Annotated in this window: 60 protein-coding genes, 2 tRNA genes and 2 pseudogenes (2 of these 64 cut by a window edge); 34 read left to right on the forward strand and 30 right to left on the reverse strand. The window is 47.6% G+C overall.

From position 1 onward, the window contains the following. The 5 genes and pseudogenes from U2F10_RS33090 to U2F10_RS33110 all read right to left on the reverse strand — a co-directional run. Positions 1–413, reverse strand: partial view of a GNAT family N-acetyltransferase gene (locus tag U2F10_RS33090; protein ID WP_163671326.1) — the 5' portion only. The gene continues 103 nt to the left of window position 1, outside the view; 413 of the gene's 516 nt are visible here — the first part of the coding sequence; it begins with the start codon at positions 411–413; its stop codon lies off the left edge, out of view. Between the two features lie 17 nt (positions 414–430). Then, on the reverse strand, positions 431–829 hold the full coding sequence (locus U2F10_RS33095; RefSeq protein WP_499874449.1) for a hypothetical protein: 399 nt from the start codon (positions 827–829) through the stop codon (positions 431–433). Positions 830–921: 92 nt separating this feature from the next. Continuing rightward, positions 922–2274 (reverse strand): tRNA (N6-isopentenyl adenosine(37)-C2)-methylthiotransferase MiaB, encoded by a 1353-nt coding sequence (gene miaB, locus U2F10_RS33100; protein ID WP_163696536.1) that lies wholly within the window; start codon positions 2272–2274, stop codon positions 922–924. A 52-nt stretch (positions 2275–2326) separates the two neighbouring features. After that, positions 2327–3874 (reverse strand): gamma-glutamyltransferase, encoded by a 1548-nt coding sequence (ggt, locus tag U2F10_RS33105; RefSeq protein WP_499874451.1) that lies wholly within the window; start codon positions 3872–3874, stop codon positions 2327–2329. Positions 3875–4638: 764 nt separating this feature from the next. Further along, positions 4639–4734, reverse strand: a pseudogene (locus U2F10_RS33110) (four helix bundle protein); the annotation flags it as partial. A gap of 124 nt (positions 4735–4858) precedes the next feature. On the opposite strand from U2F10_RS33110, the gene U2F10_RS33115 reads away from it, so the two are divergent. Beyond that, a complete protein-coding gene (locus tag U2F10_RS33115) occupies positions 4859–5284 on the forward strand; it encodes a hypothetical protein (RefSeq protein WP_499874534.1) in 426 nt (141 codons plus the stop codon). Positions 5285–5738: 454 nt separating this feature from the next. After that, the gene (locus tag U2F10_RS33120; RefSeq protein WP_499874452.1) at positions 5739–6392 is read left to right on the forward strand and encodes a hypothetical protein; all 654 of its coding nucleotides are present in this window, start codon (positions 5739–5741) and stop codon (positions 6390–6392) included. 26 nt (positions 6393–6418) lie between these two features. Here the strand turns inward: U2F10_RS33120 and U2F10_RS33125 are convergent, their stop codons facing one another. Beyond that, positions 6419–6895: a hypothetical protein gene (locus tag U2F10_RS33125; protein WP_163697698.1), complete on the reverse strand. Its 477-nt coding sequence runs from the start codon at positions 6893–6895 to the stop codon at positions 6419–6421. A gap of 817 nt (positions 6896–7712) precedes the next feature. Here U2F10_RS33125 and U2F10_RS33130 point away from each other — a divergent pair. The 3 genes from U2F10_RS33130 to U2F10_RS33140 all read left to right on the forward strand — a co-directional run bounded on the left by U2F10_RS33130 (position 7713) and on the right by U2F10_RS33140 (position 12228). Further along, positions 7713–8288 carry a dihydrofolate reductase family protein gene (locus U2F10_RS33130; protein ID WP_499061921.1) on the forward strand — a complete coding sequence of 192 codons (576 nt, stop codon included), beginning with the start codon at positions 7713–7715 and terminating at the stop codon, positions 8286–8288. A 99-nt stretch (positions 8289–8387) separates the two neighbouring features. Then, positions 8388–9176 (forward strand): ribosomal protein L7/L12, encoded by a 789-nt coding sequence (locus U2F10_RS33135; RefSeq protein ID WP_490793228.1) that lies wholly within the window; start codon positions 8388–8390, stop codon positions 9174–9176. A gap of 385 nt (positions 9177–9561) precedes the next feature. Beyond that, positions 9562–12228, forward strand: coding sequence for a hypothetical protein (locus tag U2F10_RS33140; RefSeq protein WP_499874454.1), 2667 nt, complete (start codon positions 9562–9564; stop codon positions 12226–12228). A 54-nt stretch (positions 12229–12282) separates the two neighbouring features. Here U2F10_RS33140 and U2F10_RS33145 read toward each other — a convergent pair whose 3' ends face one another. Next, positions 12283–12678 (reverse strand): ribosomal maturation YjgA family protein, encoded by a 396-nt coding sequence (locus tag U2F10_RS33145; protein WP_499874456.1) that lies wholly within the window; start codon positions 12676–12678, stop codon positions 12283–12285. 259 nt (positions 12679–12937) lie between these two features. Between U2F10_RS33145 and U2F10_RS33150 the strand changes: the two genes are divergently transcribed. Genes U2F10_RS33150 through U2F10_RS33160 form a run of 3 tightly spaced genes read left to right on the forward strand, consistent with a single transcriptional unit; the run spans position 12938 to position 14751 of the window. Continuing rightward, positions 12938–13468: a 2'-5' RNA ligase family protein gene (locus tag U2F10_RS33150; RefSeq protein WP_499874457.1), complete on the forward strand. Its 531-nt coding sequence runs from the start codon at positions 12938–12940 to the stop codon at positions 13466–13468. Further along, complete coding sequence (locus U2F10_RS33155; protein WP_499874458.1) at positions 13465–14283, forward strand: nucleotidyltransferase family protein; 819 nt, start codon at positions 13465–13467, stop codon at positions 14281–14283. The genes U2F10_RS33150 and U2F10_RS33155 overlap by 4 nt, the downstream gene beginning before the upstream one ends. Before the next feature lie 12 nt (positions 14284–14295). After that, entirely contained in the window at positions 14296–14751 is a 456-nt protein-coding gene (locus U2F10_RS33160) for a YiiD C-terminal domain-containing protein (RefSeq protein ID WP_163671314.1), read from the forward strand. Between the two features lie 104 nt (positions 14752–14855). Here the strand turns inward: U2F10_RS33160 and U2F10_RS33165 are convergent, their stop codons facing one another. The 3 genes from U2F10_RS33165 to U2F10_RS33175 all read right to left on the reverse strand — a co-directional run bounded on the left by U2F10_RS33165 (position 14856) and on the right by U2F10_RS33175 (position 20045). Continuing rightward, on the reverse strand, positions 14856–17084 hold the full coding sequence (locus U2F10_RS33165; protein WP_499874459.1) for an NADP-dependent isocitrate dehydrogenase: 2229 nt from the start codon (positions 17082–17084) through the stop codon (positions 14856–14858). A 150-nt stretch (positions 17085–17234) separates the two neighbouring features. Continuing rightward, entirely contained in the window at positions 17235–18854 is a 1620-nt protein-coding gene (locus U2F10_RS33170; protein WP_163671312.1) for a 2-isopropylmalate synthase, read from the reverse strand. 204 nt (positions 18855–19058) lie between these two features. Beyond that, the gene (locus U2F10_RS33175; RefSeq protein ID WP_163671311.1) at positions 19059–20045 is read right to left on the reverse strand and encodes an alpha/beta fold hydrolase; all 987 of its coding nucleotides are present in this window, start codon (positions 20043–20045) and stop codon (positions 19059–19061) included. 195 nt (positions 20046–20240) lie between these two features. Here U2F10_RS33175 and U2F10_RS33180 point away from each other — a divergent pair, with 195 nt between their 5' ends. Further along, a complete protein-coding gene (locus U2F10_RS33180; RefSeq protein ID WP_163671310.1) occupies positions 20241–21884 on the forward strand; it encodes an ABC1 kinase family protein in 1644 nt (547 codons plus the stop codon). A 284-nt stretch (positions 21885–22168) separates the two neighbouring features. Beyond that, positions 22169–22885, forward strand: coding sequence for an HAD hydrolase-like protein (locus U2F10_RS33185; protein WP_490793219.1), 717 nt, complete (start codon positions 22169–22171; stop codon positions 22883–22885). Here U2F10_RS33185 and U2F10_RS33190 read toward each other — a convergent pair. Continuing rightward, a complete protein-coding gene (locus U2F10_RS33190; protein ID WP_163671308.1) occupies positions 22821–23546 on the reverse strand; it encodes a GUN4 N-terminal ARM-like repeat domain-containing protein in 726 nt (241 codons plus the stop codon). The genes U2F10_RS33185 and U2F10_RS33190 overlap by 65 nt on opposite strands. Before the next feature lie 122 nt (positions 23547–23668). After that, the gene (locus U2F10_RS33195; protein WP_163671307.1) at positions 23669–24328 is read right to left on the reverse strand and encodes a response regulator transcription factor; all 660 of its coding nucleotides are present in this window, start codon (positions 24326–24328) and stop codon (positions 23669–23671) included. Between the two features lie 535 nt (positions 24329–24863). Here U2F10_RS33195 and U2F10_RS33200 point away from each other — a divergent pair. Beyond that, on the forward strand, positions 24864–26540 hold the full coding sequence (locus U2F10_RS33200; RefSeq protein ID WP_499874461.1) for an EamA family transporter: 1677 nt from the start codon (positions 24864–24866) through the stop codon (positions 26538–26540). An 86-nt stretch (positions 26541–26626) separates the two neighbouring features. Here the strand turns inward: U2F10_RS33200 and U2F10_RS33205 are convergent. Beyond that, positions 26627–26713: transfer RNA gene (locus U2F10_RS33205), tRNA-Ser, on the reverse strand. A 108-nt stretch (positions 26714–26821) separates the two neighbouring features. Between U2F10_RS33205 and U2F10_RS33210 the strand changes: the two genes are divergently transcribed. From U2F10_RS33210 to U2F10_RS33240, 7 genes are all read left to right on the forward strand, one after another. Beyond that, a complete protein-coding gene (locus tag U2F10_RS33210; protein WP_006518716.1) occupies positions 26822–27190 on the forward strand; it encodes a 2Fe-2S iron-sulfur cluster-binding protein in 369 nt (122 codons plus the stop codon). An 85-nt stretch (positions 27191–27275) separates the two neighbouring features. Beyond that, on the forward strand, positions 27276–28109 hold the full coding sequence (locus U2F10_RS33215; RefSeq protein ID WP_499874462.1) for an inositol monophosphatase family protein: 834 nt from the start codon (positions 27276–27278) through the stop codon (positions 28107–28109). Between the two features lie 138 nt (positions 28110–28247). Further along, positions 28248–29204, forward strand: a complete 957-nt coding sequence (locus U2F10_RS33220; protein WP_499874463.1) for a J domain-containing protein — start codon at positions 28248–28250, stop codon at positions 29202–29204. 74 nt (positions 29205–29278) lie between these two features. Further along, positions 29279–30487 (forward strand): ATP phosphoribosyltransferase regulatory subunit, encoded by a 1209-nt coding sequence (locus U2F10_RS33225; protein ID WP_163671303.1) that lies wholly within the window; start codon positions 29279–29281, stop codon positions 30485–30487. A 130-nt stretch (positions 30488–30617) separates the two neighbouring features. After that, positions 30618–30845 carry a ferredoxin family protein gene (locus tag U2F10_RS33230; RefSeq protein WP_163671302.1) on the forward strand — a complete coding sequence of 76 codons (228 nt, stop codon included), beginning with the start codon at positions 30618–30620 and terminating at the stop codon, positions 30843–30845. 132 nt (positions 30846–30977) lie between these two features. Then, on the forward strand, positions 30978–31265 hold the full coding sequence (locus U2F10_RS33235) for an HU family DNA-binding protein (RefSeq protein ID WP_431732058.1): 288 nt from the start codon (positions 30978–30980) through the stop codon (positions 31263–31265). A gap of 377 nt (positions 31266–31642) precedes the next feature. Then, positions 31643–32083 carry a hypothetical protein gene (locus tag U2F10_RS33240; RefSeq protein WP_250565584.1) on the forward strand — a complete coding sequence of 147 codons (441 nt, stop codon included), beginning with the start codon at positions 31643–31645 and terminating at the stop codon, positions 32081–32083. Between the two features lie 554 nt (positions 32084–32637). Here the strand turns inward: U2F10_RS33240 and U2F10_RS33245 are convergent. Together U2F10_RS33245 and psb34 are read right to left on the reverse strand one after the other, a co-directional pair. Continuing rightward, a complete protein-coding gene (locus U2F10_RS33245; RefSeq protein WP_163671301.1) occupies positions 32638–32868 on the reverse strand; it encodes a photosystem II protein, Psb35-related in 231 nt (76 codons plus the stop codon). A gap of 89 nt (positions 32869–32957) precedes the next feature. Continuing rightward, positions 32958–33128 carry a photosystem II assembly protein Psb34 gene (gene psb34 / locus U2F10_RS33250; protein ID WP_163671300.1) on the reverse strand — a complete coding sequence of 57 codons (171 nt, stop codon included), beginning with the start codon at positions 33126–33128 and terminating at the stop codon, positions 32958–32960. Positions 33129–33568: 440 nt separating this feature from the next. Between psb34 and U2F10_RS33255 the strand changes: the two genes are divergently transcribed. Beyond that, a complete protein-coding gene (locus U2F10_RS33255; protein WP_499869153.1) occupies positions 33569–34357 on the forward strand; it encodes a formylglycine-generating enzyme family protein in 789 nt (262 codons plus the stop codon). A 97-nt stretch (positions 34358–34454) separates the two neighbouring features. Here the strand turns inward: U2F10_RS33255 and U2F10_RS33260 are convergent, their stop codons facing one another. The 6 genes from U2F10_RS33260 to U2F10_RS33285 all read right to left on the reverse strand — a co-directional run bounded on the left by U2F10_RS33260 (position 34455) and on the right by U2F10_RS33285 (position 37666). Then, on the reverse strand, positions 34455–35141 hold the full coding sequence (locus tag U2F10_RS33260) for a hypothetical protein (RefSeq protein ID WP_499874465.1): 687 nt from the start codon (positions 35139–35141) through the stop codon (positions 34455–34457). A gap of 333 nt (positions 35142–35474) precedes the next feature. Beyond that, positions 35475–35605: transfer RNA gene (locus U2F10_RS33265), tRNA-OTHER, on the reverse strand. A 63-nt stretch (positions 35606–35668) separates the two neighbouring features. Further along, on the reverse strand, positions 35669–36049 hold the full coding sequence (locus U2F10_RS33270) for a DUF5615 family PIN-like protein (RefSeq protein ID WP_499874466.1): 381 nt from the start codon (positions 36047–36049) through the stop codon (positions 35669–35671). Then, complete coding sequence (locus U2F10_RS33275) at positions 36042–36362, reverse strand: DUF433 domain-containing protein (RefSeq protein WP_499874536.1); 321 nt, start codon at positions 36360–36362, stop codon at positions 36042–36044. Before U2F10_RS33275 ends, U2F10_RS33270 begins: the two co-directional genes overlap by 8 nt. An 874-nt stretch (positions 36363–37236) precedes the next feature. Further along, complete coding sequence (locus tag U2F10_RS33280; RefSeq protein ID WP_499874467.1) at positions 37237–37422, reverse strand: hypothetical protein; 186 nt, start codon at positions 37420–37422, stop codon at positions 37237–37239. 73 nt (positions 37423–37495) lie between these two features. Next, the gene (locus U2F10_RS33285) at positions 37496–37666 is read right to left on the reverse strand and encodes a toxin-antitoxin system HicB family antitoxin (protein WP_023073944.1); all 171 of its coding nucleotides are present in this window, start codon (positions 37664–37666) and stop codon (positions 37496–37498) included. Between the two features lie 109 nt (positions 37667–37775). On the opposite strand from U2F10_RS33285, the gene U2F10_RS33290 reads away from it, so the two are divergent. From U2F10_RS33290 to U2F10_RS33300, 3 genes are read left to right on the forward strand one after another with little or no spacing between them, the layout of a single operon-like run. Next, complete coding sequence (locus tag U2F10_RS33290; protein ID WP_499874468.1) at positions 37776–38285, forward strand: helix-turn-helix domain-containing protein; 510 nt, start codon at positions 37776–37778, stop codon at positions 38283–38285. After that, the gene (locus U2F10_RS33295; protein WP_156828454.1) at positions 38286–38432 is read left to right on the forward strand and encodes a hypothetical protein; all 147 of its coding nucleotides are present in this window, start codon (positions 38286–38288) and stop codon (positions 38430–38432) included. After that, the gene (locus tag U2F10_RS33300) at positions 38429–39637 is read left to right on the forward strand and encodes an endonuclease/exonuclease/phosphatase family protein (protein ID WP_499874469.1); all 1209 of its coding nucleotides are present in this window, start codon (positions 38429–38431) and stop codon (positions 39635–39637) included. Before U2F10_RS33295 ends, U2F10_RS33300 begins: the two co-directional genes overlap by 4 nt. Before the next feature lie 302 nt (positions 39638–39939). Here the strand turns inward: U2F10_RS33300 and U2F10_RS33305 are convergent, their stop codons facing one another. Together U2F10_RS33305 and U2F10_RS33310 are read right to left on the reverse strand one after the other, a co-directional pair. Continuing rightward, entirely contained in the window at positions 39940–40341 is a 402-nt protein-coding gene (locus U2F10_RS33305; RefSeq protein ID WP_499874470.1) for a PIN domain-containing protein, read from the reverse strand. An 84-nt stretch (positions 40342–40425) separates the two neighbouring features. Then, a complete protein-coding gene (locus tag U2F10_RS33310; RefSeq protein WP_499874471.1) occupies positions 40426–41517 on the reverse strand; it encodes an ImmA/IrrE family metallo-endopeptidase in 1092 nt (363 codons plus the stop codon). Between the two features lie 60 nt (positions 41518–41577). Between U2F10_RS33310 and U2F10_RS33315 the strand changes: the two genes are divergently transcribed. The 6 genes and pseudogenes from U2F10_RS33315 (at position 41578) to U2F10_RS33340 (ending at position 46503) form a co-directional block, all read left to right on the forward strand. Continuing rightward, positions 41578–41805, forward strand: coding sequence for a DUF2188 domain-containing protein (locus U2F10_RS33315; RefSeq protein ID WP_499874472.1), 228 nt, complete (start codon positions 41578–41580; stop codon positions 41803–41805). 56 nt (positions 41806–41861) lie between these two features. Further along, positions 41862–42188 carry a DUF4062 domain-containing protein gene (locus U2F10_RS33320; RefSeq protein WP_499874473.1) on the forward strand — a complete coding sequence of 109 codons (327 nt, stop codon included), beginning with the start codon at positions 41862–41864 and terminating at the stop codon, positions 42186–42188. Between the two features lie 39 nt (positions 42189–42227). Then, positions 42228–43157 (forward strand): annotated as a pseudogene (locus U2F10_RS33325) (IS5 family transposase); the annotation flags it as partial. Between the two features lie 125 nt (positions 43158–43282). Then, positions 43283–44152: a hypothetical protein gene (locus tag U2F10_RS33330; protein ID WP_499874474.1), complete on the forward strand. Its 870-nt coding sequence runs from the start codon at positions 43283–43285 to the stop codon at positions 44150–44152. A 63-nt stretch (positions 44153–44215) separates the two neighbouring features. After that, a complete protein-coding gene (gene tnpC, locus U2F10_RS33335) occupies positions 44216–45706 on the forward strand; it encodes an IS66 family transposase (protein WP_499870809.1) in 1491 nt (496 codons plus the stop codon). 32 nt (positions 45707–45738) lie between these two features. Then, positions 45739–46503, forward strand: coding sequence for a hypothetical protein (locus U2F10_RS33340; protein ID WP_499874476.1), 765 nt, complete (start codon positions 45739–45741; stop codon positions 46501–46503). A 23-nt stretch (positions 46504–46526) separates the two neighbouring features. Here U2F10_RS33340 and U2F10_RS33345 read toward each other — a convergent pair whose 3' ends face one another. The 5 genes from U2F10_RS33345 to U2F10_RS33365 form a co-directional block, all read right to left on the reverse strand. Further along, positions 46527–47384, reverse strand: coding sequence for a macro domain-containing protein (locus U2F10_RS33345; protein WP_499874477.1), 858 nt, complete (start codon positions 47382–47384; stop codon positions 46527–46529). Between the two features lie 509 nt (positions 47385–47893). Further along, positions 47894–49210: an IS701 family transposase gene (locus tag U2F10_RS33350; protein ID WP_499874478.1), complete on the reverse strand. Its 1317-nt coding sequence runs from the start codon at positions 49208–49210 to the stop codon at positions 47894–47896. Positions 49211–49385: 175 nt separating this feature from the next. Continuing rightward, on the reverse strand, positions 49386–49766 hold the full coding sequence (locus U2F10_RS33355; RefSeq protein WP_499874479.1) for a hypothetical protein: 381 nt from the start codon (positions 49764–49766) through the stop codon (positions 49386–49388). Next, positions 49729–50220, reverse strand: a complete 492-nt coding sequence (locus U2F10_RS33360; RefSeq protein ID WP_499874481.1) for a hypothetical protein — start codon at positions 50218–50220, stop codon at positions 49729–49731. Before U2F10_RS33360 ends, U2F10_RS33355 begins: the two co-directional genes overlap by 38 nt. Next, entirely contained in the window at positions 50190–50834 is a 645-nt protein-coding gene (locus U2F10_RS33365) for a hypothetical protein (RefSeq protein ID WP_499874483.1), read from the reverse strand. Before U2F10_RS33365 ends, U2F10_RS33360 begins: the two co-directional genes overlap by 31 nt. Positions 50835–51035: 201 nt before the next feature. Here U2F10_RS33365 and U2F10_RS33370 point away from each other — a divergent pair, with 201 nt between their 5' ends. The 6 genes from U2F10_RS33370 to U2F10_RS33395 all read left to right on the forward strand — a co-directional run bounded on the left by U2F10_RS33370 (position 51036) and on the right by U2F10_RS33395 (position 54989). After that, positions 51036–51584 carry a hypothetical protein gene (locus U2F10_RS33370; protein WP_006518765.1) on the forward strand — a complete coding sequence of 183 codons (549 nt, stop codon included), beginning with the start codon at positions 51036–51038 and terminating at the stop codon, positions 51582–51584. A gap of 94 nt (positions 51585–51678) precedes the next feature. After that, complete coding sequence (gene parA, locus U2F10_RS33375) at positions 51679–52314, forward strand: ParA family partition ATPase (RefSeq protein ID WP_499874484.1); 636 nt, start codon at positions 51679–51681, stop codon at positions 52312–52314. Then, on the forward strand, positions 52314–52601 hold the full coding sequence (locus U2F10_RS33380) for a hypothetical protein (RefSeq protein WP_499874485.1): 288 nt from the start codon (positions 52314–52316) through the stop codon (positions 52599–52601). Before parA ends, U2F10_RS33380 begins: the two co-directional genes overlap by 1 nt. A 250-nt stretch (positions 52602–52851) precedes the next feature. Continuing rightward, complete coding sequence (locus U2F10_RS33385) at positions 52852–53211, forward strand: PadR family transcriptional regulator (RefSeq protein WP_023071944.1); 360 nt, start codon at positions 52852–52854, stop codon at positions 53209–53211. Between the two features lie 13 nt (positions 53212–53224). Continuing rightward, positions 53225–54742: a hypothetical protein gene (locus U2F10_RS33390; protein ID WP_499874487.1), complete on the forward strand. Its 1518-nt coding sequence runs from the start codon at positions 53225–53227 to the stop codon at positions 54740–54742. 37 nt (positions 54743–54779) lie between these two features. Next, positions 54780–54989 carry a hypothetical protein gene (locus U2F10_RS33395; RefSeq protein WP_499874489.1) on the forward strand — a complete coding sequence of 70 codons (210 nt, stop codon included), beginning with the start codon at positions 54780–54782 and terminating at the stop codon, positions 54987–54989. Positions 54990–55025: 36 nt separating this feature from the next. Here U2F10_RS33395 and U2F10_RS33400 read toward each other — a convergent pair whose 3' ends face one another. Together U2F10_RS33400 and U2F10_RS33405 are read right to left on the reverse strand one after the other, a co-directional pair. Further along, on the reverse strand, positions 55026–55457 hold the full coding sequence (locus U2F10_RS33400; protein WP_499874490.1) for a tyrosine-type recombinase/integrase: 432 nt from the start codon (positions 55455–55457) through the stop codon (positions 55026–55028). Next, positions 55457–55585 carry the 3' portion of a hypothetical protein gene (locus U2F10_RS33405; protein ID WP_499874492.1) on the reverse strand. 54 nt of this gene lie beyond the right edge of the window, so 129 of the gene's 183 nt are visible here — the last part of the coding sequence; the start codon falls outside the window, past its right edge; its stop codon occupies positions 55457–55459. Before U2F10_RS33405 ends, U2F10_RS33400 begins: the two co-directional genes overlap by 1 nt.

The raw sequence follows: 55585 nt of genomic DNA on the forward strand, positions 1-55585 counted from the left end.
AATCGTTTGATCAACTTAATAGACGCTGTATTGCCCGGTTGAATATTCGCTTCGATACGGTGAAGCTTCAGGGAATTAAAGGCATGGTTAAGCACCAGCTTTACCCCCTCAGTCATCAATCCCTGACCCGCGTAGTCCACATTGCCGTAATAGCCCAGATAGGCATTTTGAAAGCTGCCGTAAAAAATCTGGCTTAAGTTGGCCACCCCTACCAAGCGGTGGTCAATAGCATGCCAGATCAGCATGCCTTCAAAGGGCTCCGTGTGACAGCGATGGATATAGCGCCTACATCCTTCCTCATTTTTGGCCGGTTCCGCCCAAGGAGAATGGTAGTCAGCACTACGCTGATGTAGATCGAGCAGCGTTGACCAATCATCATCGACCGGGGACCGAATATAAACACGAGGAAGCATGGTTTGAGTTAGCGAGTTCACATAGTCAATGCTTTTCTAACATCCGCCATAAACTTTGACTCGCTCTCGGCCACGCCATCAGACTCCAACAGTTCTTGCAAAGCATCCATGGCCGTTTGCCTAAAGTCTTCCTCCCCTAGACGCTGAGCAATGTCTTGCAAAAATGCAGCCAATTCCGAGGCATCGTCAATCACCGAGCGCACCCTAGGCACGGCTCTTTGCAGATAGCTACTGAGGGAAATACCGGACTCCCAGGTTAGCTTGTGAAACTCCTCATCCAAAAAGTCTTGCTCATCAATGGACAGCCTAGAGTCTGAGTACATGCCTAGCAGACATAAATCGACCATGGCCTCCCGCTGCATCTGGTTAACACTATTGGGCTGCCGATTGAATAACTTTTGAAGTAAAGCTCGCATCACATCCTCCGAAGTTACCTGTAGACGCTGAGATCATTCCCAAAGTTAGTACTTCAAACTCAGATGCAAAATTTCGTACAAACGGAAGTTGATTAAGCCTCGACCAACACGTTTACCCGTTCCCCTGTGAGGCTAAAGGCCCGCACTTCGGTAATGTTTACTTCGATAATTTTGCCCTTGAGTTCATTGATATCCCCCCCACAGAATGTCAGACGATTGGTGCGAGTTCGACCCATGACCTGGTGGGGATTTTTGGGGTTTACATCTTCAATCAGTACCCGTTCAATCCGATTTGCATACCGATGGGACCGCTCAGCCGCTTTGATGGAGACCAGATGATTCAGCCGTTGCAGTCGATCGCTCTTAGTGGCTTCGTCTAGCTGGCTCTCCCATAGGGCGGCTGGCGTATTGGGGCGAGGGGAATAGGCAGCCGTATTTAGCTGGTCAAAGCCGATGTCTTCCACCAGTTTTAGGGTGTTTTGAAACTGCCCCTCGGTTTCCCCGGGGAAACCCACAATGGCATCGGCGCTGATGGCCGCATCTGGCACGTAGCGACGCACCGTGTCGATAATGCGGCGATATTTCTCCTGGGTGTAGCCCCGTGCCATGGCTTTGAGTACATCGTTATCACCGGACTGGAAAGGAATATGGAAATGTTCACATACCTTGGGCAGCTCAGCACAGGCCTTAATTAAACGCTCTGTAAAATAGCGGGGATGGCTGGTGGCAAAGCGAATCCGCTCAATGCCGGGGACATCATGGACGTAGTAAAGCAAGTCTGTGAGGGTATTCTGACGGCGGCCCTCAGGGGTAATACCGGGCAAGTCACGGCCATAGGCGTCAATATTTTGGCCCAGCAACGTTACCTCGGTGTAGCCTTGCTGACCCAGCAGCTCCATTTCAGCTCGGATAGCCTCAGGGGTGCGGGACTGCTCAATGCCACGCACACCGGGTACTACACAGTAGGTGCAGCGTTCGTTACAGCCATAGATGACATTTACCCAAGCACTAATTTTGCTATCGCGTCGGGGCTTGGTGATGTCTTCCATAATGTGGACCGGCTCGGTAGCCACCACCTGATTACCGCTAAAGACCTGCTCCAATAAGTCACTCAGACGGTTGGCATGCTGCGGCCCCATCACCAGGTCCAGCTCAGGGACGCGACGCAGCAGCGCTTCCCCCTCTTGCTGAGCCACACAACCTGCCACAATCAGTGTCACATTGGGGTCTGACTGCTTACGCTTTGCCTGCTTACCCAGGTAGGAATACACCTTCTGCTCGGCATTGTCACGAATGGTGCAGGTGTTGTACAGCACCACATCCGCTTCCAATGGGTTTTCTGTCCAGTTCATCCCCATGTCATCGAGGATGCCAGCCATGCGCTCAGAGTCGGCCTTATTCATCTGGCAACCAAACGTAGTGATGTGATAACGACGCTTATCCATGGGGTCTATTCAAGAAAATACTGGAATTCAGGCAAAAATTTTGACCAATAGCCTATTGTGCCACAGCTACGGCTCCACTGCGGCGACTGTCTCCGGCACCGTGCAGCACACCATTTTCATCCAGACCCACGGCATGGACTCCCCCAAAAAACATGTTCTGAGCCTGCCACCAGAGTGGTTTAGCATCGCCAATAATTGGGGTTAGCAGCGCTTGATTAAATCCTGGCTCCAGGTGAAATACATCATTTTCCCAATGGATACGGGGAGCAGCTACGGCGGCTTCTAGGGGCATCTGAAAGTCCACCAGATTGGAAATCACTTGCAGAATAGCGGTGCGGATGCGGTTGGAGCCGCCAGACCCTAACACTAAATAGGGATGTCCGTCGCGCAGCACCATGGTGGGGGCCATCATGGACGACATGCGTTGGTCAGGCGTCCACTGGTGAAAGCCATGGGGATTGAGGTCTTCTTCGCCCAGCATGTTGTTGACCATAATGCCGGTACCCGGCAGTACATAGGAGGAGCCCTCACCATTAGACGTGGTCACACTGGCGGCGTTGCCCTCATCGTCAATCACACTGAGGTGGGTGGTGCTGCCAAGTTTATTGGCAACGGGCGACTGTAGGGATGCGATCGCATCCGCCAATTGCCCCCGATACTGATCCAAATGCCCCGCCGACAAAAACTCTTCCGCCACACAGGACTGATGGAGTCGCGCATCATAGCCATCGCGACGGGCTACATTGGTAAATCGCATCACCTGACTGAGAGACCGCAGGTGCTCAGGGCTACCGTAACCTGCCAACTCACAATCAGCCAGTAGCGCCAATGAACAGGCAATTAGCCCACCCCCAGCACTAGGTGGCGGATTGGTCAGTAACTGAGTGCCATGGTAGTCAAGGCACAATGGCTGACGCTCTATTACCCGGTATCGCTCAAAATCCTCAACCGTCAGATACCCACCTTTAGAGGCCGTCACCTGGGCGGCCATGGCCTGCCAAAAGGCGTCTATACCCTGGTCTACCAAACGCTCCAGGGCATCAGCAAAAGCAGGCATATGCAATATTTCCCCCGCCTTCAATAACTGACCTTGGGGTGCATACATCGCTCGCGCCCCGGGTGTTGCCAGCAAAATAGGCTTAAGCACACCATATACATAGGCCAAAAACCCATTGACCACCACACCCCGACGCGCCAGATAAATGGCTGGGGCAACGACCTTCTCTAAGGGCAATCGGCCCAGGCGCTGATGGACATGCACCAGCCCCTTCAACACCCCTGGCACAGCCATGGCCCCTAAGCCAATGTGAAACTCCTGCACCGTATCGCCAAAATCTGCACAGATAGGATAGAAATCTAGCGGATGCTCCAAAGTTTTATCAGCAGGCGTTTGGGTGAAAAAATCAAAAAGTACATGCTCACCCGCTCCTGTATGGGCCAGTAGAAAGCCACCGCCCGCCAGGGATGTCAGCACCGACTCAGCCACACAGGAGGCCAGCACCCCCGCCACTGCTGCATCAAAAGCATTGCCCCCTTGCTTCAGCATTTCTACAGCAGCCGCTGCCGTCTTCCCATGGCCCGCCGCGACGACTCCACCCATAGAACCTCTCCATTTCCATCGATAGTCAACGTAGCAGAAATGGAACAAGACGCAATCAGCGGGAAGCATATGCCACAAAAGACTGCCGATCGATCAGTGATTTAATCAAAATTCGTGAAGGTTACATATTTTATACAAAAACCTGTTTTACCTGACATGACTGCATCTCTTAACCAGGAGTAAGTTTATGGTTTAACCTCCTGCAAAAACAACCCAAAATCTCACCCAGAGGTAACTCCAGGGCTCCTTAAAGAGAGAAGTATACACTCTCAGGCATTGTTAACTTTGGTCTACAAGCCCCTAACCGGCAACACAATGATCTATATTGTCATTGAAGCGAAATGACATCGCTTCCCTGGCAGATAAAACAGCTAGAGAAAACAACAAAGAGGTAACGCTGTTGCATATTCTGTCTCGTTCAACCCAACACCCAACGGGTCAAGCTGATACATCCTATCGCTGACATTTTGGGAGCCATGCTGAAGTTGTTGAGTAAGATGCTCAAAGGGTAATTACCAACAACAAGACGTATCTCCAAGTCCTAGCGAACGATTAGAAAGGATGTTCCTCAGGAAGACGGTTGGGTGTTGTGCTTTTAAACCCACCTGATCACTGCTGTTGAGTGACAACCCAAAAACTGAGACGCTATGCTGTGGGATCGCACTCTCTACAAGATTTTAATACTGCTTCCAAAATTACATCAGGCATCACGGGTTCCTCTTCTATTAGCCAAGGGCCAGCTTTTATCTCTAATATGGGAAACTCTCTAACCAGTAACCTGTCTCCTCTAGCTCTTGTAAGCCAACCTCCAGTTTGCTGATGTATTCTGCATTGGATCTTGCTCGTAAGGCTTCTCGATTTGGACGGTGGAGGGATGTTTGACAACAATAGTTTGCATTCTCTTAGCAAAAGACAGCTAAAATTATCCACAGTTGCCTGCCTATTGACTTAGGCTTGGTTGCGCCATCTATCGAGGTCACTATGATGAAAAAGAGCATTATATTTCTTGCTACATTTGTGCTGTCTACTGCATTGTTGCCCCACAAAGCTATAGCTGACGAAAAATGGTCTACAGAAGAATATGACGTTATCTATCAAGACGAACGAAATAGAACCGCTATCTGGACCTATGGTGATGGTTTCGGTACTGTTTTTATAGATGGTTTAGCTGGAGTGTATACTGGCCGAGGTTCCTATTCTGGTTACTGGGTGCAAGAGTCTTCTTCCCTACGCTGCGACACCTTTAGAGAAGACGCCAATGGTGAACCCACCTACTATTGGGGTGGATTTGAAATCACATTTATCGATCCAGATTTTCCCTCTCGTTGGGAAGCGATGATTGGACTATGTGACCTTGAGCCAACTATCTCCCTAACGGGGACTCCTATCACTCCACTGTTTGAACCTTAATCTGAGGGCTGAACTATTAACAAACATTCTTGTTATGGAGAGTTGAATCGCCAATAATTAGTTAAGGGTAGGCCAAGGATATGTAAGCAAAGAGCGATTTTGCCTAGACTGCTCGTGATATAGAACTTCCTTGTGAGCAATTAAGCGTTACAGTACTAAAAGTGGATGCACTATCAACTTATTAGGCTGTTTTACGGGTATATTTATATCACGGGGCGCACGCCGATGGTGCACAAGATTTTTGTGATTGCTGAGTTAGGGGATGAGTCGGTTAGATCCATTGCTATTTGACGGTATCTCACATTTAAAGTTATCCCGAGCGTCAGCAATGCTGATGTTTGAAGCAATTCCGAACGTAAAGCGGCAATCACATCGTATCTTCATAGACTTAATCCTGTGCTTGCTGCGTTCTTTTGAATGCTTAAGCAAGTAGTGTTCTTCCAGCTCTTCTACTATGAAAGCCTCGACTGTTTTTGTTTCATTATTAGCGTTAGCTGGTACTGCTGCTGCCGAAAGTGCTGATGCTGCGGTTTTAGACGTAGAGATTCCAAATAATCTGAGAGAAGCTATCTGTCATCGAGACTGGTATGAGGCCATAGAATTATCGAGTACGTTAATTGCGTCTGCAACAATTACCCCTGATGAACGTCAGACACTTGTAGAATTAAGACGCAATTTGTATGGCCACCTTAAAGATGGGGCTAAACCTGAGGAAACGGTTAGCTGTAAAGGTATTGTCAAACGCCCTTCCATTGCAACACAGACTCCACTCTATGAAGGGGCTACTCCACGATTTTCCAATCGTAATCGGTCTAGTGTCTCCGTAGGAACGACATCGGTGAAGGCTTTGTATGGCACTACTCTTTCCAGTTTGTGGACAGTGGGTACTCGGGTGGACGGCAACAGTATTAGAGGAACTGTCTTGAATAATGGACTGACAGCTGCTAAGAATGTCACCTTAACTATCCGTTCTCAACAAGACGATCAATCAGAGACTATTAAAACCGTTGCTATCGATACAGTTAGCCCATGGAGTGAAACTGATTTTGTCGCTACATTTAACCATTCACCAGGAAACTGGATGATTGAAAGTATTGAAATTAACTAGCGCACTGACTTAGAACGCAAAATCAATTAACTTTCAATAGTGTGACAAAAGTTGGTAAATTCTTTTCTCGCCTGCTCTGCCACATTTTGGGGTTCCCAGTCTGTTTTCAGCAAGGGTTCACCACAGTGTCCCCATACTAGTCCGGCCCAAGCGCCAAAGCCGCCGTTAGGGTCTTTGCTGCGCACTTCGTGTCGAGCGTCGATATCTAAGACAATCATGGTGCCCTGCTGCTGTGGGGGAAACGTTTGGCTAGTCCCGCGAACAATGTAACTATTGCCAGGGTTATGCAGCATTAATATTGGCCGATACCCGGCAATGCCATCACTGTGGGATGGAACAGCGACCCCTTCTAGTAAGCGAAAATTTTGGAAGTTCTTAATCTCATAAAGATGCGTAAATCCGCATCTAAAGGGTTGATATGGCATGGCTGTGATACTTTTGAGATAGCTCAATAGCTGCTCACAAGCTAACGGTAGTTGAAGATTCTCTATATGTACAATCATAAGTGATGACCTGCTAACCCCCTGCTAGCAGATGAGTTTGCTAACGCGGTTGACCCCATCGTTGTTTGTTTGTTTTGGTGTTAGGGCATGTCAAGGACGAAGACTTTATAGGCATGTCCTGGAGATATTCTGGGTGAGTTTAGCGTAAAAACATGAGGGCATGTTTCGGAACGCAACGCCTCAGTAATTTTTGTGAACCCGTAAGATGCTTCGGTGTGTTCTGTAGTGGAAGCTGAAAAGCTATGGCTTGTTGTATTTTAAATTGCCTTGTTTGTCGATCTACAACTACTTTTTCTTTTAAAACCCCCCAATACTTATACCGCAAAGCAGAATTTTAATTCTCTTTGTAGACTCTACTTTTTTGGAAGCACAGAAGTATTTGAGCGATGCTAAGGCATTAGATAGCTTGACAGAGAATAATCTTTAAAGAAGATTGTACTTGTGCTATTTTATGCAGGGGCTATACGCATCGGTAATATAGACTGTGGCTAGTGTTTATAATGTGCACTATAGAGACTGTCATATCTCATATTCAATTTTTAGGGCTATCTAAAAGTTCCCCTATCTTTAGGGGAGTAACTTTAAGAAAATTACTAAAGTTGAAGTATTTTTTTTGTGGAAATCACTATGTTTGAGAGATTATGAAGATTGAATCAGTGATTTTGCGGAATCGCCTTGTTATAGGGCGATTCACTAATACGGATACTTCCATGTTTTAGGCCATGGTGATGCGATTAAAGGAGGTGCATTGACTAAGCTGCACATTGTGCAGCTCACATTAGCTCAATTGACGTGCATCTAATAGGAGGAACGCATAATGCGAGAACTAACTTACTACGTAGCCTGTAGCCTGGATGGTTTTATTGCCCACAGAGATGGTTCCCACGATGGCTTTTCCCAGGATTCTGAATATCTTACGGAAGTATTTACCTCCTTCCCCGAAACTGTGCCCTCTCATTTGCGTGATGTTATGGGTGTGCATGCTGAAAATAAATGGTTTGATGTTGTTTTGATGGGACGCAAAACCTATGAAATTGGTTTGCAGGAAGGTGTGCTCAGTCCTTATTCTCATCTGAAACAATATCTGTTCTCTCGTAGTATGCACGCGAGTCCCCATACAGATGTTGTTCTTGTTTCAGAGGATATTGCTGACACCGTTAGGCAATTAAAACAAGAAGAGGGTAAAGGGATCTGGCTATGTGGTGGGGGTGTTTTAGCGACAGCACTTTTGTCTGAGAAGCTGATTGATAAGTTGATTTTGAAGGTAAACCCATTTTTGATGGGGGACGGTATTCCACTATTTTCTGGAGTAATTAATCAAACAGCTTTGCAACTCATTGACAGGGAAATTTATAACAATGGTGTGCTGATGCTTCACTATCAGGTGGGCTGATAGAGTTATACGTAGCCTGTGTGTTAATAGTGGGACTTAAAATAGCCCGTGGATATAGGCTATATGTGTGTTGTTGAGGCCTTTGAAGGAGAGAGTGTTATGTCACTGATGTATATTGCGATCGCACTACTCTTTATCCTAATCATCATTTGGCTAGCACTACAGCCCAAACAGGGGACCAAAGCCTCGAATGCCCCTGAGCCCATTGATGACTCTACCTATCAGTTACCCAAACCCCAAGACCCATCTGGTAACCCAGCAACACCATTATCTCGTCCATCGCCAGCTACTCCACAGCTGCGTCAAGTATCCTATGAAGTACCCTCTGAACTAACATCGTTGGATACACAATCAGTTGAAACAAAGGCTGTTGATAGTTCTAACGTCGAAGATCGCATAAGAACGCTTATGCAACAGAATCGTAAACTTGATGCCATTAAGCTCATTCGGTCTACAACAGGATGGGGATTAAAACAATCTAAAGATTATTTAGATGCTTTTCCTTATTTGGCCCCCTTACCTATCACCGAGGGCATGGGTAACGGCAATCCTACACCCCCTATAGAATCCTTCGATATAGACCACCATGATATTAATGACCGTGTGCGGCTGTTTATGCAGCGAGGGCGCAAGATTGATGCCATTAAGCTGGTAAGAACTGTAACAAACTGGAGTCTCAAAGAGGCGAAAAACTATATCGATCACTACCCTGATGTTGCTCCTCTGCCGATTACCGAACGTGGGCCTGTCAAACAACACCTCAAGCAACTACTAGCTGACAGAAGACACATGGATGCCATCCACTTAGTCCAACGTCGAACGGGCATGGTGGTGACGGAAGCCAAGGACTATCTTGAGCAAACGTTTGACTGTGATTTTCCTTTTTGAGGTGAATCAAGTGGCTTTGCCAGCTGATATCGCCATGGCCCCAAAAGGAGGTATGTCCATAACACTTGTCTCCCAATGCTGATAAGGATCTAGACGTTAGACCGTAATGCAGTGTGAATAGCTTTACATCCCTGTGAATGATATCTATTTACAGGGGATAAGGACATTTTGATGGTGTGTAATACACGGGCTTTTTGTGGAGTTCTTTTTTGTCTTAGAGCTGTTGCATATTGCTGTTCCGGGGCAAATTGGCTCAAAACCAAGCAGAAGTCAGACAATTAGACCTTTGTATTATGTGCAATTGCTTCCATCAAAATAAATGATTACTCTATACCAGATATTACCTCTAACGAGGTTTTAGGGTGCACATTAACAAAGAGCAAGGATGGCTAACTTGAATAACGATGACTTTGCTAATCGGATCGCATTGAATGGTTTTAATTTAAGTACCAATGGTCTGAATATTGATTTCACTGGCGAAGTTGATGAGCTTGATCATGCTAACGTGTCAGGGTTGCTCAACTCAGCTTGGTGGACTTGGACAGCCCCTGAAAGTGGCGAGGTTATTATCAATACCTTTGGCAGCAACTATGATACGACCTTAGCTGTCTACACTGGCAATACACTCAGCACGTTGAATACCGTGGCTAGCAACGACGATATCTTTGGTTCACGCCAGAGTGCAGTGAGATTCAATGTTGTTGCTGGGACAACCTATCAAATAGCGGTTGATGGTTTTGCTGGTGCCACAGGCAATATTGACCTCAATCTGGATCTGTTGCCCAATAACGATAATTTTATTAATCGTATTCCCTTAAGAGGATTGAGGACCAGAGCCCTAGGCACTAACATTGGATTTACAAGTGAGCTTGCAGAAGCTAACCATGCAGATGTGTCCGGTGTGCTAAATTCGGCCTGGTGGACATGGATAGCTCCGGCTACAGGACGAGTCACCATCGATACGTTGGGGAGTAACTTTGATACGACTCTGGCCGTCTATACAGGTAATCGGCTAAATGACTTGAGCGAAGTGGCTAGTAATGACGATATCCCTGGTTCACGCCAGAGTGCTGTTACCTTTGATGTTGTTGCCGGGATCAGTTATCAAATAGCGGTTGATGGTTTTGCCAGTACTACAGGCAATATTGAACTCAATCTAGACCTAGTGCCCAACAATGATAACTTTGCCCATCGCATTGCCCTCAATGGGGTAGAACTTGACGCTAAAGGCTCGAATGTTGGCTTTACTGGGGAGTTTCAAGAACCTGATCATGCAGAGGCCTCTGGGACACTTAATTCAGCCTGGTGGACTTGGTTAGCACCTGACAATGGTGAGGTCACCATAGATACGTTTGGCAGTGAATTTAATACAAGTTTGGCTGTTTACACAGGCAACAGTTTAAGTAACCTCACTGAAGTGACCAGTAATGACGATGCTGGCTCACCCCAGAGCGCAGTAACCTTTGAGGTGGTGGCAGGCACCTCCTATCAGATAGCGGTTGATGGTGTTGATGATACTACGGGTAATATTGCCCTTAACCTGTCATTTGATCAAGAAGATGAACCCCCTATTCCCCAGTCCAATGATGCTTTTGCCAATCGCACTGTTCTAACGGGAACAGAAATTGAGACTGAAGGCTCAAACGTTGACTTTACCGGCGAACAAGACGAGCCTGATCATGCCAATACCTCGGGTGTGCTCAATTCTGCCTGGTGGAGCTGGACCGCACCAGACAGTGGTGAAGTCACCATAGATACGTTTGGCAGTGACTTTGATACGAGCTTGGCTGTTTACACGGGCGATACCCTTGGTGGTTTAAGCGACGTTGCTAGCAATAATGACGCTGGCACGTCTGCGCAGAGTTCTGTTACCTTCAATGTAATCGAAGGGACCACCTATCAAATCGCAGTGGATGGTGTTGCCGGAGCTACTGGCGATATTAACCTCAACCTGACCCTTGATGGAGATACAGATCAGGCCCCTACGCCCGAAACGGTTGATTTAATTCTTGATTTTAACGGTGGCTTAGTAGGCGCAAATCAGGGCTATGATATTCCCCCTGGCAACATTGGTGGATTTAACTTCTCCAGCTTTACTGCTTTAGATCGAGGAGACGGTACAGCAGGTAATACAACTGAACAAATTCTCCAGATTGTTGCAGGTGTACGGGAGGACTTTGCCGATTTTAATGTGCGGGTGATTTGGGATGATCGAGGTGTGGATTCTCCCTTTTTTGATAACCAAGATACGGTTGTCATGGTTGTTGGTGATGCCCCCACTGCAGTTGGTCTTAGAAATAGTGTTTTGGGAATAGCTGCCAATGTTGATGTGCCTGAGTTTACAGGGGGAGCTCCACTGCAATCTCAACGCGATTTAGCGCTTACATTTCTCCCTCCCCACGTCAATATTGGCCCCAATACGTTTAACGAAATCCGCGAGTTAATCGATACCACCAGCCACGAAGCAGGGCACACGTTTGGTCTATCTCACTCGATTGAACAAGATAGTGAAAATCGCCAGATTGTCACCACAGCAGGTCAAAACCCACAGCTAGACAGTCGTTTTTCTCCTGAGGTTATTTTGCATGGGGCACCTGAAACTGGGGTTGCTTATGCGGAGACCGACCGGCTGAATCAAGCCGTTGGTCCAGCTGCAACACTACCTGGCGATACTCAATCTAGCCAAACCTTACCACTGGATCCAAGAACTCCGTTTGTTGGGATAATTAACCCGGCAGACGAAGTGACTGCTGGTGGCACCATTGACTTTTTAGGTGATCGTGATGCTTTCCGGTTCTCAACGGGGCTGGCTGGGGAGTACACCATTGAGCAGGTGGCAACAGCGGCCTCGTCGCTTAGTCCGGTGCTTACCCTTTGGGATGCTGTAGGTGATTTTGTGGCACTTGGTAGTGGCACCAATGGCAGCACCATTACATTTACCGCCAATGCTAATGAGACATATTACGCAATTGCCGGTAGTGATGTAGATCGTTTAACCAGTGGTGTAGCACCTGTGGGTGAAATCGGGGGATATTCCTTAGTATTCGGCTAGTCTTGACAGATTACTGGTTTCAAAACTCCACATTCAAAATTGCTATCACTTAATTTAAGTACTGCTGGGAGATTCTTTTCTGAGGCTAGGGCCGATGAATCTCTCAGATACTAAAACCATGATAATGCCAAGACTATAGGCAATAAAATCTTCCCAGCTAAACGATGTACCAATTATGGTTCTAGCGAGGCGAGAAGACCCGAGACCAAGTACGTCCACAATGTTGAAATGTTGTAGAATCTCAACTAAAAACGCAAATAATAAAACACCCATGGCGGTGAGATTTATTGAGTATTTAAAGAATGCTCGCACAAATGCATAAATCAAGATGACAACAAGGAGATCTCCCATATATGGACGAATAAAGTCATCTTTAACAAAAATGCCGATATAAATCTCTGTAATCAATAAAAGGGCAAACCAGTAAAAGTAGTAAAGGTTAAATCTCATGTCTTCATTTGCTTAGAATGCGCGTGAGGCTAAAACTCACAGTATGACTACGATGAAGGTCTGGAGGATTCCCGAAGTGTCAAGGGGCTCTGGCAACTACTTTTATGAGCTTTTCGTAAATTTTTGATGTGTTCTTTATCGCTGCTTAGCCGAGTGCTGTACGTTTAATTGCGATCGCAATCACTGTTTCGCTGAGCCCTGTACGTTTACTTGAGGATCGCACAGCCACAATGCGATCGCTCCTATGAATCCCTGAGCCATGGCAGTATCGTACTATTCCTTTTGGTTAGTCCCCCAAGAACCAGATTTAACCTATTTTCAAGACCTGATTAATGGTTTGGCAGAACGTTTCAAGACCGAACCCTTTTATCCCCATGTGACCCTGTACAGTGGTTCTCTACCCGCCTCTCTAGCCGTGACAGCCGTGGTTAAAGGGCTGTCATTAACACAACCGATAGAGCTAGAGGTCATCACTCTCAACCACGAAACCCACTTTTCCAAAACCCTCTATGTTCAGTTAAAGCAGACAGTTGATTTCACGCAGTTGGTGAGAGATCTGGTTACAGCCATTCCCGATGCTCCACAGCCTAGGCTAGATCCCCATCTCAGCCTGCTGTATCACCGCCTTGATGCGGTTACCCAACAAACGCTGACAGAAACGATCACCCTGCCGCGCTCCACCATTCAGTTTGATCAAATCCAGGTAATTGCTGCGCCCCAGAACTTTGAGACGCAATCTCACGTCGCAAGTTTACGCTGTGTCCATAGCAAATTGCTGACTCTATCATGACTGCACATTCCCCCAGAATCATTGGTTTGCTCCCCGCTGCTGGCCAGGGTAGCCGCATTAGTCCATTATCCATGAGCAAAGAACTATTCCCCATTGGCTTTCAAAGCCTTGCTGAAAAAGGGCTACGGCCTAAGGTGGTCTGTCAATATTTGCTGGAGGCCATGGGTAAAGGCGGAGTGCAAGAGTCCTTTTTGATTTTGCGACCTGGTAAGTGGGATATTCCCAATTATTTCGGTGATGGCTCCCAACTCAAGATGCGATTGGCCTATTTGACGGTGCATGTGCCCTTTGGGGTGCCCTTTAGCCTCAACCAGGCCTATCCTTTTGTGAAAGATGCCATTGTTGCCATGGGGTTTCCCGATATCTTGTTTAGCCCAGCTGATGCCTATGCCCAGCTCATAGCTCGGTTACAAACGACCCAAGCCGATGTGGTGTTAGGTCTGTTCCCCACGGATCAGCCTGACAAGGTGGGGCTGGTTGAGTTTGATCAAGATGGTATCGTCTCTGGCATCTATGAAAAGTCGAACCTCACCCATCTGCCCTATATGTGGGCCATTGCTGTGTGGCGGCCTAGCTTTACGGAGTTTCTCCACCAGTTTGTTGAGACGAAACGTCAGGCGCTGATTGGCGATCAGTCTCCGATGCTGCTCAAAGAGATGCCAGACTATGCTGAAACGCCAATTGGGGATGTGATTGTGAGTGCGATCGCAAATAACCTACGGGTAGAGGCTGTTCCTTTTGAAACTGGCCATTACCTCGATATTGGTACCCCCGAAAATCTGATCAATGCCGTATACCATTACGGCAAGCCCTAAACCTCAGATAATATGGCCATTGATTGCATCACCATAGAACAGTACCTTCACGAACACATTCCCATGTCTAAAGCGATGGCGGTAGCTGTTGCCTCCATCAATGACAGCGGTGTTCTGCTATCGGCACCCTTAGCGCCCAATATCAATCACCGTAATACGGTATTTGGTGGCAGTATTTCGACCTTAGCAATTCTTTCTGCCTGGACGTTTGTCCATGTGCAGTTGAAGACATTGAATATACCCAGCCGTATTGTTATTCAAAGCAATAGCCTGGAATATACAAATCCTGCTACAGGAGATGTTCAGGCCCGTTGTTTCGCACCTGATTCTAATGTCTGGCAGTGCTTTATCAATACACTGACTAAACGTGGAAAAGGGCGCATAAGCCTCTCCTCTGAAGTTTATTCAAATGGTCTACTCGTCGGCCAATTTCACGGTAAATATGTGGCTCTAAAATCAAACGATTGAGCCTCAACATATATGTTGTGCCTGGATGTTTTACCTGGTGAAACAGATTAGATTGGTCCCGTAAAGGGCTAGCACCAGGCACAGCCCCTACATCAGGTACTCTGCTAAACTGTTGTCAAGGCTGCATTTAGCGTCTGACTAGGGCGCATGGCCTGGCTAGTTTTCTCTGCATCTGCCAGATAGTAACCGCCAATATCCATGGATGCCCCTTGAGCGGCATTGAGTTCACCAACAATTTTGTCTTCGTTTTCCCTCAGGTGCTGCGCTAGCTTGGCAAATTTAGCTTTGAGCTCTAAATTTTTCTCTTGTTCAGCCAAAGCCTGGGCCCAGTACATGGCCAGGTAAAAATGACTGCCGCGATTATCTAACTCATGGACTTTACGGGAAGGTGTCTTAGCATTTTGCAAATATTGGCTATTGGCTTTGTTCAGGGTTTCAGCCAAGATCAAGGCGTTTTCATTATTGGTTTTATGCCCCACATCCTCCAGGGTCACCGCCAAGGCTAGAAATTCCCCCAGTGAGTCCCACCGCAAATGCCCTTCACTAATAAACTGTTGTACATGCTTGGGGGCAGAACCACCCGCCCCCGTCTCAAACAAACCACCGCCTGCTAACAATGGCACAATGGAGAGCATTTTTGCGCTGGTACCCAGCTCAAGAATTGGGAAGAGATCGGTTAGATAATCACGCAGGACGTTTCCGGTGACTGAGATAACATTTTTGCCAATCTTGATCTGCTCACAGGTGAAACGCATGGCGTCCGCAGGTGGCAAAATCTTGATGTCCAGACCTGTGGTGTCGTGGTTGGGGAGATACTGTTTCACCTTTTTAAGGATATTTGCATCATGGGTACGATGTTCGTCTAGCCAGAAGACGGTAGGTGCACCGGTTGCTCTGGCACGACTAACGGCAAGTTTTACCCAGTCCTGAATGGGAATATCTTTGGTTTGGCACATGCGCCAGATATCACCCTTTTCGACGCCATGCTCCATCAGCGTTTGCCCATCGGCACTTACCACGCGCACGGTACCATTGGCAGGAATCTCAAAGGTTTTGTCGTGGGAACCATATTCTTCAGCTTTCTGCGCCATCAGACCCACATTGGCGACATTACCCATGGTAGTTACATCAAAGGCTCCATTTTCTTGGCAGAAGCTAATGCACTCCTGGTACATGGTGGCATAGCACCGATCGGGGATGATGGCCTTAGTATCATGAAGCTGGCCATCCGTCCCCCACATTTGGCCAGAGGAACGAATGGCAGCTGCCATAGATGCATCAATGATCACGTCGCTGGGCACATGGAGATTGGTAATGCCCTGATCGGAGTTGACCATGGCGAGATCAGGCCGCTTGCCATAGGTTGCCTGTAAATCGGCTTCAATGGCAGCACGTTGATCATCGGGCAATGTTTTAATCTTGGCGTATACATCACCCAGGCCATTGTTGGGGTTGACACCCAGTTGGGCAAAGGTGTCAGCATACTTTTCAAATACGTCTTTAAAGTAAACGGTGACAGCATGGCCAAACAAAATGGGGTCAGAGACTTTCATCATGGTTGCTTTCACATGGAGAGAAAGCAGAATGTTCTCTTTTTGAGCACTATCAATCTCTTTTTCATAAAAAGCCCGCAGCGCTTTAACGCTCATCACAGCTGCGTCAATCACCTCCCCTGACAGGACAGTCATTTTCTCTTTTAAGACTGTGATGTCACCATCTTCAGTAACTAGCTCAATGCTGATGCTGTCGGCATCTTGAATGACAACGGATTTCTCACTGCCATAAAAATCTTCACTGTCCATGTGGGCCACATGGGATTTAGAATCCAATGCCCATGCGCCAACTCGGTGAGGATTTTTCTGGGCATATTGTTTCACGGCTGCTGCCACCCGGCGGTCTGAGTTGCCTTCCCGCAAAACAGGGTTCACCGCGCTGCCTAACACTTTGGCATAGCGAGATTTAATCTCAGCTTCGGCCTCATTTTTGGGCTCGGCAGGATAGTCGGGAACGTTATATCCCTTGTCTTGTAGTTCCTTAATGGCTGCCGTTAGCTGTGGGATAGAAGCACTGATATTAGGTAGCTTGATAATATTGGCTTCCGGTGTTTTGGCCAGGGCACCCAGTTCAGTCAGGGCATCGGGTAACCGTTGGGCTTCTGTCAAGGTTTCTGGAAAATTGGCAATGATCCGCCCCGCCAGAGAAATGTCACTGGTTTCTACAAGGACGTTGGCGGCTTGGGTAAAGGCTTGGATGATGGGTAGTAGGGAATAGGTGGCCAGTGCCGGGGCTTCATCAGTCAGGGTGTAAATAATTTTTGCTGTGGGGTGGCTCATGTTCTTCCTACTACCTGCGTGGGTTTGGGGTTGTCGCCACGTTAATTACATCAACGCACGGCAACTCCAAGGCTCTATTTTGGCATTGAGAGTAATCTCAGCCAAGGGAGAGCCTAAGGTAATTTAGGATTTGTGTGATGTAATACTGACCTAAACGCCAGTGCCAGCGGGTACGGCCATCCGTTGTGGATGCAGAGACTCACCGACTTGAGTGGCGCTGTACAGACGGTTTAAGGCCTGCATGTAGGCGTCGGCTGAGGCCACCACAATGTCCGTATTCGCTGCATGACCCGAGTAGATGTGCTGGTTATGGCGCAGCCGAATGGTCACTTCACCCATGGCGTCAATGCCGGCGGTCACTGACTGGACGGAGTATTCGATCAGGTCGTTGGGAATATCAACCACCCGATTGATGGCTTTGTACACGGCATCGACGGGACCCGTGCCGATGGCGGCATCCATTAATTCTTCGCCATTGGGGGTGAGGATAGTGACTGTGGCGGTGGGTCGAGCGCTGCTACCACAGGAAACCTGGACAAGTTCAAGTTTGAAGTGTTCAACCACCTGTTGGGTTTCGTCATTGACGATGGCTTCCAGGTCGCGATCGCTAATTTCCTTTTTCTTATCCGCCAGCTCCTTAAACCGCAAAAATGCCTTGTTTAAATCCTGGTCCGATAGCTCATAGCCCAGTTCCTGCAGGCGGGTGCGGAACGCATTACGGCCTGAGTGCTTACCTAGCACGATCAGATTATCGTTGAGACCGATGGTTTGGGCGTCCATGATCTCATAGGTGAGCTTATTCTTCAGAACGCCGTCCTGGTGAATGCCGGACTCATGGGCAAAGGCATTGGCCCCGACAATGGCCTTATTAGGCTGCACTAGCATGCCAGTAACGCTGGAGATCAACCGGGAGGTCTTGTAAATTTCCTGGGTGTTGATATGGGTCAGGGGCGCTTCTGAGTCAGCGGGACGACCAAAGAAAGGATTAAAGTACTGCCGACGCACATGCATGGCCATCACTAGCTCTTCGAGGGCGGCGTTACCCGCCCGCTCACCGATGCCGTTAATGGTGCACTCTAGCTGGCGCGCGCCGTTTTTGACGGCTTCTAAAAAGTTGGCCACAGCCAAACCCAGATCGTTGTGGCCGTGCACAGAAATAACCGCCTGGTCCACGTTGGGTACGTTTTCGGCAATGCCTTTGATTAAGCCGCCAAACTCACTGGGGGTGAGGTAGCCAACGGTGTCAGGAATGTTGATGGTGGTGGCTCCGGCTGCGATCGCAACCTCCAACACCTGGTACAAAAATTCTGGCTCTGAGCGACCCGCATCCTCTGGCGAAAACTCCACATCGTCCGTAAAGCCCTTGGCAAAGCGCACCATCTCATCGGTGATGGCTAGCACCTCATCCCGCGATTTCTTGAGCTTATATTTCATGTGGATATCGGACGTGGCAATAAAGGTATGGATACGACCTTTATTGGCAGGCTCAATTGCCCGAGCAGCGGCTTCGATATCCTGTTTAGTCGCCCGAGCTAAGCCACAGATAGTTGGTCCATCAACGGTTCCCACTTCCTGGGCAATGCGCTGCACCGCCTCAAAATCACCAGGACTTGCGTAGGGAAACCCTGCCTCAATGATGTCTACACCGAGCCGAGCCAGCTGACGCGCCACCGCTAGCTTTTCTTCGACATTCATGGTCGCGCCAGGAGATTGCTCCCCATCCCGTAGGGTAGTGTCAAAAATTAAGACTCGATCAGGCTGTGTACTCATTGCAGGTTACCGCTATGTAGAGGCTTACTATATATAGCTTTGGCTAGCTATGACCTAGCGCCTTTACCCCGATACTGAAGTAAAGGCTAACGAACTATTACCAGCCACGTTTTATTGTAATCGCTAACCCATAGTTATTTCGCCTTAGCAAGCTTTGGGGACTAGGGAGTGGAGAATTACAAACCTTCAAAAAATAGAAAAATTCTAGCTTTGACGCTCCCTCTGCAACTTGAGCAACATCCGATCAATAGCTTCAATCATGGCCTCAGGCTGATCAACCCAAACAAAGTGACTACTACTCTGGGCGGGCAAGCTGAGGCTTTGGGTTGAAAGTCTCATGAGATTGTGATGCATCTGGGTCCAGAGATGATCCGCAGTTTCCAGGGGCAAGGGTTTGACGAGTGGTGCTGGCGTAAAGAAGTGGCTGGCCTTGATATTAATGACGGGTAAGGACCCCAAATTTCCTGTTTTACGTAGCTGTTCATGGCTAGCATTGAGGCTGATCATTTCGCGGGCCATGGTAAACCAATGTTTGGGGCGTACAAAGGAACGTAGAACAGGGGCTAATTGCTCCTGACTGTACTGTCTGAGGCGAGGGCTAATCACCTGGAACAGTCCCAACTGCTGCATAATTCGAATAAATCCCAGGGCGGACCCTACCACCGACATCAAAAAGCCCGCCGTAAAAACAGCTTTCATCAGCTTTAGGCTGCCAGGTAGTCTGGCCATGCCGTCTTCATGGAGACCATCGGTCAAAATCAATCCGGCCACATTGTCGGGGTAAGTATGGGCATAAAGACGCATGGTGTAGCTAGCCAACGAGTCCCCAACCAGCACATAGGGGGGACGAATATCCGCTTGGCGCATTAAGGCTTCAAATTCCTGCATCATTTCGTTGCTGTTGCGTGGATTGGGGCTGTTAGAACTCCAGCCATAACCGGCGCGGTCATAAATGCAGACATCAGCAAATTCAGCAATTTCGTCAATTAGCAGATAACCTTCCACCCCCCCCAGACTGTGATCCAAAATTACCGTCGGTTGATGAGGCCGTGGTCGTCCCCGACGATACAGGTGGAGCTGGCAATCTCCAATGTCATAAACCTTTCCTGGCGGCGGCGTTTGAGCTTCTTGGCGACAACACCAGATATGGTACGCCGTTGTGCAAATGAGGATGAGGTTACGTAGCCACATAGGTTAGAAGGGGAGCAGGGGAGAGTTGTTTGTTATTGGTTATTGGTTATTCGTTGGGAACCTTGGGTGCGAGTCGTCTTTCAGTGCGTACTAGATAGTTCAACGAACCAATAACTGGGAACTCATAACTCATAACTCATAATTCTTATAACCCTTTGCTAGCATCAAACCGACACTACTTTAACGAAGGGCTGCATGTTAACGCCAAATCTTATTTCCCGCCAGGGTGAAATTGTGGAGGTGTTTTTACGCCACGGTTGGGATTATATGCGGCGTTTGCTGGTGGGTAAGGCTTCAGAAGAACCCGATATTCCGCCCCCGGCAGTGTTGCGAAATATTTTGACGGATTTAGGACCGGTTTATATCAAGTTTGGGCAGTTGCTAAGTACACGCCCTGACCTGGTGCCACCAGCTTATATCGAAGCGCTAAGCGCTTTGCAATCGACGGTGCCGCCCGTAGATGCAGCGACAATTCGGGTGTTTCTTAAGGAACAATTAGATCCAGATGTGGTGTTTTCAGAGGTGGATTATGGTGCGATCGCATCCGGGTCCATCGGCCAGGTCCATCGAGCCGTGCTCAAAAACGGTCAGCCCGTCGCCCTAAAAATCCAGCGTCCTGGTATCGATATACAGGTACGGAGAGACATGGCGCTGATTCGGGATATAGCCAAGCTGGTGTCTACCACCCAGTTTGGTCAGCGCTACAACGTGGTTGCCCTGGCCGATGAATTTAGCAGTGCCCTCAATGCCGAGCTGGACTTTACAACGGAGGCCACCTACACCGATCAGCTGCGTCAAAACCTGGCTAAAGGTCGCTGGTTTGACACCCATCAGCTGGCCATCCCAGAAATTATCTGGCCCCTGACCAAGCCCAAAGTACTCGTGATGCAATGGCTGGATGGGCAGCCCATTCTATCAGCTGCCATCGGTACCCATCCAGCAACATCTGAAACACCATCAGAAAGCCGTAACCTCCTCAGTCGGCTATTGTTTCGCGCCTTTTTCCAACAGTATTTTATCGATGGTTTCTTCCATGCCGACCCCCACCCGGGCAATATTTTTTATCTCAGCGATGGTCGCATTGCCCTCCTAGACTGTGGCATGATGGGTCGCTTAGATCCGCGTACGCGCACGACGTTGACCGAGATGGTATTAGCCGTGGTTAGTTCCGACGCCCAACGGTGTGCTCAGCTCACGTTGCAATTGGCAGAGCCGCTCCAGGATGTCGATTTAGCGAAGCTAGAATTTGACTACAGCCGCTTATTAGCCCGCTACTATGGCTTATCTCTGCAAAGCTTCAATACAGCGGCAGCCTTTGCCGAAATTTTAGAAGCAGGGACCCGTAATCATTTGCGTTGGCCCGCCAATATAGGTCTATTTACCAAGTCCCTGGCCAACTTAGAAGGCGTTGCCCGTCAGTTTAATCCTCAAATTAATCTGATTGCTGAGATTCGACCATTAATGGTCGATCTGTTCCGCCAGCAGCTGATTGGAGATGACCCCCTGCAAGCATTACTGCGAACGGGGCTAGAATTTCGTAACCTGTCCCTGTCCGCACCGCGTCAGTTTGGTTTCCTGCTCGATCGCTTAAGCGAGGAGACCCTGACTTGGAATGTCAATATCAAAGACCTCACTAACGTGCAGCGAAGTATCGAGCAAGCGGCCAACCGTCGTTCGTTTAGTACAGTAGTTGCCGCCCTGATTATTGGTGCTGCCATTATTTCCAGCAATCAAACCAATGTGCAGCTGCAATGGTTGAGTACCAGCCTCTTTGCCGCTGCCACCCTGCTGGGTATTTGGTTAATTATTAGTATTCTTCGCTCAGGTCGCTGGCGATAATAGTGATCCCCTGCTTAGGCTAAATCAGTTCACCACTGCTCTCAGTAGGATAATTTTTTGCCACAATAAAGCTTACCGGAGGCTACAGTGTTTATAGGTAGAGCATTTACACTGGTGACGACTGACTAAGGGACACCCTGGATATGGAAGGTTTATAGCCATCTATCTTGGCTTAGCATTTTCTTTAGCCATATTCTAGGTTTGGGCATAGATAGATATAGGACCGCCCCACTTCACCACTATTCCTTAACTACTTTCAAGACTGTTTTTTACACCACACCCGCGTGACCGTTCTCATTTTTGATTTTGACGGTACGATCGCTGACACATTGGAGACGATCGTTACTATTACTAACCGCTTGGCAGGCCACTATGGCTATCCGCAAACGACACCGGAGCGACTGAAATATCTGCGTGCCTTGAGTACAGCTGAGCTATTAGCGCAATCCAATGTGCCCCTGTTTCAAGTGCCGTTTCTGATGCGTCGGGTCAGACGCGAGCTGAATCAAGACATTGACTCGATTCACATCTTCCAGCATTTGAGTGATGTCTTAAGGGCGCTACAAGGGGATGGTCACACCATTATGATTGCCAGTTCCAATGCGCCTTCAACCATTCGACCATTTTTAGAACGTCACGGTTTAAGCCAGGTGTTCAGTCAGGTCTATGGCAACATTGGCCTGCTGGGTAAGGCCCGCAGCCTACGCCGTATCATGCGTCGTCATCGCCTAACATCTGAGGAGATCCTCTACGTGGGTGATGAAACACGCGATATTGAAGCCGCCCATTGCCAAGGGGTGGCGGTGGCGGCTGTGAGTTGGGGATTTAGCGATCGCACCGCCCTTGAAGCCCAGGGACCCACGTTTCTAATCGATACCCCAGAGGATCTATATCGAGCAGTTGGTGAGTTCCATAGAAGTCAGCGACGATTGTTCTTTATGGGGTCCAAGCGGGGTGAGAGAGCAGAAACTCCATCATACGTACCCCACGTAGCTGATTAGAAAGTGGCAAATGCCCAACGGGAGCTGACAAATCCCAGACAAACTCACCCGGATAGCGAGTCCAAATATTGTCAGACTTCCAAGCTAGCTTTTCCCAAAGCCGGTTCCAATCCTGGTTGAGACCGAGCCACAGCTCTCGTTGTTTTGAGAAACCAAACCGATCTTCTGAATACACGCGCCACAGCTGATCAATGGTGTGTAGATCAACCACAGGAAAGCTATCTACCTCAGTAAAATAAACCCACTTCCGCTGCACAGCAGCCGGACCAGCCAGTTCACAGAGCTTTTGTAACGTTAAGCGGTCCGCTTCTTCAAATTCTTGGGCAATCAACAATGCTTGCAATGGCTGATAGTCGACCCCCTTGTCAGAGATTGCTGGCACAACACCATTGGGATAGGCTTCCGCTAAAAAGGTTTGGGCTGCAACGGAATCACTAGTGCTGAGTACCTGATAGGTTTTACCAGTAGCGACCGAGGGTTCGCTAGCCTCTTTGAGGAAGCCCATGAGGACGGCAACGCCAGAGTCACCAGCACTGATTAATTCTGTGACGGCACTTAACTGGCGCTTTAAGTTATTAGAGCGGAGTTGTTCGGCAAGCTTAGCCGTTTTGTCATCGTCCATCGGAATAACCGTTGGAGAATCAGCGGATGCATTAGTCATGTTGGGGCATCTACAACACCAGACTCTGGCGTTGTTTTAAGCGTTTTTTTATAATGAGCCAAATCTCAGGCTACCTCACAATGTCTTAGCAGCACAAGATAAAACAGGTTAGTTATAACTATTTATTTGGATTCGTCAGAAGCGGGTCGATAGCCATTTTCAAAGGCATAGCGAATTAGCTGGGAGCGATTTTCCAACGATAGCTTGCTCAAGATATTGCTCAGGTGAGTTTGGACGGTCCTAGGGCTGATGAACAAATGTTCACCGATCTGTTTATTGGTAAAGCCCTGAATAACTTCCCAAAATACCTTTTCTTCGGCAGGGGTTAACGGCAGAGGTTCTGGCGGCGGTGGTTGAGCTGACTCTGGCGCTGGCATCTGCTGTACCAGACGAATAATTTCAGCATGCATGCGCCGGGAACGTTCCAGCTGAGCATCAATTTTGGCAATCAGCTCCTTAGGATGGAAAGGCTTAACGATGTAGTCATCGGCACCTTTGGAGTGGCCCTGAATCCGGTCATCTAATTCACCACGGCCCGATAGGAAAATAAAGGGAACGAGTTGACCCGAACGAATTTCCCTGAGCTTGGTACAGAACTCATAGCCATCCATCTCAGGCATCATCACATCTGAGACAACGAGGTCGGGTTGGTCTTGTTCAAATAAAGCTAGTCCTTCCGTGCCAGAGGATGCATGGCTCACTTGAAAGCCTCGCTCTCGCAGATAGCGGGTCAACGCAGACCGTAGTGTAATGTCATCATCAACAATAAGGATTTTTTTCATCCTGATGTCAGCTGCCTCAGAATACTTGCTAAACTTTTGAACCGAACGCCATGGGCATGTATAGCGCAACTTTATTTTATCAATCCTACAACTCCGAAACTGGATTACATGTCCTGCATTACAGATACGCCATACTTTTGCAATGAAACTTGTTTTGGATCAACCCACGGCAAAGAAGCGCTTATAAACGATTCTAAAAAAGATGACCTTATAGATTGTTAGTTAAGCTACGCATATCTATTACGGTCAATATGATGCCCAAAAGTTCTAGAATGTGCTGCGGTTATGGCTCAGGATTAAGATTCTCTAAGTGTTAAATAGGACCTGTATTCCCAAGTTTAGATGTTGTGATGCTTTTTGGATTGGATGCCGTTTTTATTAAAGCGATTGTTCCGTTATCTTTGGTTGCCTGGTACAGTGTCGACACCAATACGAAACTTGGGTATAAAGCAGGGTATGGCTTCGCTCGGGGTGATATATAGGTGGCATATAAAAGGTTCCTGTCGTCGGTGAAGCATAAATAAGAGGGAGCAACATGGGTGAGTCTGATAGCCAGGGCAGGAATGACCCACTACTGCAATCACTGGATGATGACTTTCAAGCATTGCAGCGGCACTTCGCTGATCAACTGGCTAAAGATATTGAATATTTGCAGTCGGAAAAGCAGCGCCTGATGAGCGATCTGGATGCGCTGCGTGTAGAGTACGACCAGCTTTATATTGACTATCAATCTCTTAAGAATGAGTCAGAGGTTGCCCTATCTACGCGAGAGTTGTCTCAGCAAAATGCCTGGGCTAAACGACTGGCTCGTGTACTCGCTCAAAACCTCCGCGATGATCTCCATGCCTATGTGACTAACTCATCAGAATTACCCAATCCCAGCCAAGACTGGCTGCATGCTTTGGATGACACGCTCAATCGCAGTGTCAGAGCGCTACAGCAAGATCTCAGCAGCTATCAGAGCGCCATTGCTCAGCAGCTGACACGTATGCAAGCTATGGAGCAGCAAGGGGAAGTCATTCTAGAGAGTCTGGTGGCGCGTATTAGCGATCAGTTGGGCAATTATCAGTTGGGGCAAGCGCCAACCCGTGCCGGTACTACACTCCCGAGTGGGTTAGATAATCGCCCCCTGAGGGATGGCAGTGATGTTGTTGGGGGGCGTGCCTATGTAGAGCGTCCTCGCCTTGATCAGGTGGTCGGTGCTACCCGTCGAGTGGTGCCATCCTACGATGGCCAGACTATTGGCCCTGCTCCCGTTTTGGTGGATGAACCAAAGCGCGATCGCACCTTAAAAAAAGGCATGGTGCTCTGTGGGATCGCCACCCTCGGCTTTAGCGCAATAACGGTGCTAGTGGGGGCACTGAGTCTGGGAGCCAATGCGTTTGACCTGGTGTTGACCGGTCTTGACACCTTTAATTTCTTCAATGCCAACACCCTGCTATGGCTACAGTTAGTCATCTTGATACCGATTTTGGCCCTGTTAGCCCCCCAACTATATCGCTCAGTTTGGCGTGATGTTGGTCAATCGATCCGCTCAAGGCCACGACTTTTTGCCCTGGTCGGCGGCGGTGTCTTTTACTTTTTTGCCCAAGTTTTTTTGTTTCAAGCAGCGGCGACCTTGGGGCCAGCAGTGGCAGCGCCACTGTTGTTTTCCTATCCACTATTGGCAGTACCGCTATTGTGGTGGCTTAATGGCGATCGCCCCAATTTGTTGAGAAGCGTGGTGATGTTGGCCATTGCCATGGGTGTGGTGTTAATTCTGCGTCCTTTAACGCTGGCTAATGCCGGACCTGCCCTATTGTCGGCAGTCGCTTTTTCTTTGTATGTAGTTACCAATAGCCTCAACAGTCGCCAGAGCCACCCCATCTCGGCTGGCCTGATCCAGCACTGCATCATGGCTATCCTGAGCAGCATTATTCTATTAATACGCCCTATGGCCGTGACTCAAGATCTCACCGGTCAGTTTGTGCTAGGTGGTTTGGCCTTAGGTTTGGTGGCTGGTGTTAGTTACTTTTTCCACTACACGGGCTTAAGGCTCGTGGGGGGTTTACGGACAGCCCTAGTCGCTGCGGCTACCCCGATTGTGACTGCCCTGCTGGCGATATTCACGCTCATTAACCAGCCTTCTCTACAGATAATTCAGTGGCCTGGCATTATTCTTATTACCCTTGGCGGCATGACATTAGCGTTGGATCGGCTAAGTCGACAGTAATTGTTTACAGACAGTAATTGCCTACGATTGTCTACAGAAATTGCCTGCAGATAACTACTAAGCAAATTTAGATAAAATTTAGACAACGGAGAGAGAGGGATTCGAACCCTCGAATGAGTCACCCCATTACAGCATTTCCAGTGCTGCGCCTTCGACCACTCGGCCATCTCTCCAGGGATATTTTGGCCACGAGGATTAATTCCTTGTAGCCAAAGTATACTAACAGAAAGTGGGACGTATTTCATGGGACGATTGCAAGGCACCGCTTCTTTTTTTGTTCAATGACCCAAACTCACAATATTTCTATCCATCACCGTCAGAAAAATTGCCATTACACAGCGCAAGTGCCTGACGATCACTACATCTTACATACAGCAGAAAATCAGGGTGTGGATCTCCCCTTTTCCTGTCGGAATGGCGCTTGCACTACCTGTGCTGTGCGAATCTTGTCCGGGGAAGTGGATCAGCCAGAAGCCATGGGCCTATCTCCCGCTTTGCGAGAAAAAGGGTATGCCCTTCTCTGTGTCAGCTATCCTCGTACCGACCTAGAGGTTGAAACCCAAGACGAAGACGAAGTCTATGAGCAGCAGTTTGGCCGTTACTTTGGCAAAGGTAAGGTGCGGGTTGGCTTGCCATTAGACGATGATTAGCGAAGACGGACATCGCTGCCTTTATCGATTCCCAAGAGCCGCATTAGAGCATCAGAGCCCGACCCCATAATTCCTAAAACCACCCATGAGCACTACCCCTGCCCCCGAAGACTTGCGGCGTTTTCTCGATGTCGCCACCGAAGCAGCCATGGCTGGTGGTGCTGTTTTGCAGAAATATTGGGGCAATCTGTCATCGGTCCAAGAAAAAGGACGGTCCGGCGATCTGGTGACTGAAGCAGATCGGGCGTCTGAAGTAGACGTACTGAACGTGATCAAACGTCATTTTCCTGACCATGCCATTTTGGCCGAAGAGTCTGGTCAACTTGGGCAGCGTGATAATCGTTTTCTCTGGGCCATTGATCCGCTAGATGGTACCACCAACTATGCCCATCAATACCCTCTGTGTGCGGTTTCCATTGGTTTACTGGTGGCTGGGGTGCCCACGGTGGGTGTGGTGTATAACCCAATTCTGAATGACCTCTATCGGGCCGCCAAAGGATTGGGTGCGACCCACAATCGTCAGCCCATGCAAGTATCGGCGACGGCTCAGCTGTCAGACAGTTTATTGGTGACCGGATTTGCCTACGATCGTAGAGAAACTAGTGACAATAACTATGCGGAATTCTGTCACTTAACCCATCTCACCCAGGGTGTGCGTCGAGGAGGGTCGGCATCCATTGATTTGGCCCATGTGGCCTGTGGGTGTTTGGATGGCTATTGGGAGCGGGGGTTATCTCCCTGGGACCTGGCAGCAGGCGCTGTCCTAGTGGAAGAAGCGGGTGGACAATTAAGTGCCTATGATGGCAGTCCCTTTGATATTTATTCCGGTCGATTGGTGGCTACCAATGGCCCGTTGCACCAGCTGATTATTCAGGAATTGGCCAAGGTACAGCCACTGCCGCAGTTTAAGCCAGCATAATGCCTTCATATTTCTAATCTTCATATTTATGAGTTTTTCTAGACACAATCTGCATATGTTTGGCGTCAATCCCATCACAGGTATTAAATGCCAAGACGAATAAACTAAAATAAGTTGTCACAAACAGCGATCGCAAAGATGCAGGTAAACCGCGGACTATTCAAATTAGATCTAGTCGACCACCACGCAATTTTAGGGGTGCCTCTAGATGCTGATGCGAAGCAGGTGAGAAAGCGTTATCTCAAGATTGCGCGTAAGCTACACCCCGATAGTTTGCGAACTGCCACTGACGAACAGAAGCAGCAGGCTAGCGAATTGTTATCTAAGCTGGTCAACCCAGCCTATGAGGTCCTCAGTCAAGAAAAGTCCTCAGTGGAACATAAGGTGAGTTTGAAACTCAAGGGGCAGCAGCTCCAATCTCAGCCGTCTTTGCTGGCACTTTCCACAGATCACCTTAAGAAAGTTGCCAGTAGTAACAATATTGAATATGCCTATAGTAATGCTCTAAAACCGTTGGCTCTTGAACAGTATGAGTCCCTGGAGGATGTCGTTGATGCCATCGGTGAGATTAGCGAACTCAACGCTATTTATGTAATGCGCCAGGGGGGGGCTCCTGGTCAAATTGAGGCGGGTAAAGACCCCCAGCCCCCCACCCAAGAGGGTGGAGTGGCTGCCAACGATGAAAGCTCAGTAACGGTGATGTCTTCCCGTGAGCGTCGTGCCCAGCTGATTGAAAGCTTTATCAACCGGGCGAAGGAGTTTGAGTATAAGGGAAATTTCTCAAGGGCAATCATTGAGTTGAGAGAAGCCGTTAAAGCCCATCCTCAAAATCCCAAATGCCATGCTGAGCTAGGACGAATGTACATGCGTAGTAAGCAACTCACAATGGCCGGTATCCACGCTAAACGAGCGCTAGAGTTAGAACCCGGTAACGAGATGGCCACCGATGTGAAAAAGAAACTAGATACCTACAATAGGCGAAATCCTCCCCCGGATGCTCCTTCGACTGGTAAGCGCCCCAGTAAGGGACCTAAAAAGCCCAGTGGTGGCAGTGGCCTGTTTGGTGGTTTGTTTGGCGGCAAGAAACGTAAGTAGTTTGGAGCGCTAGTCTGTCATCCCCTTAAAGCTTTAAGCTGGTATAGCACTCAGAAACCGCAGCTAGTAAAGCTATGACCTACCAACCCCCCACGGGTGGACGCGATCTCTTCCCGGTAGATGTAGCGCAAAAGCGCTGGATTGAAGATCGTATTGAGGCCGTTTTTCAACGGTGGAGCTATCAACGGATTATTACGTCGACCGTTGAAAGCATGGATACACTGATGGCGGGCGGTGCGATTCAACAGTCTGAAGTGATCGAGCTCAACAGTCGAGGTGAACGATTGGGATTGCGACCTGAGCTTACAGCGTCGATTGCTCGGGCTGCAGTTACCCGCATTAGTAACTACCCCCAGCGGCTTTATTACCATGCCAATGTGTTTCGACGGTCGTCCACGGGTAGCCAGGGCGGGCAGCATGAGGCTTACCAGGCGGGGGTAGAGTTGTTGGGCGCGAGCGGCTCCCTGGCCGATGTAGAAGTCTTGCTGATTATGGCCGATTGCCTGAAGGCATTAGGGCTGGAGCATTGGCATTTGTTATTAAGTGAAGCGAGTTTGACCAGCTCGTTGCTAGAGCCGTTTCCGCCTGGGGTGCGGCAGCAGGTGAAGGTGGCGATCGCAAATCTAGACCGGGTCACCTTAGAAACCCTATCTCTATCCAATGATCTGAAGGCATTAGCCCTCAATATCATGGATTTACGCGGGGAGCCCCGTTCAGTGCTGACTAAAGTTAGCCAGCTTGATCTCAGCGCTCAGCAACGACAGAGCGTCAGCTCTCTAAAGAATCTGATTGACCTGTTGGAAAACACCCTAGAGAATCCGCCTCGGCTCGTGCTCGATCTGAGCCTAATGCAAACCTTTGAATACTACACAGGTGTTGTATTTGAAGCGGTGGTCCGCACCGAGCATACCTGTGAAGTGGTAGGTCAGGGGGGCCGCTATGATAACTTACTGAGCCTCTTCCACCCTGACCACAAGTCCTATCCAGGTGTGGGCTTTGTGCTCAATGGTGAAACCCTACAACAGATTCTGCAACCACACTTACCCGCTGTAGTGGCCGAGAGTGAGTGGCTAGTGGTTCCCATTAACCACTCAGCTGCCGCAGCTGCCATTACCCATGCCCAAACCCTGCGGCAGACAGATACCCTTACCCGAGTAGAGCTGAGCCTGGATCCATCCCTACCCGAGGATCAGCTACGTCAATTTGCTACCGAATGTAAAGTTGCCAATATTGCATGGGTATCAGCTCAAGGGGATGTCAAGGTAGAGAAGTTGACCGATTAACCCTAACTCACCCAGCACTCAGTCCAATCGCCCTTTAAGATAAACAAATGTAACTATTTATCCGTAGATCCTTCAAGTCTGTTGCCTGGATAGATGTACGTTTTTAAGAACAATTATTCCAAGGAGCGCCGTGGCCCATTCTATTGTTACTGACGTTTGTGAAGGCGTTGCTGATTGTGTTGATGCCTGCCCTGTAGCCTGTATTCACGAGGGTCCCAAGAAAAATAAGAAAGGGACTGACTGGTACTGGATCGACTTCGATGTGTGCATTGATTGTGGTATCTGTCTGCAGGTTTGCCCCGTAGAAGGCGCGATATTACCTGAAGAAAAACCTGATTTACAGAAAACCCCGGTTTAATTTGAGCTAATGTAGGCTCAGTTTAAAAAACGAAGGCGTTTATGATGCGGAAACCTCTGTATCATGGACGTTTTAGTTGATTTAGTACTTGTGTTCGATTTGGACCTGTGCTAAAAATACCTGGAAGTATTGATTTCTCTTGCTATGAACAAAGGTGAACTGTTAGATACTGTGGCTGAAAAGGCCGGTGTTTCAAAGAAGGTTGCAGATGCTGTTGTATCCGCAACCATTGATTCCATTATGGAGGCTGTTTCCGGCGGTGATAAGGTGACCCTAGTGGGGTTCGGTAGCTTTGAACCTCGCGATCGCAAACAGCGGGAAGGTCGCAATCCCAAGACTGGTGAAACTATGACCATCCCCGCGACAACAGTACCTGCCTTCTCTGCAGGTAAAGCATTCAAGGAAAAAGTTGCTGCCTAAGATAAAAAAATCCGATTCAGGTCAAAGGCTGTAGTCTGAGACCAAAGCTTCAGTTAAAACGGTGTAGCTATTAAAGCTATACCGTTTTATTTTGGCTAAAACTCTCTTCAGCCATGGGCTGCGCATATAGCTATTGCTATTTATAGCGTTCAGCAATACCCGATGTTGTGAACTATGGGTACCAATCCATAAATTCTGAGCCAGCATTCAGAGGGCTACTAGATTGAGCACAGTAGAAAGAAATGCTTAAGCTTGATTCTCATTCATATCAAGTTGTTATGTTTTGACGCTTTATGGGCATTTTGGGACGAACTGGGGTAGCCAGTGTTGCTGTCCTAGTTTGTGAATCTGATATGAGTTCGGAGTGCACTATCCCTATGCAGCATCTAGAGTACGTTCAAGTGTTCCAGGACAATAGACCCATAGCAGCAGGGGTAAAATTACCGTCAGGTCAGTTTGCCCTCAGCTGGTTTGGTCTTTGTCATAGTCATGGGGTGTTTCCTAGCTTTGAAATCTTTAAGGCAATGCAGGATAAACGTCCTGGGCGAACTGTTGAAACAATGGATGTCCCTTTAACCACAGCCGGCTATGCGAGAACGTTCTATCTACAGCGTAATGAAGACTGGAGCGGTATCAGTGGTACAGGCTTAGTGGCTGTAGGGTTTGAGTTTGATCGTTGGGTGATGCTCCACTGGCTTGACCCCCACGGCTCTACATTTTGGTATGAGAGTGTTGCCATGGTAGAGCGCGTTCATGGTCACGAAGGGCGAACAGTCATTGCCCGATGCTTAACTCCCAGCATGAGCCACGCCCGATAATGTTTGTCGCCACCTCTCCGCACTGCCCCCGCTCTGTGATACCTGCGCTCCTGTATATCGCGACTATTACTCCTCCACAGGGGGCATGGCAACAAAGCCAAGAATAGTCTCGGAAAGCTTGTCAGCCATTACCAGAAGGCCTTGATCATCAGGGCGTACCATCCCTTCCCAATGTCTACTGTCTTGACTTAGCTCAAGTTGAATAGGGGCATTGTTGATAAAAGTAATGCCATTCTCTCACCGTAGACAAACTCTACGAATCGTTGAGGAATTTCTGTGACAGGTTGTTTTGGGCCAGTTAGAAGAACTTCTGTAGAGACCTAATATCCTTGCTTAACCTTATGGCTAATCAGAATACTCACTGTAGTGAGTCCAAGGAATAAGACTAGCCAGGCTCACTTTTTCTACAATGTCATTGCTCCAAGGCGACTACCTCAGATCATAAATTAAAGGTTGTTTGACATTCTGTAAAAAGTTAGGGCATTAGCCCAGGAAATCTCCTGTTTGCTAATGCCCTTCAAACTAAACTTTAGTGAAACTTGAAATTAGCATAATTAGCTGTTAGCAGCTTTGCTAGTGTAAGCATCACCACCAAATTGATAAACACGTTCGTTGAAATCAGTTTCCCGACCGGTGACCAGCTTGGCCAGATTCTCAAAGCCTTCAGAGTTCCAGTTGCGTTCGTGGATAGGCTTAGACTGCTCTCCGAAGAAGTAGGCTTGGGTTCCAATAATGGATGCGGCTACCCAACCAACAATAATGACAGCTAATAAGATACCAAACATAATTTTGTCTCCTTACTTGAAAGTGTGTCGTGAAGTAGTCAAGCGTTGACTATCAATCACACGTTGACTATCAATACTGTTTACGTGATCTAGCTAACGCCTAGTGCAGTCAGCATCAGTACGCTGATCAGTAAGACGGCTATACCCCCCTGGAGCATGTAACGACGCTGTTGCTCAGGTGCGGGATAGGAAGCTAGATACATTTCAGGCTCTGTGGCGTAGTTATTGAGCTGCCCGGATTCGTTAATGGTGGTGTACATAATGCGATGTCCTTTAAGTGGCTGTTCTTATGTAAATCAATGTAACGCAAATTATTACAAATTGCAAATTAACTTGACAAAAATGCTTTTGTTAGAAATTTGCATCAAGGCTATGGATTGACGTGCAACATCGTGGCAAGCCAGGCTCACTGCTTTAGATGGGTAGCTTGCTAGGTATTGACTGGAATTTAAGGATTGCTGTTATGGCTTGTAGCGTGCTAAACAGTGCCAGCCGTCATTGAGCGATCTCATTCTTGTCTAGGCATACCCCGTGCTAGCGAATAAAAATCGCTTTTACCGATCCTCTGCGGTATTGGATTGTTTTTCCCGATTGCGTCGTTTACCCGCACAATTTGCCAGCATCGAAAGTATCGATGATGTCTTCTCGATAAAATATAAGTAGAGCAATATAAGTAGAGCAAAAACTAACTGCGTGGCCAATGAAGCAACAGAGCCATCAAGAAACGCTTAGTGAAGAGCAACACATCTCCCTCGAAATGCTGTTGATTCCTTCTGGAAAATTCCTTATGGGCTCTCCAGATGAGGAATTGGAGCGTACTGACTTTGAAAGCCCTCAGCATGAAGTCATGATTTCTGCTTTTTTTATGGCGAAGTATCCTATCACTCAAGCTCAGTGGAGATTAGTGGCAGCCATGCCTCGTCATCATCACACTCTCTATGCAGAACCATCTGATTTTAACGGTGATCATCGACCTGTTGAAAAGGTCTCTTGGGATGACGCGGTGGAGTTTTGTTCTCGACTCTCTGTTTATACAGGTCGTTCCTATCGACTGCCAACCGAAGCTGAATGGGAATATGCCTGTCGAGCTGGCACAACAACTCGCTTTGCGTTTGGTGACCAAATCACACCTGATCTAGTAAACTACCGTGCTCCTAAAAAATATCCATATGGTCCCAAAGCTCAATACTCTCCTGGAACAACTTCAGTAGATCACTTTGATGTAACCAATGGTTTTGGTCTCAGTGACATGCATGGGAACGTTTATGAATGGTGTCAGGATCATTGGCACGAGAACTATAACAATGCCCCTACGGATGGTAGTGCTTGGCTGCTGGATACGGAGGAAAGAATATCCCTTCGTGTCATACGTGGAGGCTCATGGATTTATCGTCCTAATAAGTGTCGGTCCGCTAATCGCAATTATTTTGGGTCAATGGGCCGTACCCGTAATATTGGCTTCCGGGTCGTATACTCATCTCCTTTCTGAGCCAACGCCCCTGGTGGCGGCAGTGTCCCCCATTTTCTGGCATATACTGCGAATTACATCATTAATTCTGAGCAGTCTTCAGAAACAGAAACCTTACTCACTTTTTACGTTTCAGGCTCAGCCCTAATAACGGCAAAATTGTCATGCCAACTAAACCGAGAGGCTCGGGAACAGACGTAGGACCGTCCTCCACAAAATCATCGGTCAGGAAAAAAGCTGCTTCTGAATCAATATTTACCCACTCCCCACCGTCCCGTCGGCTATGAGCATTTCCAGGGGTACCAAAGGGAGAAGACCAGGCCCAATTCTCATTTCTAATCGAAAGCCAGTACGTATCATTCGGGGTGAGTTCTAAAGCTGGAATCCTAGCCGAATACTTGAATACAGGATCAAAGCCGGCTAGACCGCAACAACTCAGTTCAGTCTCTTGTTGTCGTCCCACATCACCGAGATTGAGTGAAAAGAAGGGAGTAGGTCCAGGGGCCGCATCCTCCTCATAGATTTCAATCGTAAAGTTATCTACTTCTGGAATTTCATTGTAGGTGCCAAACCAATGAATATCCGTAATAATGTTGTTGCCGTCACTTAAGCGGAAATCATCGGCTGCTGAAAGGCCAAAATTAAAATCGCTTATTAGCGCATTAGTTACACTCCCCCTGTCGAGGAAGCCATTATCACCCAACACGCCATTATCAAAAATTACGCCTGCTTGAGCTTGAGTTGAAAAACCACTAGCCGTAGCTACTCCAAGAGCAGCTAGGCCAAACTTTATTAGTCTTTGCATTGTTTTGCAGTAAATAGCAACTGTATGGAAAGACGAACAAGCATTCTTGATGGTTCCATTACAGGATTGTCTATTTTTAATCGGGCTTAATGAATTCAGATTTGGTGTTAGCAGGTCGGTGGCCACCTTTTGCACATCGAACTTTGAGGCAGCTGCACTCCGCACTTTATAAACCTTTGCAGGTAAAGGGTTAGGTTGGTTTTCACCCTTCCTTAAGCTTGCCCCAGAACGGTACCCATAACAGTGCATCAATCACCTGTTTTTAGGCCAAAAAAGCTGCGTTGAGGAGGTCTGTCTCGGTTTGTTTCAAAGGCCAAAACCCTTGCTATTAAACGGAGAGGGGGGGATTCGAACCCCCGATGAATCGAAGCCCATAATAGATTTCGAGTCTATAAAGGTGGTGATTGAAAGCCTTTATAGACAAGGGTTCTAGGTTTTAACCTAGTTTGTTTCCCAGAACTTCCCTCAAAGTAGTCTATTATGTAGCGCTGGTTTTCTGAGCTGAGTGGGGTTGAGTGGCTGTGAGGTTAGTATTCGCGGATGGTGAAGATCTGCTGGCTGGATTTGGGTTGGTTTTGCTTTAGAACCCTTATGAGTCGGTTTGTAAGGCTGGGTTGGTTTTCTAAATAGGTGTGTAGAGTCTGGACTTGGTCTGTGTAGTTGCGGTCGTCTTTGCAAATTATGATGCCGGTGTGTTTGGTGTTTTTTCGCTGGAGGTCGATGAAGTCCTGGCGGTTGAGGGTGATGACGACTCGGTTATTTTTGGTGGCGTAGGTGAGGACGTCTGCGTCGGGGATGCCTTGGTTGGCTTGGTCTGCGTCGTAGGAGGTGAGGACGTCGTAGCCGAGATTGCGGAGGAGGACCACCATGTCGATGGGGAAAGTTTCGTTGGAGTAGAGATCAACCATGGGCTAGGTCGTCTTGGATGATTTGGTCGATTTCGGTTTGGTTTTCTTGGTAATAGGCCCAGGCGGCGTCGAGGTCGGCGGGAATAAGGCTGGGGTAGTTGCGGAGTAGTTCTGTGGAGTCGGCTCCTTGTTGGTGGAAGGATACGAGGGTCCAAACGGGAATGCGGGTGTTGCGGATGCGGGCCTGGCCGCCGCAAACGCCGGGGGTTTTTTGGATGCTGCGGGCGTGGAGTTTGGTGCGCAGCAGCTTATTTTCCTCGGGGCTGAGGGATTCGATGACTTGGATGAGGGAGTCGATCAGCTGGGTGTTCATGGGATACTCCGCAGCACTGGTTTGGTTGGGCGTGTTGCTATGTATGGCTTTCAAATGATAACGGGATTTTATGTTTATGGTGTCTGGGGTGCTGGTGGTTGAGTCTGTGGTCCATTGGGGCCGACTTCTAGGTACCATTCGGGGTGGTTTTGGATGGCGGTGCGGACACCTTTACGGCAGGTGGGATTTTGCCAAAGCATCTGGTAACGCTGTAGGCGCTGGTCTGGGGTTTCCTCATTGGGGGGAATGGGGGTGAGACGTTGTTCAACTTGGCGCTGGCTTTCGAGCCATTGCAGGTATTCGGTGTAGAGGCGATCGCCGTATTTACGAATCCAGCCTTGAGCAGCGCTTTGTTTGGAGGCAGGCGGATCAGGGAGTCGGGGGATTTTTTGTTTTATGACGAACGCGAAAAAATCGGGGTCGTCCTCGGCGGAAAAGTCTAACCATTGCTGAGGTCCGGGAAGTGATGCCTCACCCGTTTGAGGGTGCTCTGGTGCATTTGGGGATAACGTGATGCCTTCGATATTGGGCTGCTCTAGCTCTGGGGAAAGCGAAGCGATTTTCTCTCTCTTTTTAAAGAAGAGTTGGAAGGAAGTTGAGAAGGATCTGGGGAGTTGGGAAATGATTGCTGGGCTTCGGTTTTGGCGGCTGACTGTGTCTGAGTTGTCTCAGGGTGTGTCAAATTGATCACTCGGGGTGACAGGTTTGTCACAGGTGAGTCAATTTGACTCAGGGTGGGAACCCGTAGGTTGACGCTGCCTTTGATATGTTCTTCTAGCTTGCCATTGGTGATCAGTTCGGCTTTGGCGCGGTAGAAGGTGCGACGGTTGATGTGCCATTCACGGCAAAACTGGGAGACGTTTTCGACGCGGAATCACCAGCCTTGTTTTCTGAGGGCAAGGATGAGGTGGTAGAGGTACCCGGCGGGGGTGTAGAAGTGGTCGAGCCAGTTTTGGTGAACGGCTTCTGGGGTAAGTCTGAGATGTGAGCGGGTAGTGCTTTTTGCAGGCTGCAGACTATGTCCTCCGTCGTAGGCAGTCGGAGAATTTTCTGTCATCATGGAAGTAGTTAATTTTACGGATGCCCCAAAGCTGTGCAAGACGTGGGGCATTTTTTATTGTTTTTGCAGATAGCTAGGCGGCTCGTTCTTGGCGGTTGAGCAGAGTTTCGAGGGCTTCTTCGATCAGGTCCGAGAGTGAGCGTTTTTGTTGGATTGCACTGATTTGTGCCCGTTGCTTGAGCTCGGGCGTCATGCGGATGGTGAGGTTTTGCCGAGGGGGCTTCGGCTGAGGAGCGCTTTTCATGACCGACACATAAATCTAATTTGTTTGACTTATCGATCATGTTAATAATGAGTGATTATTTAGTCAAGCAATTATGTGATGTCTGGCTTTATTATTTGGAGGTTAATCATTGAAAGCTCGTAAAAAGTCGGCTGTAGCGTTTGTGGACGAGGGTTTTTTGAAGCGATTGAGTGAGGTGGTGCACGAAATTCGTGGCGACCAATCGCAGCGGCAGTTTGCGCGGAAGATGCAGGTGTCGCAGTCTACGGTGCAGCAGTGGGAGAATGGTCGGAATGTGCCGAGTTTGGAGAATCTGGAGAAGATTGCTCGGTTAAAGGGGATGCTGGTGGAGGATTTTATTGCTTATTTGTATGGCCGCAGTCATGGGCCGACGCGGACTGACATCATGGCGCGGATTGGGGTGATGCAGCCTCAGGACTTTAGTCAGATTTTGCACATTATTGGGGACCGGATTGCGCCGCCTGCTGAGGAGAAGCCGCCGGGAAAGCCGAAGGCCAAGGGTAAAAAAGCATCCGCTAAGGAAGTGCGGGTGCCGTTGGTGCTGGAGCAATATCGCGATCAGGATAAATCTGAGTCTCGGGCGATGGCTGCTGATATTCGTGATTCGGATAATTCTTAGATGCTGGGTATCTCTTGGTTGCCACTGCTATGGGGCTGGGATAAGCGGTTTGTGACTAGGCATATTTTGGGATTGCGATCGCAAGTCAATACGCTGTCTTATGGCGTTACCAGTAGCAAACATTTTGATGTAGAGAATCTGCTATGACCTCGGAGTTTACAGCTGAAGAATGGAATCGGATTAATGCTGTATTCGCGGCAGACCCTACTAAGTATGGTTTTCCTAAACGCATCTATGGGTCAGTGCTGCTGGCTTCTTTCAATATTCGTAAGTTAGGCAAACGGAGTAAGCGTTCTGCCAATACCTGGAAGTTTCTTGCGACGCTCTGCCGTCAGTTTGATTTACTGGCAGTTCAAGAAATTATGGATGACCTGGAAGGATTTAATTATTTGCGCGAGCTGATGGGGCCAGATTTTCATGCTGTGGTCTCAGATCGTACGGGTGTTTTTCCCGGTGAATCTGGCATGGGGGAGCGTCTGGGATTTATTTATAACACCCGAGTCATCGAGCGGGGGGATGTGGTCTCTGATATTTCATTTGACCGCAGTAAGCTGATCAAGACCGTTATTGATAACTACGATGTCCTGCGGGATGAGTTGTTGCCTTATTTGCAATATCTCGATAAGCACAAAGCCTGGCAACAGAATCAGGTGGGTGCAGAGCCGAAACCGCCTAAGGTGCAAATTCCTGTTTTTCTGTCATTTATTCGACAGCCCTTCTGCGCTAGCTTTCGCATTGTCGGCCATCCGGGTACTGAGCCTTACAAGCTGATGGCGATCAATGCTCATCTTTACTTTGGTGAGTCGGTTACGGACCGGCGGCAAGAGTTTGATGCTCTGATGGAGTGGATTCTTGGACGAGTGGAGGAAAAGGATACTGCCTATTACCCTAATTTTGTGTTGATGGGAGATCTAAATCTCGACTTTGACAATCCGAAGACAGACCGTGAACGGATTACTGCGCATATCAAAACGTTTAATGCGCAGGGAAGAACATCGGATTCAAGAGCTAATGTGTATTTCCCGTTTTTAGATCCTCATCCTGTTCACAACCAATTGTTTAGAACCAATGCTCGTCTGAAGGAGACCTTTGATCATGTTGCTTTCTTTAGCCATGATGAGCGTTTGCCTCAGTCAGTTCAGAAAGAGGTGATGGGGGCTCAAGAGCGTGGTCCTGATTATGGCATGGTGAACTTTGTGCAGTTGTTTAATGATGCTCTGAATGACCAGCCGTTGCAGGAGTTAACGAGTGCTGAAAAGGCGGTGTTTTATAGGAAGTTTGAGCATGAGGTGAGTGATCATATGCCGATTTGGGTGAGGCTCCCTTTGCCGGATGCATTTTTGCATGATTAGGCATTGGCTAGCTGGATAGAGTGGAGCGATATCGGGCGATAAGCGCAGGATTTGGGAGGAATTTAAGGGAGCGAAGCCTACGTTGTGGACGGGGTGGGTGGTTTGTTAGTGGGAAGGATATAGAGTTGCGATCACAAAGCCTATCCAGTGAAGAATTAAAAATGGATAACCTTGCTAGTGGCGACAACGGAGCCACGGGCAATCGGGCAATCAGCGAAGTCGACTGGGTTTAAGGGCTGTTTGTAGCTTTGCTAGTGGCAGCCGGTTTTGGTTGAGTTAGGTTGGGTTGCGATTGCACTTCCTCAGCTACAACCTAGAGTATCCTTCAACTGGTTGATAACTTGTTTTGGTAAGCGTCGGTCCAGATTACTGAGGGTTTCCAACCATTGGCAGAGTGTTGCTGGTGTTGAGAGCTTGCGTTGATAGGCTTCTTGAATAACCCATAGGGTGCCGTGGACTGTTACGTTTTGCTGTTGGCAAAGCGTTCGGAGTGGTTTCTCATTTGTTAGGAGTAGACGTCTCTGAGTTTTGGCATAGTAAAAGTTCAGTAGGTCAGGGATGCTTAGATTGCCTTGTCGATAGGCTTGTGCTGCTTGCAACCATTCGACCTTAGTCTCAATAAGCTGAATCCCTGCTTCTAGAATTTTGGCTATTAAATCAGGCTGTGAGGGGTGAGCGCACTCTTCTAAAACAACATCAAGCAACTTCTACTGTCTCTAATTGACACAGAATATCTAGTCCCTGTACGTGCCCGAGGTCGATTAAAACATTGGCATCTGACAGTAAAATCAATCGCCGTTTTCCTCCATCCAGTTTGCTAACTGTTGGCGAATATCCATCAGATCCTTGTCTAGTACTTCGGCGGCTCTTGATACTGTGAGTTCTTCTCTTAGTAAGGCTAGAAATACTAGCCTCTCTAATCGTGTCAGATGCTCAGGAGTTGGTAGTTTAGGTTTTTCGTTGACGCCATATTTTTTCTTGAGTACACCGATTTGTTGTCCCTGTTGCTTTTTAGTAATGAGACCCAGCTGCCCTGCTCTATACAAAATGGTCATCAGGCTAACGCCATAACGGAGTTTGATGTCTGCAAGAAGCGGTTCAGGTATCCAACGGTTTCGATAGGCGCGTAGTTCTCGATAAATGATGTCACGAGAAAGTAAAATGGCCCCGGCTATGTGGTTGGCCGCTTTCTCGCGTGAATCGTTTTTACGGGTTTGGTTATGGGGTTGATGGTATTCCTGACGATGGAAGATTAGATGGCCTAGTTCGTGTAATGCGGTGAAAAACTGGCGTTCAGTCGGGTGATTGGCATTAACAAAAATGACGGCTCCAGTCGTTTCAGTGTAGGCAGAGAAGCCAGAGATGGTTTCTGGCAAAGGATACAAAATGATTTTTAGTCCCTTAGCTTCTAGCAACGCCAGGACATCTCCTAGGGGATAGGTTTCACCCACACCTAACCAGTCACGGATTTCCTTGGCGACTTCTTCAACGACATCCTCGTTATAGCCGGTCAGTGGTCGCATTTCTGGCAGTGTGGGGACTTCGCCTACAATCTGCTCAATTGTGGAATAGTCTACAGACTTTTGAGTGAGGTGGGCTCTTAGGGTAGGCGTCAACATAGAGGGCTGGTCGGCACGAAACATAAGTCCCATACCTGGAGCTGGTTCAGAGGTTGCAGATTCTTCCGTAGAGCCAATCAGTAGTTCCAGAGCAATACCCAAAGTTTTGGCAACTTTAGAGAGTTGAACCAGCGATACAGTGCGTTCTCCCTTTTCCCAAGCTGCAATGGTTTGACGAGTTACACCCAGGGATTCACCCAGTTGATCTTGGGAAAGCCCCTTTTGCTCTCGATAGATTTTTATGGAGTTAACATTTGTCATCTAAAAATATTGGCTATAATCGATATATATGTTAAATAAACATAACATTGGAGGTGTTTTATGGCTAAGGGTAAAAACCAGCATATTGTCCCTCATCCAGAGGGATGGGCTGTTAAAGCTGCAGGCGCGAAGCGAGCTACTCGGGTTACTCAAACTCAGCAAGAAGCTATTGATATTGCTCGGTCTATTGCTACTAACCAGCAGTCTGAGATGATTGTGCATCGAACTAACGGTCAGATTAGACAAAAGAATAGCTATGGTAATGACCCTCATCCACCTAAGGGGTAATAGAATTCGCGCCAAGCTCTATGACCAAAGATTAATATTTTCAAGAAGTTATCACGATGGTTAGTAACCACTCTATTCGACGTATACTTACAGTCTTTTTAGCTTCTCCTGGAGATCTTTCTGAGGAGAGAAAATATGCTAGGAAAGTTGTCGATAAAATAAATCGTGTCATAGCTTCGTCCGTTGGTTGGCAAATAGATCTGAAGGGATGGGAAGATACTTTGCCTGGAACGGGAAGGCCTCAGGAGATTATTAATGCAGATGTTGACTCATGCGATCTTTTCTTGGGAATGCTCTGGGAGCGATGGGGATCTTCAACAGGAAAATACTCTTCAGGTTTTGAGGGGCTTTGGTGCGTGAATAAAGAAGTTGCGGAGCCGTAGGTGCCGGTAAAGTGTAGTTACCACACAAACACGGTACCGATGAAACGCACCTACAAACTCCGCAACTGGTCTGAGTATAACGCTGCTCTGGTAAAGCGAGGAAGTCTGACGTTATGGCTCAGTGATGAGGTGATTGCCGAGTGGAAAAACACTCAAAAGACTGGTAAACCAGGGGCATCGAAAGACTATAGCGATTTAGCCATCCAAACACTCTTGACCTTCAAAGTGCTCTATGGACTGGCCTTACGTCAAACCATTGGCTTTGCAGGGTCTATCTTTGAACTGATGGATGTATCGGTAGACTTACCGGTGCATACAACATTGTCACGTCGTCAACAGACATTACCGATTGATTTACCGATTCAGCCGACCTCTGGCAGTCGTCATGTGGTGGTTGATAGTACGGGCATTAAAGTGTACGGAGACGGGGAATGGAAAACCCGGCAGCATGGGGTGAGCAAACGTCGCACTTGGCTCAAACTCCATTTGGGTGTCGATGAGCAAACCGGAGAGATTCTGGCTGCCGTAGTGACTTCGAACGCCATCACTGATGGCGAGATACTCCCGGACATCCTCGACCAAATTCCCGATGAGATTGACCAAGTGAGTGCCGATGGGGCGTATGACCGCACCTACTGCTATGACGCCATTGATGAGCGTGATGCAACGGCAGCGATTCCCCCTCGCAAAGATGCCAAAATTTGGTTTCATGGCAATCGCAAACAGGCCCCGCATCCACGAGATGAAAACTTACGAGCGATTCGCAAACAGGGACGGTCTACCTGGAAAGAAGAGATAAACTATCATCGACGGTCTTTGAGTGAAACCATGATGTATCGACTCAAAACTATGTTCACAGGTGAGGTGTCTGCACGAGGGATTGAAAATCAAACGACAGAATTACTGTTGGAATGTTCTATTCTCAATCAGTTCACCCACTTAGGAATGCCCGATAGCTATCCTATTGAAGCCCAAGATCGATATCCTAGAGGACCGATCTGTCTACCAAAATATTCACGCACCAAAGCCGTTTTGAGGAAGAGTTTGGATATGCAAGGAAGAGGTATTATCAGAGTGGATTTCCGACTATATGGTTGTGCTTTAAAGAAATAGAAGCTAGGCGTCTTGAAGATCCAGGAGAACAGTTAAAGCAAGTTCTGGCTTTCCGTGAACAACAAATTCAGGCAAAAGAATTTTTATTTAAAACCTTTGATGATTCAGCAGACTGGCGGGATAAGTTAGATGAATGGCTTTTAAAGTATGTACTTGATCTTGCTAAAAAAGCATCTGATGAAGAAAGGCAAGAGTCAAGCGCGCAAACTCAAAATACAGTTATTGATGCTTCTTCTAGTGATTTGAGTGGTTTGGAATCTGCAGAGCCACATGTTGCTGCAGCTAAAGAACAGTTACTAGATTTGACTGATAATGTTCGTCAATTTATAGAGCCATCGACCTCTAAAGAGAATTTAAGTTGGCTGGAAATAGCCAGACTGAGCTTATTTTCTAAAAGCATGGTGATTAATCACTATGAAGATGAATGTTTTACTAATCATGAGATACATCTTATTTATCAGTATAGAGAACAAATAGAAGTTAGTGGTGACGAAGTATTGCCATTAATCAAAACAATAGTCAATGATCTGGCTAAGGTTAAGGCAGGATGGTATTGGTTTAAGGATTCGAATGTAAGTAATCTTTTATTTTATGTAGCCTCTAAAACCCAAGATTCTAATCTTCTAAAGCAGATCTTAGATCTTCTAAAAAAGACAGATATTTGTTTGACTTCAGATAATGATAAACGTTCTGAAATTCGAAAGTTTATTTTGACTACAGAATCATCAGAAAATAAAATCGATTGGCTATCTTATCTAGGTTCAACGGGCACAATTGAAGACTTACCAATAGCAAGCAGTGCTTGTCATGATGATTATGCATCAGTTAGAGCTGCAGCTGATGAAGCGTAACCGTCCCAGGAAAATAAAGAAATCTTAGGGTCCGTCGTACGTGAGCTTCGCTAAGTTGGTGGCATGAGTGAAGAGATCGAAATTGCTGGAGTCAAGGTACCAAGAGCGGACTGGGAGGCAACCCCAGCAAGTATCCGTGCATTGGTGCTGGTTCTTAGCGAGCGCTTGAAGCAACAAGATGAGCGTTTAAGCCAGTTAGAAGAACGATTGAATCAGACCTCACAAAACTCATCAAAACCCCCTTCGAGTGATGGATTCAGCAAGCCTTCAGACGGTAAAAAGAAATATAAAAAGCGGTCTCCACTAGGCCAACCAAGATCGTCACCCCGTCAGGCTCGTAAACTCAAACCCAGCGACGAGTGTGACCAGGTGCATGACGTGATGCCGTCGACGTGTGCAGACTGCGGTGCACCGTTGAGTGGTCACGATAGTCATCCCCACCGTCATCAAGAAATCGAACTACCGCCGATGGAGCCAATGGTGATTGAATATCGCCTGCATCAACTCAGTTGCGGTGTCTGTGGTCAGGTTACCCGAGCGGCTTTACCGCCAGGGGTATCGCCCTTGGGCTATGGGGAACGATTAAGTGCAATCGTGATGCTGTTGAGTGGCCCGTATCGTCACAGCTATCGTCAAGTGTGCGCGCTCATGGCGGACCTGTTTAGCGTTCGTCTCTCTCGTGGGAGTGTCGGTCGCTTGCGCAATGAAATGAGCGACGCCCTCAGCGTACCCGTGGCCGCTGCCAAGGACTATGTTCACACCCAGCCAGTGCTCCATAGTGATGAAACCAGTTTTCCTCAAGGGAATCGGGATGGTCGAAATCCCAAGCAGACGAAAGGATGGTTATGGGTGTTGGTGACACCCCTAGTGAGCTTTTTTGAGGTTGTTCTGAGTCGGTCTCAGAAGACCGCAAAAGGTCTGATTGGTGAATCCTATGAAGGTATCGTGGCCTCTGACCGCTACAGTGCCTATAACTGGATTGCGTTAGACCATCGGCAAGTGTGTTGGGCTCATCTCAAACGAGACTTAACAGCAATGACAGAGCGTATGGGTGTTTCTCACGAGATTGGGAAAGCGTTGCTGCGTCGCCAGCGTCGGCTGTTTCGGTGGTGGCATCAACTGAAAAATAACACGTTGTCCCGTGAGCAGTTTATCCGTCAAGTCACCCAGCTACGGCAAGGATTCAAAACGACGTTAGAAGAGGCTGCTTCACTACCGATTGACCCTCATGAAAAATCTCCGTTGGCGAAGACCGTCAGAACCTGTCGTCGGTTGCTCAAGGTCGAACCTGCGTTATGGACCTTCGTTGCCATCGGAAATGTTGAACCCACCAATAATGCGGCTGAAAGAGCCTTGCGGCCAGCGGTGATTTGGCGGAAAACCAGTTTTGGTTCTCAAGCTCAACACGGTAGTCAGTTTGTTGCACGCTTGTTGACCGTCACTGCCTCGCTCAAGGCTCAGGGCAGAGATATGCTTGATTTCCTCGCTCATGCCTGCTTGGCTGCACGAACTGGAAAAGAGCCTCCTTCGTTGATTCCACAAGATCAACGCTAGGGACGGTTACGGAAATATTAGATTATAAGAGATTGAAACATAAGGATTTACTGAAACTCTATGACCAAGTGAAGGATATTTCAGCTGAATCAACTCAAGTAACAGGGATCTTAGATTCAAAGTCTTTCGATGAATTTAAGGAGACAATTATTGAGTTACTGGCCCAGCTGGAGATTACGAAAAAGTTTTTCGAAGAACATATAAAATATGATTTCATTGCAGCGGCCCTATCAGGACTTGTTTTATATGGAAACCCTGGGGATATTATATGGGGTAGAAAATATTTGGAGCTAAGAAAGTTTACCGAATTTGGGGAGCTTCTTCAAATTAGCGCTATTAAGCTTGTAGAGCTTTATGGCGATCAATCTGATATTGAAGTATTAATTAAAGTCTCAGAAAGCACCTATGGGGATATTTCAAGACTGGCTGCAAAGGCAGCAATTAAGTTATCACCTGGAGTCAAAGGTGTTGCTTCTAGCCTGTTATCAACTGAGAGATCAGATTTAGCTTTTATTGCTGTTGATTCGTTTAATAGTCAAGATAAGAGTGAAGCATTTGAATTGTTAGAGCCAATGCTTGCGCAAGATAATTCTGCTTTCAGGTCCTGTGCTTTGCTATACTTTCTCAAGTTTAGCTCTGCAGAAGAACTGGAAGGATTACTTAATAGATATATGCAAAACAGATATCACTATAGTGTTGTTTGTATGATAGATAGAATTCTTTATTCACCTTCACCGTATAAGGAAATGTATCTAAATGAGTTTGAGTCAGAAATTAAAAACACATATCTCAGATAGTACACTAAAAATCTGAACTCATGCTAAAAAACTGCTGCATTCAAGAAGTCCTCTAGATCATATAAATTCACAAAATCTATATCCTTATAGAAAATAACCAATGTTAACTTATTGGCTATAAATTGTTCCTTTGAAGCAATTATAAATGATGTGATTATTAGTTTGAGTAATGTTTCTCGTGGAAGATTGGTTCGAGCAAGTGTCGAACCAAAAATAGGTATAGCTACTTGAGTCCCATGACCTTTCAAGCGGACTTGCTCCCAAAGATTATTGAGAGATAACCAGATATAATCTGCATTTGATTGAATTTTTAAGTCATTTCCCATCCATCCATATGCGGAAAGGAAGTAGCGCCTATTCGCATCCCCTAATGCTATTGTTGTGCCAATAGGATAACGCCAAGATTTTCCTTTGGATTTTTCGAAATCTTTTTTCCTTTGATATTTGAAATCCTCTAAGGCAGCTTCAATGTCTTTATCTAGTTTGATTCTGTTGCTATCATAAATTCGTTTTAGAAACTGTCCTTGAACACTAGAATGAGCAATGATTTCACCTATTTCAGTATCAAAGCAATCATTAAAGCCAATTGCCAAATGCCCTGACTCCTGAAAAATATCTCCAACTTTTACTTCTATTATTGAGTTTGGTGAGGGCAGTTGGATTGAGATTTTCTGTCGAGGCAGTCGTAAAGCGATGGCACCTAAGATTGAAATGAAAATGAGTGCAAGATAGCCAGTCCATCCAAATTCAGGTATATCAGAGAAGAAGAGGCCTAAAGGTTCAGTTAGTAACCAAAAGAGACCAAAGATTTCAATGAATGAGATTGAAATTCTCTTAAGCCCAACACTTGCGAAAATCTTAACTAAAATCTTGGGGTTCATCGTTAGCCTGTTTGGATAAAAAAATATTTAGGATATCTAAAATTTTTGTTTTTCTAAAATTTTCACCGATACATAAATGTATTCATGTATCTTTATTGCTCTGAATAGTTTAGTAGATAGATTACTTAGACTACTGCAAGTTTCTGAAAATTCTACTGTAAGAGATAACTCAAGTTTAGTTATAGTTCTCTGGCTTTATCCACGAACGCACCACCCGCATCCGCACTCACACTTCGCCCGTTAGGCAGGGCTTGCGCAAGCCAAAATAGCTAGAAGCCTTTTAAGGTAAAGGTTACAGGCATTTTTTAGCGATCAGAGCGGCAAAATGTAGCCATGTAACGAGTCTGTATCCCTACTTGGCAAAGCGTTTAAAGCACTAGACATGGCTACATTTAACAGCAATGCTTCTTAAAAAGTGGCCTCTAAGCCATATGCAGTAAGACTTAGAGGCCTAAAATGCTTGCGCAACTTCTGGTTAGCGCTCTTTAATGACTCTGGCGAGATTATTTTCAAGGAGGACTCTCTTGTATGGGAACCGCTATCCCTGGAAACTGGTTCATCCATGCAATCAAACCATCAAATCCTTCTGTTAATTGAGGAATGGGAAAAATCTCTAGCCAAGGCTTGAGTAAGTTGAAACTGACCCAAGGAAGAAGAATCAACCGTAAGTTGTTAAGCCAACTCTTCCAACCATCTCCGTCCTCCCAATAACGGTGCTTGAGAAACGATGAGAACGCCGTTGAGTCATCGTGTTCTGGAGGAATAGTCCCTTCAGGTCGCAGTGGCGGAGTGTACAGGGTCACCATTAAATAGGCACTCATCACCAATTCCCACCACTTTTCAATTTGAGCATAATTGGTTACCCGAAAATCTGCCCACCCCAGTTCATTTTTACTTTGTTTCAAACCATACTCGACCCAATTTCGACACCCATAGAGATCACCCACTTGTTTGTATGTAATGTTCTTCACACATGTCATTACCATCCAAGTGGATGCTGATGGCAAGGTTTCTTTATCGGTCGTCAGTTCCCAGTAGCGAGTGGTCCGTCGTTTGCCATAAATAATCTCACGAATATAGCGTTTCTCTGTTTTTCCATCCGAGAACGTACGGATATACTCTCGCCAACGGTTGTGGCGAACTCGTTGTTCTTTGGGTAACCAAACGCCATGATTAGAACGGATAGCGAGGACATAAGGTATCTTCAGTTCTTGCAGAACTCGCACAAAATTACTGCCGCTTTCGCCATATAGACTATCGGCTAAAACCAAATCAAATTTAAAGCCTAACGCACACAACTCTCGAATCATGGCAGCGGCGATCTCTGGTTTAGTCTGATAACGGTCTGTAGGTTTGAGTCGCTCTTTGGGTTTATACACCTCAAAGGCAAGTGGAAACGTAATATCATCCAACAGCCCATAAGCACTTACAGCGACAATTCCATTGTCGACCTTGCCCAAATTACCGATGTATTGTCGTTTTACATAATCGGTAGAGGTGCCTTTTTTACGGTCACCCGTTTCATCGATAATCAGTGTGACTTTTCTGCCAGCGATAACTTTGAGAATGAGCATTAATCTTTGCTGGCAGAAGGTTTGTCTAGACCAAGGAGACTCACATATAAATTGTTGTAACGACTGTGAATTTGGCAAATCAACAACTTTAGCGATAGCCGGTAAGGATTTGCGCTTAACCTCTGAAATCAGACCCACATGTAAATGTTTGAAGGCCTCAAAACTTCTGACTTCAGCGAACAGGTCTCGATAGGACTCGCAGTAGTCATCGATAAATTTGACGGTAGGTTGAGCAGCTCGGGGTGTCACCATGAGTACGGTTTGACCAACTTGGGCCGATAGCTACTCCTATTTTATACTGCTAGAGTCATTAAAGAGCGTTAGGCTGCGATCTCAACTCCCGTTTCCCTTAATCGCAACCCACAAAAAAGCCCCAGTCTCAACCAGGGCCAAGCTACTACTATTCATTAGCGCTAGCCTACCCTACTTACCAGGGCAACCACTTCCGCGTTTGCTTAGACGTTTGCTCAACAGACGCCAAAATCCGACTATTCACCTCATCCTGAGACTCTCCACCCAGCGTCCCAATCTGCCGATCCAGCTCATTCGCCGCCAACGACTCATTCACCATGTAAGCCTCCTGAGCAGGCTGGGGCAACGTATCTCGCCGACCTTTCTTCCCACCGGTCTCCCGATACAGGTCATTCACCGTGCAGCCAAATAACTCTCTCGTCTGAGTTACGGCAGCCTGTTCATACACATCACCCGCACCGCCATTCTCCTTAATGGACTTATTAAACCGCCGATTTACTAGCGCCCCATCCACCCGCTTACGCGGCGGAATAAGCGCCTGTGAGTTTCCGCTCAACTCTAATTGGGAGGCGGTCTCTTCCTGGTTGGGTGCCTCGTTCTTCCACCAATTCAAAAAAGCCATGGGCTTCGTCCTGTTCTTGGGGCGTGAATTCTAAAAGTTGTTCTAAGCCTGTTTTGATCAGCTCTAGACCATCGGGATACATCAAAAAGGCATCTAGAATCTCGTGCCGATACTCGTAGTCCCAACGGTCTGGGGTGAAGTTAAAACTGTTTAATACCAGCATGTAGGCGTCTAAACAGCTTTCGTAGCTGGCCTGGGCTGAGAAATGGGCCAATGCCTTAATCCAGGTGACTTTATAGCGACGGTCCCCAAACTGTTTAACGTCTTGAACATAGTTTTCGGGCTGCGTCACCGCACCACTGGCCTGGTTAAACCGGGTCCAAGCGTTCCAAACTTGTTTTTTTAGCTCGGGCAGCTTCATCGCTTCCAATGATTTGGCGTTATCCATAGGGTAACGCGCTCCTGGTTGTCTGAAGCAGTGAATTTGGGCTCACGACTGGCCCCCTTCCATACGGCGCTGTTTGAGATGCCGTAGGTATCCATTTCTGCCTGTAGCTCTAGCTTGTAGCGCATAATGCCCCGACGTTGGCCAGCGGCTTTAAATGAGGCCAGCTCTGCCTCTGAGAAGTCAGCTTCGGTAATGGCTAGCTGATCGACAAAATTCTCCAGGTCGGCTAGCTCGGCAGCGATAGACTGTTGCATCATGCCATTCTGGGTTTGGCGGAGGGCCAGGGCACTGCTAACGCTATCGGGCATGAGCTCTCCTTCAATGACTCCGGCATTGCTCCATTCGTGGGCATAGCGGGCTTTGGTATTGGCCACCCATTGGTTGCGATCGCAATGCTTGACTCGACTGAATTCATCAAACAGCGTCCGCGCCAGCTCGGTATAGGTGGAACCCTGCTTTAGTAGCGGTTCAGGAGCCACCTGCACAATCCATTGATACCAGCGATTACGGATGGTGGCATCGCTTACCCCCAGTTGTTCGCCTAGCTGTACGGCTGTGTACGTTCCCTGTTCTGTTGCCGTTCGATTAACGGACAAATTGGGTATATCATTCATGGCGGAATCCTTGTATTTAAAGGGTTCTAGATCCGTTCGCACGCTGTTCGTTTAAGGTTCGACTGGCGTTCTGATGTGTACAGTACAAGTGTACGGATAAGGTGAAAATAATTCAACTGTTGTTCGGCAAATATGTGCAAATAAGTTTGAATTAAAAGCCTGTGGATAAATGACTGAGAGACCAAACAGGAAATCATATAAATGAGAAAACAAGATACAGATTTCCCGGTGGCTCAGTTGATGGAGCGTTATGGATTGGTGCGATCGCAAGTCTATGCTCGCATTAATGCTCTTAAGTCAAAAAATCCTGCCTTGGCTCCATTCAAAGCAGGGGTGAGATCCTATGTCAGTCAGGCTGCTTTGGAGTGTCTTGATGAGATCCATCGGTTGATTAATGAGGATGGGCTGACCACTGAGGATGCGGCGGATGTGGTTACCGGTCACCCAAGGACAACGGCAGCTAAACCACTGGCGGCTAGACAAAACAGTGAGTTGTTTGCCCTGGCTGATGTATCCGCCGAACAAGCACCCCTAATTGCAATTCGACGGGCGTTACAGACGGAGCCCCTAGCTCGGTATGAACTGCTGGATAAGGTGGCTGACCGGGGTTGGTGGTTGCCTGTTGGCGAGTTAGCGCTGTTGCTGGGGATGGAAGACCTGCCAGGAGAAGCGTTTGAATGCTACGGCTATCGGTTTACCCGAGGGGATGAGGGGGACCTGGAGATTTCCTGGCGGGTGGAGAAGGTTTAGCTATCTAAATAGCCAGATATCTAGATATTCAGACAGCTGACTAACCAGCGATGAGATGTCGGTGTAGGCTAGCTGCCAGACCACTAGTTTTGTTATGAGAATCGCCATTGCTAGCTTGAAGGGCGGGGTGAGTAAATCGACACTGTGCGTGAATATTGGGGCGGCGCTGTCACGGTTGGGCCGTTCGGTGGTGGTGGTGGATGCGGACCCCCAGGGTTCGGTTAATGATTGGGCTGCGATTCGGGATGAGGTGTCGAGACCGCCGTTTACGGTATTGGCGGCGGCCAGGAAAACGCTGAATCGGGATATTGATGCGTTGCAGGGCAGTCATGATGATTGTTTGATTGATACGCCAGGGCGGGCGGAGGCGATTACGTTATCTGCAGTGGCAGCAGCGGATTTGGTGTTAATCCCCATCAGTCCATCGTCCTATGATCTGTGGGCTGCCGAGCAAACCTTGGAACGGATGGACCCGATCCGGGCCATCTACACTGACATCAAGATTGCCTATGTAGTGAGTAAAGCAGTGGTGGGGTCTTCGTTGGATCGGGAGTTGCGCCAGGTGATTAAGGAGATGGATGGTGACTTGCTAAAAACGGTGGTGCATCAGCGGGTGGCGTTTCAGCGCTGTGCCGATGGGGCCACTATCTACGAGCTAAAGGATGAAAAGGCCCAGCGAGAGGTGACCAATCTGACTAAGGAAATTCTGAAACTGATGGGGGTTGGCTAATGCCGCAACCGAGACCCAAACGGGATGCTGAGGCGATTGAGCAATTGATCAATGCGGCCTCTGACGATGGGGCGGATTTAGGGCCGAGGGTGCCGGTGTCGAAGGGGATGGGTAAGAACAAACGCCCGGATTATCAGAAGCTGTTGGTTTATATTCCGGTGGATTTGCACCGGGCGCTAAAGCGGGAGGCGTTTGATAGTGATGCGGATGTGGATATGAGTGATATTATCGCTGAGCTTTTGGCGGAGCGGTATCAGGTGGATTTGGAGCGGCTGATAGCAAAATAGTCAGACGGTTGGATATCTGACCATTTGGATAGTTGGCTAAGCAATGTTGGGGTATCAGTTGAGGGTAGAATTGCGTTCTCAGCCCTTTACTAAGCGACTTCCTTAAAATTTTTAGCAGCCTATTCGCCAGTCAGGAAAGGCGTTTGAGGGATTTGCCAAAAATCTTCTAGAAAAATATACATAATTATATGTTTTTACAATAGTATGTAGATATCGATATTGAATCGATGTCAGTGTAGAGGTTGGTGTTATGCCTTCCAAGAAGAAGAAAGATTCTGATGATAAGGATCAAAAACCAGTGCGCATCTCGGCAATAGATGAGGATGTTCTTACTGTGTTGATGGGGCGTGAGCTGTATGGTCTGGAGATTCTGGACCAGCTTAATCTAGGTCGCCCTAGTGAGCTGAAGTTTGGCAGCTTATATCCTGCACTGAATCGTCTTGAGAAGAAGGGGTTGGTGTCCTGGCAATGGGGTGATGAGGTAGATGAGTCAGGGGGTGCTCGACGGAAGTATTACAAGGTGACTGGCTTAGGGGTGAAATCTCTAAGAGCGGTGCAAGAGTATCGCGCATTGCTTGCTCAGAGAGCGGGTCAGGCTCCAGCTACTTGAGGAGGAACTTGAGGTGGAGAAGCGACTTAAGCGCAGGATAAGGAATCTTTGGCGCGATCGTTTATTAGTGGGAGTAAGTAATCTTATTGTTCTTGGATTTTCAGCTCTGCAGTGGCGAACAATATTGAAGTATCGCACTGTTTATCAACCATGGGTCTTAGAGCTGTCTCAAGCAGTTAATACGCTGACAAATGAACAAAGCTCTGCAGAAGAACGAGGCCAAGCAAAATCAAAAATTCAGAGAATTGCCCAAACGCAGAATTTACAGGTCACTAGGTTGGTGTATTCGAATCTAGAGCCGTCTCAGACTCGCACCCTAACTCAGGCTTTAGGGCGAGCTTGGGTTCTGACTCAAGCTGAGGGGGTAACTCAAGTTAAGGATCTAGATCAGGATCTGAATCAGGCTTGGGTGATGACTATCTATTTGGGCTTGATTTGGGAACAAACTAACGCTCACACACTTGAGTCTTCTCTGACTCTGGCTTTGGAGCAGACTCAGACCTTGCAGCAGATTTGGACTCAGGATGTTTTTCAGGAAGAGGTTCTGGAACAAATCCTGGGTCAGCATCAGGCCCTGATTCATACACTGGAGAAAGTTCAGGCTCAAGAGAAGACTCAATCCTTGAAACGAGTTTGGGCTTTGGACAAGTCTCTAACTCTAGATTTCAGTTTGGTTCCTGAAAAAGTTCAGGAACAGCTCTTAGCTCGGTTGCAGGCCCAAATTAATGCTCTGGAGCAGATTTGGGTTCATGAAGGTACTCTGATCAAAGCTCTTAGCAACTTCCCGGCTCGGGTTCAGAATCAGGAGCAGGCTCTGAAGCAAGCTCATGTCTTGACTCAGAATCAGATGCTGGCTCGCGATCTGGTTCTGAATATGCCTCAGGAGCAGGCTCGAATTCGGCTTCAGGCGCAAGCGCAAGCGCAAGCGCAAGCACAAGCTCGAGTTCAGGATCGGACTCAAGATCTGGAGCAAGCTCGGGAGCAGGTTTGGGTTCAGTTACAGGCTTTTGAACAGACTCTGGAGCAGAGCCTGAATCTAGCTCTGCTACCGCAGCAGGTTCGGGGACAGTTGCAGACCCTGGAGCAGACTCTGGATAGAACGAATAAAAGCTTACTTGTGTCCATCATAGCTAGGGAATTAGAACAAATCCACGAATTATCACTGCTGCAAGGAAGTTCCTTAGAAACTCTTTTGAGTAGTGAGTCTAATCGCACCCGTATTTTAAGGCGGTCAAGGATTTTGTGGGGGACGTCATTACTTGTATTGCTTAGTTTGTTGGTAATGCTTGTTCAACTTCGACTCTCAATAAGTCTGTCGCGTACAGCCCATTTCATAGCCTTTCTTCCAGAAGAATGTGTTGCCGAATTAGGGTATCTACAACGCCGACTTAAAAAAACAGATATGTCACCTTGGGCTATCAGGCGACGACTGATGCACGAATTAGTTTTTCTTCTTTGGGTTTATTACGTTCAGATTCAATTGGATAACCTGTTTTTAGGCTCTAATCAAGACCATACCATTGACGACTGAGTCTCAATTCGCTTGCTATACAACGAGGGATAAACCAATGTTCTTTCGCCAGAAACAACCAATGTCAACACCGCCCACACCAGAACCTGATGGCTTAGAACTCAATCTCCGACTATCTGGTCCAACAATCGTTAAATTGTTATCCATAGCAGTAGCAATACTGTGTGGCTCTGGTGTGCTGGTACATACCACATCAAATATCACCCCTGTAGACTCAACATATCCAACAGTTCAGACAACGCCATAGTGAAACAACAACTTTGGGTTATCTAAAGTCAATTACTCACCATTGAATCTCCTTAAACCGTTCAACATTGAGTGCCGTGTAGCGCTCTGTATTTTTAATATCCCGATGGCCCATCCACTCCTGAATAAGCCGAGTATCAAACCCTTGATTGGCAAGATGATAACCACAGGCATGGCGTAACATGTGGGGATGGACCTTAAACGGCAGGTCAGCCAGTTCGCCACATCGCTTTACTAAGCTAGCAATGCCATAGGACGTAATATGGGTCCCTCGCTCACTGGGAAACAGATATTGACCCGGCGCAACAACTTTGAGGCTAGCCAACACCGCTAGCTCATCAGCCTTGAGCGGATGTACACCGCTTTTACTGCCCTTTAACCGTTTGATATTAAGCAAACCATCATCCATCAGCACCGCATCCCAACGGAGCGAAGCCGCTTCACTGGCCCTCAGCCCATGGCGATACATCAATAACAATTCAGCCCATGGCGATACATCAATAACAATAAGGTGAGATCGCGAATAGGATGCCGCCCTCTGTTTTCAGCCGCGTCCATTAGCCGTTGCATCTCATCCGCCGTTAGATACTCACGACT

Source organism: Leptothoe sp. EHU-05/26/07-4 (assembly GCF_043421015.1).
In the GTDB taxonomy this organism is placed as follows: Bacteria; Cyanobacteriota; Cyanobacteriia; order Phormidesmidales; family Phormidesmidaceae; genus Leptothoe; species Leptothoe turfae.

Coding starts and splice junctions, on each gene's coding strand:
- U2F10_RS33095 (WP_499874449.1), bottom strand. CDS start 829: ATGCGAGCTTTACTTCAAAAGTTATTCAATCGGCAGCCCAATAGTGTT.
- miaB (WP_163696536.1), bottom strand. CDS start 2,274: ATGGATAAGCGTCGTTATCACATCACTACGTTTGGTTGCCAGATGAAT.
- ggt (WP_499874451.1), bottom strand. CDS start 3,874: ATGGGTGGAGTCGTCGCGGCGGGCCATGGGAAGACGGCAGCGGCTGCT.
- U2F10_RS33115 (WP_499874534.1), top strand. CDS start 4,859: ATGAAAAAGAGCATTATATTTCTTGCTACATTTGTGCTGTCTACTGCA.
- U2F10_RS33120 (WP_499874452.1), top strand. CDS start 5,739: ATGAAAGCCTCGACTGTTTTTGTTTCATTATTAGCGTTAGCTGGTACT.
- U2F10_RS33125 (WP_163697698.1), bottom strand. CDS start 6,895: ATGATTGTACATATAGAGAATCTTCAACTACCGTTAGCTTGTGAGCAG.
- U2F10_RS33130 (WP_499061921.1), top strand. CDS start 7,713: ATGCGAGAACTAACTTACTACGTAGCCTGTAGCCTGGATGGTTTTATT.
- U2F10_RS33135 (WP_490793228.1), top strand. CDS start 8,388: ATGTCACTGATGTATATTGCGATCGCACTACTCTTTATCCTAATCATC.
- U2F10_RS33140 (WP_499874454.1), top strand. CDS start 9,562: ATGGCTAACTTGAATAACGATGACTTTGCTAATCGGATCGCATTGAAT.
- U2F10_RS33145 (WP_499874456.1), bottom strand. CDS start 12,678: ATGAGATTTAACCTTTACTACTTTTACTGGTTTGCCCTTTTATTGATT.
- U2F10_RS33150 (WP_499874457.1), top strand. CDS start 12,938: ATGGCAGTATCGTACTATTCCTTTTGGTTAGTCCCCCAAGAACCAGAT.
- U2F10_RS33155 (WP_499874458.1), top strand. CDS start 13,465: ATGACTGCACATTCCCCCAGAATCATTGGTTTGCTCCCCGCTGCTGGC.
- U2F10_RS33160 (WP_163671314.1), top strand. CDS start 14,296: ATGGCCATTGATTGCATCACCATAGAACAGTACCTTCACGAACACATT.
- U2F10_RS33165 (WP_499874459.1), bottom strand. CDS start 17,084: ATGAGCCACCCCACAGCAAAAATTATTTACACCCTGACTGATGAAGCC.
- U2F10_RS33170 (WP_163671312.1), bottom strand. CDS start 18,854: ATGAGTACACAGCCTGATCGAGTCTTAATTTTTGACACTACCCTACGG.
- U2F10_RS33175 (WP_163671311.1), bottom strand. CDS start 20,045: ATGTGGCTACGTAACCTCATCCTCATTTGCACAACGGCGTACCATATC.
- U2F10_RS33180 (WP_163671310.1), top strand. CDS start 20,241: ATGTTAACGCCAAATCTTATTTCCCGCCAGGGTGAAATTGTGGAGGTG.
- U2F10_RS33190 (WP_163671308.1), bottom strand. CDS start 23,546: ATGACTAATGCATCCGCTGATTCTCCAACGGTTATTCCGATGGACGAT.
- U2F10_RS33195 (WP_163671307.1), bottom strand. CDS start 24,328: ATGAAAAAAATCCTTATTGTTGATGATGACATTACACTACGGTCTGCG.
- U2F10_RS33200 (WP_499874461.1), top strand. CDS start 24,864: ATGGGTGAGTCTGATAGCCAGGGCAGGAATGACCCACTACTGCAATCA.
- U2F10_RS33210 (WP_006518716.1), top strand. CDS start 26,822: ATGACCCAAACTCACAATATTTCTATCCATCACCGTCAGAAAAATTGC.
- U2F10_RS33215 (WP_499874462.1), top strand. CDS start 27,276: ATGAGCACTACCCCTGCCCCCGAAGACTTGCGGCGTTTTCTCGATGTC.
- U2F10_RS33220 (WP_499874463.1), top strand. CDS start 28,248: ATGCAGGTAAACCGCGGACTATTCAAATTAGATCTAGTCGACCACCAC.
- U2F10_RS33225 (WP_163671303.1), top strand. CDS start 29,279: ATGACCTACCAACCCCCCACGGGTGGACGCGATCTCTTCCCGGTAGAT.
- U2F10_RS33240 (WP_250565584.1), top strand. CDS start 31,643: ATGCAGCATCTAGAGTACGTTCAAGTGTTCCAGGACAATAGACCCATA.
- U2F10_RS33245 (WP_163671301.1), bottom strand. CDS start 32,868: ATGTTTGGTATCTTATTAGCTGTCATTATTGTTGGTTGGGTAGCCGCA.
- psb34 (WP_163671300.1), bottom strand. CDS start 33,128: ATGTACACCACCATTAACGAATCCGGGCAGCTCAATAACTACGCCACA.
- U2F10_RS33255 (WP_499869153.1), top strand. CDS start 33,569: ATGAAGCAACAGAGCCATCAAGAAACGCTTAGTGAAGAGCAACACATC.
- U2F10_RS33260 (WP_499874465.1), bottom strand. CDS start 35,141: ATGCAAAGACTAATAAAGTTTGGCCTAGCTGCTCTTGGAGTAGCTACG.
- U2F10_RS33270 (WP_499874466.1), bottom strand. CDS start 36,049: ATGGTTGATCTCTACTCCAACGAAACTTTCCCCATCGACATGGTGGTC.
- U2F10_RS33275 (WP_499874536.1), bottom strand. CDS start 36,362: ATGAACACCCAGCTGATCGACTCCCTCATCCAAGTCATCGAATCCCTC.
- U2F10_RS33280 (WP_499874467.1), bottom strand. CDS start 37,422: ATGATGACAGAAAATTCTCCGACTGCCTACGACGGAGGACATAGTCTG.
- U2F10_RS33285 (WP_023073944.1), bottom strand. CDS start 37,666: ATGAAAAGCGCTCCTCAGCCGAAGCCCCCTCGGCAAAACCTCACCATC.
- U2F10_RS33295 (WP_156828454.1), top strand. CDS start 38,286: ATGCTGGGTATCTCTTGGTTGCCACTGCTATGGGGCTGGGATAAGCGG.
- U2F10_RS33300 (WP_499874469.1), top strand. CDS start 38,429: ATGACCTCGGAGTTTACAGCTGAAGAATGGAATCGGATTAATGCTGTA.
- U2F10_RS33310 (WP_499874471.1), bottom strand. CDS start 41,517: ATGACAAATGTTAACTCCATAAAAATCTATCGAGAGCAAAAGGGGCTT.
- U2F10_RS33315 (WP_499874472.1), top strand. CDS start 41,578: ATGGCTAAGGGTAAAAACCAGCATATTGTCCCTCATCCAGAGGGATGG.
- U2F10_RS33320 (WP_499874473.1), top strand. CDS start 41,862: ATGGTTAGTAACCACTCTATTCGACGTATACTTACAGTCTTTTTAGCT.
- tnpC (WP_499870809.1), top strand. CDS start 44,216: ATGAGTGAAGAGATCGAAATTGCTGGAGTCAAGGTACCAAGAGCGGAC.
- U2F10_RS33345 (WP_499874477.1), bottom strand. CDS start 47,384: ATGAACCCCAAGATTTTAGTTAAGATTTTCGCAAGTGTTGGGCTTAAG.
- U2F10_RS33350 (WP_499874478.1), bottom strand. CDS start 49,210: ATGGTGACACCCCGAGCTGCTCAACCTACCGTCAAATTTATCGATGAC.
- U2F10_RS33360 (WP_499874481.1), bottom strand. CDS start 50,220: ATGGATAACGCCAAATCATTGGAAGCGATGAAGCTGCCCGAGCTAAAA.
- U2F10_RS33365 (WP_499874483.1), bottom strand. CDS start 50,834: ATGAATGATATACCCAATTTGTCCGTTAATCGAACGGCAACAGAACAG.
- U2F10_RS33370 (WP_006518765.1), top strand. CDS start 51,036: ATGAGAAAACAAGATACAGATTTCCCGGTGGCTCAGTTGATGGAGCGT.
- parA (WP_499874484.1), top strand. CDS start 51,679: ATGAGAATCGCCATTGCTAGCTTGAAGGGCGGGGTGAGTAAATCGACA.
- U2F10_RS33380 (WP_499874485.1), top strand. CDS start 52,314: ATGCCGCAACCGAGACCCAAACGGGATGCTGAGGCGATTGAGCAATTG.
- U2F10_RS33385 (WP_023071944.1), top strand. CDS start 52,852: ATGCCTTCCAAGAAGAAGAAAGATTCTGATGATAAGGATCAAAAACCA.
- U2F10_RS33395 (WP_499874489.1), top strand. CDS start 54,780: ATGTTCTTTCGCCAGAAACAACCAATGTCAACACCGCCCACACCAGAA.
- U2F10_RS33400 (WP_499874490.1), bottom strand. CDS start 55,457: ATGTATCGCCATGGGCTGAGGGCCAGTGAAGCGGCTTCGCTCCGTTGG.